The sequence below is a fragment of the Collimonas sp. OK607 genome (assembly GCF_900111995.1).
Taxonomy (GTDB): Bacteria; Pseudomonadota; Gammaproteobacteria; order Burkholderiales; family Burkholderiaceae_D; genus Collimonas.
Genome location: NZ_FOKF01000002.1, coordinates 173015 through 230284, shown reverse-complemented (window position 1 = coordinate 230284; position 57270 = coordinate 173015). Strand labels below are relative to the sequence as shown.

54 protein-coding genes and 1 pseudogene (1 of these 55 running past the window's edge) are annotated in these 57270 nt (G+C 56.2%); 28 read left to right on the top strand and 27 right to left on the bottom strand.

Going from position 1 to position 57270, the window contains the following annotated elements; genetic code table 11:
- Both BM029_RS02735 and htpG read left to right on the top strand, forming a co-directional pair.
- A protein-coding gene (locus BM029_RS02735) for an aminotransferase-like domain-containing protein (protein ID WP_092432421.1) crosses the window boundary here: on the top strand, positions 1–54 show its end. 1449 nt of this gene lie to the left of the window's left edge; only the last 54 of its 1503 coding nucleotides appear in the window; its start codon lies off the left edge, out of view; its stop codon occupies positions 52–54.
- Positions 55–243: 189 nt separating this feature from the next.
- Positions 244–2157: a molecular chaperone HtpG gene (gene htpG / locus BM029_RS02730; RefSeq protein ID WP_092432419.1), complete on the top strand. Its 1914-nt coding sequence runs from the start codon at positions 244–246 to the stop codon at positions 2155–2157.
- A 130-nt stretch (positions 2158–2287) separates the two neighbouring features.
- Here htpG and BM029_RS02725 read toward each other — a convergent pair whose 3' ends face one another.
- Together BM029_RS02725 and kbl are read right to left on the bottom strand one after the other, a co-directional pair.
- Entirely contained in the window at positions 2288–3250 is a 963-nt protein-coding gene (locus tag BM029_RS02725; protein WP_092432416.1) for an NAD-dependent epimerase/dehydratase family protein, read from the bottom strand.
- Positions 3251–3286: 36 nt separating this feature from the next.
- Entirely contained in the window at positions 3287–4522 is a 1236-nt protein-coding gene (kbl, locus tag BM029_RS02720) for a glycine C-acetyltransferase (RefSeq protein WP_092432414.1), read from the bottom strand.
- 92 nt (positions 4523–4614) lie between these two features.
- Here kbl and BM029_RS02715 point away from each other — a divergent pair, with 92 nt between their 5' ends.
- Positions 4615–5205, top strand: coding sequence for a helix-turn-helix domain-containing protein (locus BM029_RS02715; RefSeq protein WP_092412681.1), 591 nt, complete (start codon positions 4615–4617; stop codon positions 5203–5205).
- 99 nt (positions 5206–5304) lie between these two features.
- Here BM029_RS02715 and BM029_RS02710 read toward each other — a convergent pair whose 3' ends face one another.
- The 9 genes from BM029_RS02710 to BM029_RS02670 form a co-directional block, all read right to left on the bottom strand.
- On the bottom strand, positions 5305–5760 hold the full coding sequence (locus BM029_RS02710) for an outer membrane lipoprotein (RefSeq protein WP_092432412.1): 456 nt from the start codon (positions 5758–5760) through the stop codon (positions 5305–5307).
- Positions 5761–5979: 219 nt separating this feature from the next.
- A complete protein-coding gene (locus BM029_RS02705; RefSeq protein WP_092432410.1) occupies positions 5980–6729 on the bottom strand; it encodes an SDR family oxidoreductase in 750 nt (249 codons plus the stop codon).
- Positions 6730–6741: 12 nt separating this feature from the next.
- Complete coding sequence (locus BM029_RS02700) at positions 6742–8001, bottom strand: phenylacetate--CoA ligase family protein (RefSeq protein ID WP_092432408.1); 1260 nt, start codon at positions 7999–8001, stop codon at positions 6742–6744.
- 61 nt (positions 8002–8062) lie between these two features.
- Positions 8063–8866 carry an ABC transporter ATP-binding protein gene (locus BM029_RS02695; RefSeq protein ID WP_092432406.1) on the bottom strand — a complete coding sequence of 268 codons (804 nt, stop codon included), beginning with the start codon at positions 8864–8866 and terminating at the stop codon, positions 8063–8065.
- A gap of 62 nt (positions 8867–8928) precedes the next feature.
- On the bottom strand, positions 8929–10251 hold the full coding sequence (locus tag BM029_RS02690) for an ABC transporter substrate-binding protein (RefSeq protein WP_092432403.1): 1323 nt from the start codon (positions 10249–10251) through the stop codon (positions 8929–8931).
- 60 nt (positions 10252–10311) lie between these two features.
- Positions 10312–11388, bottom strand: coding sequence for a branched-chain amino acid ABC transporter permease (locus BM029_RS02685; protein WP_092432401.1), 1077 nt, complete (start codon positions 11386–11388; stop codon positions 10312–10314).
- A 47-nt stretch (positions 11389–11435) separates the two neighbouring features.
- Entirely contained in the window at positions 11436–12350 is a 915-nt protein-coding gene (locus BM029_RS02680; RefSeq protein ID WP_092432399.1) for a branched-chain amino acid ABC transporter permease, read from the bottom strand.
- 13 nt (positions 12351–12363) lie between these two features.
- On the bottom strand, positions 12364–13248 hold the full coding sequence (locus BM029_RS02675; protein ID WP_092432397.1) for an ABC transporter ATP-binding protein: 885 nt from the start codon (positions 13246–13248) through the stop codon (positions 12364–12366).
- Positions 13249–13252: 4 nt separating this feature from the next.
- Positions 13253–15220, bottom strand: a complete 1968-nt coding sequence (locus BM029_RS02670; protein WP_092432395.1) for an AMP-dependent synthetase/ligase — start codon at positions 15218–15220, stop codon at positions 13253–13255.
- Positions 15221–15458: 238 nt separating this feature from the next.
- Between BM029_RS02670 and BM029_RS02665 the strand changes: the two genes are divergently transcribed.
- The 6 genes from BM029_RS02665 to BM029_RS02640 all read left to right on the top strand — a co-directional run bounded on the left by BM029_RS02665 (position 15459) and on the right by BM029_RS02640 (position 22418).
- The gene (locus tag BM029_RS02665) at positions 15459–16115 is read left to right on the top strand and encodes a Crp/Fnr family transcriptional regulator (protein WP_170850964.1); all 657 of its coding nucleotides are present in this window, start codon (positions 15459–15461) and stop codon (positions 16113–16115) included.
- An 18-nt stretch (positions 16116–16133) separates the two neighbouring features.
- Positions 16134–16628, top strand: coding sequence for a DNA-deoxyinosine glycosylase (locus BM029_RS02660; RefSeq protein WP_092432392.1), 495 nt, complete (start codon positions 16134–16136; stop codon positions 16626–16628).
- A gap of 128 nt (positions 16629–16756) precedes the next feature.
- Positions 16757–17608 (top strand): spermine/spermidine synthase domain-containing protein, encoded by an 852-nt coding sequence (locus BM029_RS02655; protein ID WP_092432390.1) that lies wholly within the window; start codon positions 16757–16759, stop codon positions 17606–17608.
- A 103-nt stretch (positions 17609–17711) separates the two neighbouring features.
- Complete coding sequence (locus BM029_RS02650) at positions 17712–19493, top strand: type IV pilus assembly ATPase TfpB (protein WP_092432387.1); 1782 nt, start codon at positions 17712–17714, stop codon at positions 19491–19493.
- Positions 19494–19983: 490 nt separating this feature from the next.
- On the top strand, positions 19984–21090 hold the full coding sequence (locus BM029_RS02645) for a substrate-binding domain-containing protein (RefSeq protein ID WP_092432385.1): 1107 nt from the start codon (positions 19984–19986) through the stop codon (positions 21088–21090).
- A 107-nt stretch (positions 21091–21197) separates the two neighbouring features.
- Positions 21198–22418, top strand: a complete 1221-nt coding sequence (locus BM029_RS02640; RefSeq protein ID WP_092432383.1) for a 6-phosphofructokinase — start codon at positions 21198–21200, stop codon at positions 22416–22418.
- A gap of 53 nt (positions 22419–22471) precedes the next feature.
- Here the strand turns inward: BM029_RS02640 and BM029_RS02635 are convergent, their stop codons facing one another.
- Complete coding sequence (locus BM029_RS02635) at positions 22472–23500, bottom strand: class I fructose-bisphosphate aldolase (RefSeq protein WP_092432380.1); 1029 nt, start codon at positions 23498–23500, stop codon at positions 22472–22474.
- Positions 23501–23760: 260 nt separating this feature from the next.
- Between BM029_RS02635 and BM029_RS02630 the strand changes: the two genes are divergently transcribed.
- Entirely contained in the window at positions 23761–23934 is a 174-nt protein-coding gene (locus BM029_RS02630; RefSeq protein WP_371329078.1) for a glycine zipper 2TM domain-containing protein, read from the top strand.
- A gap of 105 nt (positions 23935–24039) precedes the next feature.
- Here BM029_RS02630 and BM029_RS02625 read toward each other — a convergent pair whose 3' ends face one another.
- On the bottom strand, positions 24040–24708 hold the full coding sequence (locus tag BM029_RS02625) for a Crp/Fnr family transcriptional regulator (RefSeq protein ID WP_244544873.1): 669 nt from the start codon (positions 24706–24708) through the stop codon (positions 24040–24042).
- Positions 24709–24942: 234 nt separating this feature from the next.
- Complete coding sequence (locus BM029_RS02620) at positions 24943–25662, bottom strand: Crp/Fnr family transcriptional regulator (RefSeq protein WP_092432373.1); 720 nt, start codon at positions 25660–25662, stop codon at positions 24943–24945.
- A 214-nt stretch (positions 25663–25876) separates the two neighbouring features.
- On the opposite strand from BM029_RS02620, the gene BM029_RS02615 reads away from it, so the two are divergent.
- From BM029_RS02615 to BM029_RS02575, 8 genes are all read left to right on the top strand, one after another.
- Entirely contained in the window at positions 25877–27535 is a 1659-nt protein-coding gene (locus BM029_RS02615) for a C13 family peptidase (RefSeq protein ID WP_092432370.1), read from the top strand.
- 878 nt (positions 27536–28413) lie between these two features.
- Positions 28414–30558, top strand: coding sequence for a catalase/peroxidase HPI (katG, locus tag BM029_RS02610; RefSeq protein ID WP_092432367.1), 2145 nt, complete (start codon positions 28414–28416; stop codon positions 30556–30558).
- Between the two features lie 846 nt (positions 30559–31404).
- Positions 31405–32355 (top strand): chromate resistance protein ChrB domain-containing protein, encoded by a 951-nt coding sequence (locus BM029_RS02600; protein ID WP_092432363.1) that lies wholly within the window; start codon positions 31405–31407, stop codon positions 32353–32355.
- Positions 32356–32357: 2 nt separating this feature from the next.
- A complete protein-coding gene (locus BM029_RS02595) occupies positions 32358–33521 on the top strand; it encodes a chromate transporter (RefSeq protein WP_092432361.1) in 1164 nt (387 codons plus the stop codon).
- Between the two features lie 142 nt (positions 33522–33663).
- Positions 33664–34284: a superoxide dismutase gene (locus BM029_RS02590; protein WP_170850963.1), complete on the top strand. Its 621-nt coding sequence runs from the start codon at positions 33664–33666 to the stop codon at positions 34282–34284.
- Between the two features lie 30 nt (positions 34285–34314).
- On the top strand, positions 34315–34767 hold the full coding sequence (locus BM029_RS02585; RefSeq protein ID WP_092432356.1) for a chromate resistance protein ChrB domain-containing protein: 453 nt from the start codon (positions 34315–34317) through the stop codon (positions 34765–34767).
- Positions 34768–34853: 86 nt separating this feature from the next.
- Positions 34854–35129 carry a metal/formaldehyde-sensitive transcriptional repressor gene (locus BM029_RS02580; protein WP_092432353.1) on the top strand — a complete coding sequence of 92 codons (276 nt, stop codon included), beginning with the start codon at positions 34854–34856 and terminating at the stop codon, positions 35127–35129.
- A 58-nt stretch (positions 35130–35187) separates the two neighbouring features.
- Positions 35188–36306 (top strand): nickel/cobalt efflux protein RcnA, encoded by a 1119-nt coding sequence (locus tag BM029_RS02575; RefSeq protein WP_092432352.1) that lies wholly within the window; start codon positions 35188–35190, stop codon positions 36304–36306.
- 47 nt (positions 36307–36353) lie between these two features.
- Here the strand turns inward: BM029_RS02575 and BM029_RS02570 are convergent, their stop codons facing one another.
- Together BM029_RS02570 and BM029_RS02565 are read right to left on the bottom strand one after the other, a co-directional pair.
- Positions 36354–37556, bottom strand: a complete 1203-nt coding sequence (locus tag BM029_RS02570) for a M20 aminoacylase family protein (RefSeq protein ID WP_092432350.1) — start codon at positions 37554–37556, stop codon at positions 36354–36356.
- Positions 37557–37644: 88 nt separating this feature from the next.
- Positions 37645–39084, bottom strand: a complete 1440-nt coding sequence (locus tag BM029_RS02565; protein ID WP_092432348.1) for a YfcC family protein — start codon at positions 39082–39084, stop codon at positions 37645–37647.
- A gap of 182 nt (positions 39085–39266) precedes the next feature.
- Between BM029_RS02565 and BM029_RS02560 the strand changes: the two genes are divergently transcribed.
- Entirely contained in the window at positions 39267–40181 is a 915-nt protein-coding gene (locus tag BM029_RS02560; protein ID WP_244544871.1) for a LysR family transcriptional regulator, read from the top strand.
- Between the two features lie 66 nt (positions 40182–40247).
- On the opposite strand, the gene BM029_RS02555 is transcribed toward BM029_RS02560, so the two are convergent.
- Both BM029_RS02555 and BM029_RS02550 read right to left on the bottom strand, forming a co-directional pair.
- Entirely contained in the window at positions 40248–40613 is a 366-nt protein-coding gene (locus tag BM029_RS02555) for a YciI family protein (RefSeq protein ID WP_244544870.1), read from the bottom strand.
- Between the two features lie 190 nt (positions 40614–40803).
- Positions 40804–42039, bottom strand: a complete 1236-nt coding sequence (locus BM029_RS02550; RefSeq protein ID WP_092432341.1) for an RNA polymerase sigma factor — start codon at positions 42037–42039, stop codon at positions 40804–40806.
- A gap of 429 nt (positions 42040–42468) precedes the next feature.
- Between BM029_RS02550 and BM029_RS02545 the strand changes: the two genes are divergently transcribed.
- Both BM029_RS02545 and BM029_RS02540 read left to right on the top strand, forming a co-directional pair.
- Positions 42469–42978 (top strand): hypothetical protein, encoded by a 510-nt coding sequence (locus BM029_RS02545; RefSeq protein ID WP_092432339.1) that lies wholly within the window; start codon positions 42469–42471, stop codon positions 42976–42978.
- 381 nt (positions 42979–43359) lie between these two features.
- Positions 43360–44040: pseudogene (locus BM029_RS02540) on the top strand (S41 family peptidase); the annotation flags it as partial.
- Between the two features lie 13 nt (positions 44041–44053).
- On the opposite strand, the gene BM029_RS02535 reads toward BM029_RS02540, so the two are convergent.
- Together BM029_RS02535 and BM029_RS02530 are read right to left on the bottom strand one after the other, a co-directional pair.
- Positions 44054–44398, bottom strand: a complete 345-nt coding sequence (locus tag BM029_RS02535) for a BON domain-containing protein (protein WP_092432337.1) — start codon at positions 44396–44398, stop codon at positions 44054–44056.
- Positions 44399–44504: 106 nt separating this feature from the next.
- Entirely contained in the window at positions 44505–44828 is a 324-nt protein-coding gene (locus BM029_RS02530) for a hypothetical protein (protein WP_092432335.1), read from the bottom strand.
- A 418-nt stretch (positions 44829–45246) separates the two neighbouring features.
- Between BM029_RS02530 and BM029_RS02525 the strand changes: the two genes are divergently transcribed.
- Both BM029_RS02525 and BM029_RS02520 read left to right on the top strand, forming a co-directional pair.
- Positions 45247–45597, top strand: coding sequence for a BON domain-containing protein (locus BM029_RS02525; protein ID WP_092432331.1), 351 nt, complete (start codon positions 45247–45249; stop codon positions 45595–45597).
- A 50-nt stretch (positions 45598–45647) separates the two neighbouring features.
- The gene (locus BM029_RS02520) at positions 45648–45875 is read left to right on the top strand and encodes a hypothetical protein (protein ID WP_092432329.1); all 228 of its coding nucleotides are present in this window, start codon (positions 45648–45650) and stop codon (positions 45873–45875) included.
- 118 nt (positions 45876–45993) lie between these two features.
- Here BM029_RS02520 and BM029_RS02515 read toward each other — a convergent pair whose 3' ends face one another.
- The 5 genes from BM029_RS02515 to BM029_RS02495 form a co-directional block, all read right to left on the bottom strand.
- Positions 45994–46212 (bottom strand): hypothetical protein, encoded by a 219-nt coding sequence (locus tag BM029_RS02515; RefSeq protein WP_305764561.1) that lies wholly within the window; start codon positions 46210–46212, stop codon positions 45994–45996.
- A gap of 484 nt (positions 46213–46696) precedes the next feature.
- A complete protein-coding gene (locus BM029_RS02510) occupies positions 46697–48106 on the bottom strand; it encodes a c-type cytochrome (protein WP_244544869.1) in 1410 nt (469 codons plus the stop codon).
- 18 nt (positions 48107–48124) lie between these two features.
- Positions 48125–49759 (bottom strand): GMC family oxidoreductase, encoded by a 1635-nt coding sequence (locus BM029_RS02505; protein ID WP_092432324.1) that lies wholly within the window; start codon positions 49757–49759, stop codon positions 48125–48127.
- A gap of 10 nt (positions 49760–49769) precedes the next feature.
- The gene (locus BM029_RS02500) at positions 49770–50288 is read right to left on the bottom strand and encodes a sugar dehydrogenase complex small subunit (RefSeq protein ID WP_092432323.1); all 519 of its coding nucleotides are present in this window, start codon (positions 50286–50288) and stop codon (positions 49770–49772) included.
- Positions 50289–50548: 260 nt separating this feature from the next.
- Positions 50549–50887: a carboxymuconolactone decarboxylase family protein gene (locus BM029_RS02495; RefSeq protein ID WP_092432601.1), complete on the bottom strand. Its 339-nt coding sequence runs from the start codon at positions 50885–50887 to the stop codon at positions 50549–50551.
- A 302-nt stretch (positions 50888–51189) separates the two neighbouring features.
- On the opposite strand from BM029_RS02495, the gene BM029_RS02485 reads away from it, so the two are divergent.
- Positions 51190–51603, top strand: coding sequence for a DoxX family protein (locus BM029_RS02485; protein ID WP_092432319.1), 414 nt, complete (start codon positions 51190–51192; stop codon positions 51601–51603).
- A gap of 148 nt (positions 51604–51751) precedes the next feature.
- On the top strand, positions 51752–52705 hold the full coding sequence (locus BM029_RS02480; RefSeq protein WP_092432318.1) for an MBL fold metallo-hydrolase: 954 nt from the start codon (positions 51752–51754) through the stop codon (positions 52703–52705).
- Between the two features lie 82 nt (positions 52706–52787).
- Here the strand turns inward: BM029_RS02480 and BM029_RS02475 are convergent, their stop codons facing one another.
- Complete coding sequence (locus BM029_RS02475; protein WP_092432316.1) at positions 52788–53681, bottom strand: LysR family transcriptional regulator; 894 nt, start codon at positions 53679–53681, stop codon at positions 52788–52790.
- Between the two features lie 123 nt (positions 53682–53804).
- Between BM029_RS02475 and BM029_RS02470 the strand changes: the two genes are divergently transcribed.
- The 3 genes from BM029_RS02470 (at position 53805) to BM029_RS02460 (ending at position 56320) form a co-directional block, all read left to right on the top strand.
- Positions 53805–54821: a YeiH family protein gene (locus BM029_RS02470; RefSeq protein WP_092432315.1), complete on the top strand. Its 1017-nt coding sequence runs from the start codon at positions 53805–53807 to the stop codon at positions 54819–54821.
- Between the two features lie 59 nt (positions 54822–54880).
- Complete coding sequence (locus BM029_RS02465) at positions 54881–55576, top strand: CoA transferase subunit A (RefSeq protein WP_092432313.1); 696 nt, start codon at positions 54881–54883, stop codon at positions 55574–55576.
- Between the two features lie 90 nt (positions 55577–55666).
- Positions 55667–56320, top strand: a complete 654-nt coding sequence (locus tag BM029_RS02460) for a CoA transferase subunit B (protein WP_092432312.1) — start codon at positions 55667–55669, stop codon at positions 56318–56320.
- Between the two features lie 18 nt (positions 56321–56338).
- Here the strand turns inward: BM029_RS02460 and BM029_RS02455 are convergent, their stop codons facing one another.
- Positions 56339–57247: a LysR family transcriptional regulator gene (locus tag BM029_RS02455; RefSeq protein WP_092432310.1), complete on the bottom strand. Its 909-nt coding sequence runs from the start codon at positions 57245–57247 to the stop codon at positions 56339–56341.
- Positions 57248–57270 lie beyond the last annotated feature (23 nt).

Sequence of the window (57270 nt, the reverse complement as noted above, 5' to 3'; positions counted from 1 at the left end):
GCGATGTCGGATCCGGCGATCTGGCGATTCCTGGAACAAGAGTGTGGCAAGTAAGGCAATACAGGCAACCTTCACGCAATCCGCTCTTGGTCCACTCTTGTAAAATCCCGATTACTCCCCATTTCTGGGCAATATACTGATTTACGCGATGAGCGCGGTGCCTGGTAAGGCAGACCGCATTACCGATTTCCCATCGATTTTATTTTTTTGACATTATTTTTTTACGTTTATACAGAGGAAACAATGGCCGTATCCGAAAAACAAACCCTTGGTTTTCAGGCAGAAGTAAAGCAGCTGCTGCAATTGATGATCCACTCGCTGTACTCCAACAAGGAAATTTTCCTGCGCGAGCTGGTGTCCAATGCATCCGATGCCGCCGACAAGCTGCGCTTTGAAGCCATCAACAACGGCGCCCTGTTCGAGAACGATCCGGAACTGAAAATCAAGGTCACTTTCGACAAGGCCGCGCGCACCATCACGATTTCGGATAACGGCATCGGCATGAGCCGCGATGAAGCCATCTCGCACCTGGGCACCATCGCCAAATCCGGCACCAAGGAATTTTTCTCGAAACTGTCTGGCGACCAGCAAAAAGATGCAGCCCTGATCGGCCAGTTCGGCGTCGGCTTCTACTCCGCTTTCATCATCGCCGACAAGATCACGGTTGATACCCGCCGCGCTGGCGCCAACGCCACCGAAGGCGTGCGCTGGGAATCCGAAGGCGCCGGCGATTTCAGCATCGAAGCGATCGACAAGCCGTCACGCGGCACCGACATTACCTTGCATCTGCGCGAAGGCGAAGACGAATACCTGTCGGCCTGGAAACTGAAATCCATCATCCGCAAATATTCCGACCATATCTCGCTGCCGATCGTGATGCAGAAAGAAGAATGGGACGAAGAAAAGAAAGAAACCGTCGTCAAGGACGAATACGAAACCGTCAACCAGGCCAGCGCGCTGTGGGCCCGTAACAAATCCGACATCACCGAAGAGCAATATGTAGAGTTCTACAAGCATGTCTCGCACGATTTCGAAGCGCCGCTGACCTACACCCATAACCGGGTTGAAGGCCGCAGCGAATACACGCAACTGCTGTACGTTCCAAGCCGCGCACCATTCGATCTGTGGGATCGCAACAAGCGCGGCGGTATCAAGCTGTACATCAAGCGCGTCTTCATCATGGACGATGCCGAGCAGCTGATGCCGGTCTATCTGCGCTTCGTCAAAGGCGTGATCGACTCCAGCGACCTGCCGTTGAATGTATCGCGTGAAATCCTGCAAGAATCGCGTGATGTACGCGTGATCCGCGAAGGCTCCACCAAGCGTGTGTTGAGCTTGCTGGAAGAACTGGCGAACAGCGACGACCAGGCGCAAAAAGACAAGTACGCCACATTCTGGAAAGAATTCGGCCAGGTCTTGAAAGAAGGTATTGGCGAAGACGCCGGCAACAAAGAAAGAATCGCCAAGCTGCTGCGCTTTGCCTCGACCACCAACGACAGCGATGCCCAGACTGTATCCTTCGCCGACTATATCGGCCGCATGAAAGAAGGCCAGGACAAGATTTACTACGCAACCGGTGAAACCTATGCTGCGGCCAAGAACAGCCCGCACCTGGAAATTTTCCGCAAGAAAGGCGTTGAAGTCTTGCTGCTGACCGATCGCGTCGATGAGTGGATGCTGTCGTTTCTGCAGGATTTCGAAGGCAAGGAACTGGCATCGGTAGCCAAGGGCGGCCTCGATCTCGGCACATTGGAAGATGAAGCCGAGAAGAAGCAGCACGAAGAAACCGAAACCCAGTTCAAGGACCTGGTTGAAAAGATGAAGACCGCGCTGGCCGACAAGGCCAAGGAAGTGCGCGTCACCTTCCGCCTGACCGATTCGCCAGCCTGCCTGGTGGCCGATGAAAATGAATTGTCGGGCAACCTGCTGCGCATGCTGAAGGCCGCCGGCCAGGACGCTCCGGATTCCAAGCCGATCCTGGAAATCAACCCGGATCACCCGCTGGTGCAACGCCTGAAGTATGAAGATGCCAAGTTCGGCGACTGGTCGCACATCTTGTTCGATCAGGCCTTGTTGGCTGAAGGTGGTGCGTTGGCTGACCCGGCTGGGTTCGTCAAGCGTTTGAATGAAATGTTGCTGGGTATGGCTGGTAAATAAGCCAGGGGGAATTCCCTTATCGCCCGTTCGCGGGTAATAAAAAGGGCTGGAGGACAATATTGTCCTCCAGCCCTTTTGCTTTATGACAGTCTCGTAGGGTGGGCATGTATGCCCACCCTACGCGGACGTATCAAGCCGCTTGTTCCTGGGTTACCTGCTTACGTGCGGCCAGATGCGCCAGCATGTCGTCAACCATATCGGTCAAGCTGTATGCCGGCAACCACTGCCAATCCTGCCGAGCCTGCGAATCATCAATCGAGCGCGGCCATGCATCCGCAATCGCCTGGCGGAAATCCGGCTTGTACGCAACCTTGAACGATGGGTAACGCTGCTGGATGATATCGACCAGCTCGCGCGGAGAAAAACTCCATGCCGCGAGATTGTATGAACCGGTAACTTTCAACTGTTCTTTCGGTGCACTCATCAGTTCGATGGTGGCGCGCACGGCATCCGGCATGTACATCATCGGCAGCGTGCTATCCACATCCAGGAAGCTGGTGTAGTCATGACCGTCAGCGGCGGCAAACAGGGCCTGAATGGCGTAATCGGTGGTGCCGCCTCCCGGTTCGGCCGAGTAGCTGATCAACCCCGGATAGCGCAAACTGCGGATATCCATGCCGTATTTCTCCGCATACCAGCTACACCAATGCTCACCCGCCAGTTTGGAGATGCCGTAGACGGTCTTCGGATCCATGGCGCCGACCTGCGGTGCGTTGTCGCGCGGCGTCGAGGGACCGAACGCTGCAATCGAACTAGGCCAGAACACTTTTGACAGCTTGGCCTGGCGCGCTACTTCCAGCACGTTCAAGAGACCGGTCATGTTCAGGTTCCAGGCCCATTCCGGATGTTCTTCGCCTTTGGCCGACAATGCCGCAGCCAGGTGATAGATTTCACCGATATCGTGTTGCTGCACGACCTCGGCCAGGCGCCTGGCGTCTGTCACATCCAGTTTTTCGTATGCCAGTTCCTGGTGCCGGCCCAGGGCTTGTATGTCGCTCGCAACAACTTGCTTTGCGCCGTGCAGTTTGACCAGTGCGGTCGTCAGTTCGGTGCCGATCTGGCCGTTGGCGCCGATTACCAATATTTTTTTCATGGTTTTATCTTCAATTCCTCTCTTCAATTCTTCTCTTCAGTTCTTCAGCAGGCCAAGCTCTTCACCGGCTTGCCGGAAGATACCCACCGCGCGCTGCAATGTCGCCTCATCGTGGACCGCCGACATCTGCACACGAATCCGCGCCTGCCCTTGCGGTACAACCGGATAGAAAAAACCAACGGCGTAGACACCGAGTTCATACAGGCGACGCGAAAGGTTTTGCGCCACCACGGCGTCATACACCATCAACGGCACGATCGGATGGGTACCCGGCTTGATCTCGAAACCGGCTTCAGTGATGGCCTTGCGGAAGTAAACGGTGTTGCGCTCAAGGTGGTCGCGCAACTCAGTCGACGCTTCCAGCAGATTAAGCGCCTCGATCGAAGCGCCGACGATCGCCGGCATCAAGGTATTTGAAAACAGGTAAGGCCGCGACCGCTGCCGCAGCAATTCGATCACCTCGCGCCGGCCCGCAGTGAAGCCGCCGCTGGCGCCGCCCAGGGCTTTGCCCAAGGTGCCGGTAATCACATCGACTTTGCCGAAGATGCCGCGCGCTTCATGTGTGCCTCGTCCGCGGGCGCCCATGAAACCGGTGGCGTGGCAGTCATCGACGCCAAGCAGAGCATCGTACTTGTCGCACAGCTGGCGGATGACGTCGAGCTGCGCCACCGTGCCGTCCATCGAAAACACGCCATCGGTAAACACCATGGCAAAGCGGGCGTTGTCAGCTTTAGCCTGCTTCAGACAGCGCTCCAGGTCTTCCATGTCGTTGTGGGCATAACGGTAGCGCTTGGCCTTGCACAGGCGGACGCCGTCGATAATCGATGCATGGTTGAGCGAATCGCTGATGATGGCGTCCTGTTCTCCCAGCAACGGTTCAAACAAGCCGCCGTTGGCATCGAACGCCGCCGCATACAGAATGCAGTCCTCGGTCCCCAGGAACGCCGACAAGCGCTGTTCCAGTTCGCGATGGATGTCTTGCGTGCCGCAAATGAAACGCACTGAACTCATGCCGAAACCATGGCTGTCCAGGGCGGCGTGCGCGGCTTTGATCAAGGCTGGATGAGAAGACAATCCCAGGTAGTTGTTGGCGCACAAGTTGATCAACTCACCACTTGCGGTATTGATCTTGCCGCCCTGCGGGCCAAGGATAAGGCGCTCGGACTTCAACAGCCCGGCGGCCTTGATTCCAGCCAATTCATCCTGCAGATGCGTGTAAAACCCGGGAGAGCCAGCGCTCGCGCTTACTTCTGTGCCTGTAGTTAGTGTCATTTTCAGCCTCAATCTTATATAATATATTGCCCTAATTCGATATATCGAACGTGAATTCCACGATAATGCACAAAAACGAGGTTGTCAACCAGATGAGCATCAATACAGTTAAAAATTTGGAAGATGCACCGCCGAAGGTGGGCGATACCTTGGTCAAGCTGCGCCAGGCCGACGGGTTGTCGCTGGATGCCTTATCGAAACGCGCCGGCGTCTCCAAGTCCATGCTATCCCAAATCGAGCGCAACCAGGCGAACCCCACGGTTGCTGTGGTATGGCGCCTGGCCAATGCCCTGGGCGTCCCTATCTCGCTGCTGGTTGACGGTAACCAGGCAGCTCCTGCATCGATAGAAACCCTGCCCAGCCATGCGACGCCATCGCTGCGGTCAAGAGACGGCCATTGCGTGCTGCGCATCCTCGGTCCGATCGAACTGGCCGGCCAGTTTGAATGGTATGAACTGTCGGTGGAGCCTGGCGGTTGCCTCGATTCAGAGGCGCACGAACCGGCTTCGCGCGAACATCTGACGGTCTTGTCCGGCACATTGGAAGTCCAGAGCGGCAGCAACATCACCAAGATCAAAGTGGGCGAAACCGCACGCTATGCGGCGGATCGCCCTCATTACATCAAGAATGTCGGCAAGAATGCGGCTACCGCGTTGCTAGTGGTGATTCATAACGGACAGTAAGTGTCGCCCGCCATGTACGGGCAACAAAAAAGGCTGGGAGACAATCTTGTCGCCCAGCCTTTTGCATTTGTAAATTTACAAACGCGCTTAATCCGACGATTAGTGCGTAACCCGGGTAACGCCGCCCGACGACAATAAACGAACGCGGTCGCCAACATTGAAGCGTTCGTCGGCATCCTGGGTAATGGCGCGCAATTCGCCGTTACTCAGGCGCACGGTGATTTCCAGCCCCGGGCGCTGGTTCAGGTTATTCTGCACCTGGTTACCGGCAATCCCGCCGAGCACCGCGCCCACTACACCTGCGGCGAGCGAGCCGTTGCCACTACCGATGAGCGAACCGGTGGCAACGCCACCGAGCGCACCACCGACCAAGGTGCCGGCGCCGTTGCCGTCACGACTCTTGTCGATAGTCACCGGACGCACCGAATCAACTACCGCCATACGCACCGTCTGCTCACCTTGAGCCTGGCTGCTGTTATAGACGCTCGCCGAATTAGGCGTCACGGCACAACCGCTTAAGGCCACCAACGCGGCGACTACGATCAGATTCTTCATTCTTGATAGCTCCATCATAAATTTCTCTTACACAAAAATTGCCGCAGATAAATCACCTGTAAATCACCCGCGAAGGGCACCGATAGAGGGGCTGCCGAGCCTGGCATATTGCAGCGCTGTAGTTTGCGACACTGGATTGACTTTTCGCCAACACTGGGCATTTTATCAATTTTTGCAAACAACCGGGATTTTGCCGAAAACGCCTGCGAATACACTTGATTAACGGCCGCCGGCAACATCGACAAATGTGCCGGTGCAATAGGATGCTTCGTCCGACACCAGCCACATGATCGCGCGCGCCACTTCCTCGGCGCTGCCGCCGCGCTGCATCGGCACCGAGTCCTTGACACGATCGACCCGGCCTGGTTCGCCGCCGCTGGCATGGATATCGGTATAGATGACGCCGGGCCTGACCGCATTGACACGGATACCCTGATCGGCAACCTCTTTCGCCAAGCCGACCGTCATGGCGTCGATCGCTCCCTTGGATGCCGCGTAATCGACGTACTCTCCCGGACCGCCGAGTTTTGCCGCCATCGACGACAGATTGACGATGGCGCCGCCGTGGCCGCCGAAACGGGTAGACATGCGTCGCACCGCCTCACGGGCGCACAAGAAACTGCCGACGATATTGGTGGTGAACACGCGCTGCAAACGGGCCACGTCCATTTCTTCGACACGCATCTGCCGCTCCAGGATACCGGCGTTGTTGACCAAGGCGGTCACCGTGCCGAGTTCTGCATCCACCGTTTGAAACAGATTCAGCACGTCAGCCTCGACGGCAACATCGCCGGCTACCGCCAACGCTTCGCCGCCAGCCGCGCGAATCGCCGCCACCACCGACTCGGCGGCGCTGCGGTTATGCACATAGTTGACGCACACGGCGTAACCGCGCGCTGCGGCCAAATGGGCCGTGGCGGCGCCAATCCCGCGGCTGGCGCCGGTAATTACAATTACTTGCTTTGACATGCCCTGCTTCCTTCATTCGTATTTGCGGGCATCCTCGATGACCTTACCGTCATTCGGCAGGCTGCCCGGCGCGACAAACAGAATCTCGCCGCGTAGTTTAGTCAATTCGCGCAGACTGTCGGCAATCTGCTCTGCTGCATGCGTTGCTGTAGCAGCAGCTGAAGCTGGCAACTCGCAATGCAGCGTCATCACATCATTCGCCATCGCGCCACTCACTACCAGGCGCGCCTTCAGGATCTGCGGATGACGCTTCAGCACTTCTGCCAGTTGCGACGGATGGACGAACATGCCGCGCACCTTGGTTACCTGGTCGGCGCGCCCCATCCAGCCCTTGATGCGAGTATTGGTGCGGCCGCATGGCGAGACACCTTCCAGCACCGCCGACAAATCACCGGTGGCGAAACGTATCAGAGGATAATCCGGATTGAAAGAAGTCAGCACCACCTCGCCGACCTCACCGGCGGCAACCGGATCACCGGTGCCTGGCCGTACGATTTCCAGGATCAGGTCCTCATCCAGGATCATACCCGGATTGAGCTGACCGTTGCTGAGCGACTCGTAAGCTATATTGCCGATGTCAGCCGAGGCGTACAATTGCAGCACGTTCGGTACGCCGTTATCGTGGAACCACTGGCGCAGCGACGGCGGCAAGGCTTCGGCGCTGAGCAGCGCGCGCTGCAGGCTGCCTATATCGGCACCCATCTCGCGCGCCTTCTCGATAATGATCTTGAGGAAAGACGGAGTGCCGACATAAGCGTCGGGGCGCAATGCCGCCATCGCCTGCACCTGCAGTTCCGTCTGTCCGATGCCGGCCGGGATCACGGCACAACCCAGCTTGCCAGCCGCCCCTTCAACCATGAAGGCAGCTGGCGTGAAATGATAGGCGAAACAATTTTGTATCAAGTGGCCGGCGCGCAATCCCAAGGCGCGCATCGGCCGCGCAAAACGCCACCAGTCCTGGCTATAGCCCTCAGGATCGAAAATCGGCCCGGGCGAAACGTACAGGCGCCGCAGTTGGCGGTGCGGGGTTGTCGTCAACCCTCCGAATGGCGGCTCTTGCGCCTGCAAATCGTGTAAGTCCGATTTGCGCGTGACAGGCAATTGCGCCAGCGCGGCACGATCCCGGATATCGGCGGCGGATACGCCGTGCAGAATACGCGCCCAGCCTGCAGCCCCCTGCGCGCGCGCAACCAGTTGCGGCAGGTTCGCCATCAGGTCTGTCTCGCGCTGTTGTGGCGGGCGTTGTTCAAGGGGATCGAGAATGTCGGACATGGCGGGCCTGTATGCGTGCGCGAAAAGCGACGTAGATAAAGATCGGAAAAAAATAAGAAGGTCAGGCCAGCCAGCGTTTGCGGCGCCGATAAAATTTCATGTCGCGGAAATTCTTGCGCCCTGCAGCCGATACGCCCAGATAGAACTCTTTCACGTCTTCGTTGCTGGCCAGCTCGCTGGCGGCGCCTTCCATCACCACCCGGCCGTTTTCCAGGATGTAGCCGAAATCGGCATAACGCAGCGCCACCATGGTGTTTTGTTCGGCCAGCAGGAAGGATACGTTTTCCCTGCGGTTCAGATCCTTGACGATTTCAAAGATTTCCTCGACCACCTGCGGAGCAAGACCCATCGACGGTTCATCCAGCAAGATCATCGATGGCTTGGCCATCATCGCCCGCCCGATTGCCGTCATCTGCTGTTCGCCGCCAGAGGTATAGCCGGATTGCGATTTGCGCCGCACTTTCAAACGCGGGAAATAGTCGTAGATCTTTTCCAGCTCCTGTTTGACCTGGGTATTGCTGATGTTACGGGTGTAAGCACCGGTCAAGAGATTTTCTTCCACCGTCAGATGGCCGAAACAATGGCGTCCTTCCATCACCTGGATCACACCGCGTTTTACCAGGTCGTTCGGAGTCAGGCGGTCGACCCGCTCGCCGTTGTATTCGATGCTGCCTTTGGTAACATCTCCGCGCTCCGCCGACAACAGATTGGAGATCGCTTTCAATGTCGTGCTTTTGCCGGCGCCGTTGGCGCCCAGCAAAGCGACGATTTTCCCTTGCGGCACAGCCAACGATACCCCTTTCAGCACCAGGATGACGTGGTCGTAGATCACTTCGATATTGTTAATTTTGAGTGCTGTACCCATGCTTCCCTCAGCTATGCAATAAGAACGTCGGCCACCCGGCCGGGTGCCGACGCTGACGCTATTTACTTCAGGCAGGCGGGCGTGATGCCCTTTTCTTTTGCATACTTCGCAGCGGAAGCCTTGAACAGCGGGTGGATCAGGTTCTTGTTGCCTTCGATCCAATCGGATACCAGCACCCACTTGCTGCCATCCCATTGCTGGACCTTGATCTTGCCCGAACCTTCGTGGTTATCGCAGGAGGTCTTGATTTCAGGCAGCAGGCCGGTAGCGCCAAGTTGCTGGAGGCGGGCGTTGGTGATGTTCAGATTCTCCAGTCCCCAGCGCACATCTTCTCCGCTCATGACCTTGCCTTTGCCGTACTTGGTCTGGGCGGTCCGTATCGCTTCCACGGTAGCCAGTGCCGCCGATACGCCACGGTTATAAAGTATCGAACCGATCTTCGCCTTGTCCTGCATATTTCCCTTGCCGGCGCCATACACCACTTTCTCGATATCGGCGATCAGCGGGACGTTTTTGCCGGAAACATTCCAGGTAGCGCTCAGATAACCCTTGGCGGCATCGCCGGCCGGGACGGTGTCTTCCTCAGACCCGGCCCACCATGAGCCGATGATCTTGTCGCGTGCAAAACCAACCTTCTGCGCAGCTTTCAAGGCAGTCTGGTTCATCACGCCCCAGCCCCAGAAGATGACGTAGTCCGGATTTTCCTGGCGGATTTTCAGCCATTGCGCACCCTGCTCGTTGCCGGGATGGGCAACCGGGATCTGCACTACTTTGAACTTGCCCAGCGTCGCCTCGGCTTCCAAAGCTACTATCGGTTCCTTGCCGTAGGCCGAGTCGTGGTACAAGAACACGATCTTCTTGCCCGCCAGCGAACCGTTGTTTTTACTTGCCAGGTATTTCACGATCGCCGAAATCTGCATCTGGTAGGTAGTCACCAGTGGGAAGGCGTACGGAAACACCGAGCCGTCGACCGCATCGGTGCGGCCATAACCCACCATCAGCAGCGGCACCTTGTCTTCTGCCGTTTTGTCGATCAAGGCGTAGGCGATGCCGGTCGCCATGGCATTGATTGCCGTACCTTTCGTAATCGGATTCTTCCCTTTCAGGCGTTCGTAGCATTCCACGCCCTTGGCGTTGTTATATTCAGTTTCACATTCTTCCCACGACAACTTGACGCCGTTGATGCCACCTTCTTTCAGGTTAACGTAGCTCAGGTAGTCGATATAGCCGCCGTAATAGGATTGGCCGTTGGTGCCGTAAGGACCGACCCGATAGCTTGGAATCGCAATGAATTGATCGGTAGCCTGCGCCATCGCCGGCAAGGCCGGCGCCAGCAGGCAAGCTGCAGCGGCGACAGCGAGCATGATTTGTTTAATAGTTTTCATTATCTGGTCTCCTGGTACTGGTTATCTGAACTCGGAACTGCTTAAAACCTTCCGTACCAATCAATGCGGGAACGGCCACAAGCGCAGTTTCTCTTTGGTGATCTGCCACAGGCGCGCCAGCCCGTGCGGTTCTACTATCAGGAAAAAAATGATCAAAGCGCCAAACAGCATCATCTGGATATGCGACACGGTGGCGTTGGTGAATGGCAGGTGCAGCCAGGTGGCCAGCGGCGGCAAGACGTTATCCAGGAAAATCGGGAGCAGCAAAATAAAGGCAGAACCAAGAAATGCCCCCAGGATGCTACCGACGCCACCGACGATAATCATGAACAGGATGCGGAACGACAAATCCAGGGAAAAGCCATCCGGCTCCACCGAACCCAGGTAGCAAAAGGCGTACAAAGCGCCAGCGACACCGCAGAAAAAGGAACTGACGGCAAACGCCAGCAGCTTGGTCGGCATCAGACGAATGCCGATGACTTCCGCGGCAACGTCCATATCGCGTACCGCCATCCAGGCCCGTCCGGTGGATGAACGCACCAGGTTTTTGGCCAGCAGCGCCATCACGCAGACAATCGCCAGTACGAACAGGTATTTCTTGACCGGCGTGTTGATGGCGATGCCGAACAGATCGATCTTTTGCGCGCTGATCACGCCGGAAGAGCTGTCGTTGGAAAACCAAGGAAACTTGGTCAGCGCCCAGATTACGAAAAATTGCGCGGCCAGCGTCGCCACCGCCAGGTAGAAACCCTTGATACGCAACGACGGCAAGCCGAACAAGACACCGACGGCAGCCGCGCAGCATCCGGCCAGGATGAAGGACAGCAAAATCGGAATACCCTCGATTCGTAGCTGGAAGTTATAGGCAGCGTAGGCGCCCACCGCCATGAACGCGGCAGAGCCCAGCGATAGCTGGCCAGCATAACCGGTCAATATGTTCAAGCCCAGCGCCGCCAGCGCAAACACCAGAAATGGGATCAGGATGGCGGAAAACCAGTATTCGCTGCCGATCATGGGAATGCCGATAAATGCAACGGCCAGCAAGATAAACATGCCGATGCGGTCCTGCCGAATCGGAAATATCTGGCTATCCGCGATGTACGAGGTTTTAAACTGTCCGGCCTCACGATAAAGCATGGCATGTCTCCGTTCGAATTCTCAGGGTTCTGTGGGTGTTCAAAGCATCACACACGATCGATATGGCGCTCGCCGAACAAGCCTTCCGGCCGCACCAGCAGGAACAGCAAAGCGAACACATAAGGGAACCATCCTTCTATGCCACCGAAATTGCCGCCAAACATGTCTTGCATGACCGGCGGGATATAAATCTCGGCCAGTTTTTCAGATACGCCGATAATCAGGCCGCCCGCTATCGCCCCGGGAATCGAAGTAAAGCCGCCGAGTATCAGCACCGGCAAGGCTTTCAACGCGGTCATCGTCAAAGCGAACTGGACGCCGTTACGCGAACCCCACAGCAAGCCTGCAACCAGCGCCACAAACCCGGCTACGCCCCAGACGATGACCCAGATATGGCGCAAGGGAATCCCCAGCGAGAGCGCCGCCTGATGGTCGTCGGCTACGGCGCGCAAGGCCCGCCCGACTTTCGTCTTCTGGAAAAACAAGGCCAGCAGAAGTACCAGCCCGATCACCATACCGGAAGCGAACAGGTCGAACTTGGAAATCCCGATGCCGAAACCATCCATGATGGAAGCAATCGGCTCATCCACGATACCCAGGTTGATCGCCCGCACTTCGCTGCCGAACAGCATCGGCCCCAAACCCTCCAGAAAAAAAGCCAGCCCGATGGTGGCCATGAATAGCGTGATCGGCGGCTGGTTGACGAGTTTGCGCAGCACCAGCCGTTCGGTCGCCACGGCCACCACTATCATCACCAGAAAAGCGCCGATAATCGCCGCCCACATTGGCAAACCCTTGTCCATCAAGCCAACCACCGCCAGTGCGGCGAAATAAACCATGGCGCCCTGGGCGAAATTGAATACGCCGGAAGCCTTGTAGATCAGCACGAAACCGAGCGCCACCAGCGAGTACATCAGGCCCGAAAGCAAACCGCTTAGCGTCACCTCAAAGAAAAATTGCATTTACCGCCTCCGTTTAGTGAGAGCTACCGAGGTAGGCTTTGATGACTTCGGGATTGTTCATGACTTCGTCAGGGGTGCCGTCGCCGATTTTCTTGCCGTAATCGAGCACCACGACACGGTCCGAGATGTCCATCACCACACCCATGTCGTGTTCGATCAGGACGATGGTGGTGCCGAACTGATCGTTGACGTCCAGGATGAAGCGGCACATATCCTGCTTTTCTTCGACATTCATGCCGGCCATAGGCTCGTCCAGCAGCAACATGCTTGGCTCCGCCGCCAGCGCGCGCGCCAGCTCCACCCGTTTTTGCAGGCCATAGGGCAAACGTCCGACCGGTGTTTTGCGGATGTGCTGGATTTCCAGGAAATCGATGACTTCCTCGACCTTGCGCCGATGCTGGACCTCTTCATTGCGCGCCCGCCCCCACCAGATTGCGTTGGCCAGGAAGCTGGAATGCATCTTGGTATTACGCCCGGTCATGATGTTATCCAGCACCGTCATCCCCTTGAACAGGGCGATATTCTGGAAAGTGCGCGCAATCCCCTGCCGCGCCACCGTGCTCGGATTCATGCTGTGCCGTGGCACGCCGTGAAATACGATGCTGCCCTTTTGCGGATGGTAGACGCCGTTGATGACGTTGATCATCGAGCTTTTCCCGGCGCCGTTAGGGCCGATGATGGCGCGGATCTCATGTTCTTTCACATTGAACGAAATATCGGTGAGCGCCTTGACGCCGCCGAACGACAGCGAAATATTCTGCAGGTCCAGCACCACTTCGCCGATGTTGCGGCCCTTGCCTGTCGCTTGCGGTTCCGGATCGTGCAACGTTGCACCAGCCAGCGCCGTTTCCACCGGGAAGACTTCTTCCGTGACATCTCTTTTCAGGATCGCACTCATAGGATCAGGCCGCTTTATCAATGGTGGCGAAAGTCTTGGCGTCGACGATCTGCAAGTCGGCAGCGATCATGCCTTGCCGGCCGTCTTCGAACTTGACCTGGGTTTCTATGTATTGCGATTGCCTGCCGCCATACAGAGCGTCAATCAGCACTGCGTACTTGGTGGCGATGAAATCGCGCCGCACCTTGCGGGTCCGCGTCAACTCGTCGTCATCGGCATCCAGCTCTTTGTGCAGGATCAAAAAGCGGTGAATCTGCGACGCCGCCAGCAAAGGATCCTGCACCAGGTCGGCATTCACTTTCTCGACGCAATCGGCGATCAGGCCATATACCGCCTTCTGTGCTGCAAGATCGGTATAACTGCTGTAAGCCAGGTTGCGGCGCTCGGCCCAGTTACCGACTGCATCCATGTCGATATTGATAAACGCCGTGCATTGCTCACGCTGATTGCCGAACACCACCGCTTCTTTAACGAAGGGAAAGAACTTCAATTTGTTTTCGATGTACTTCGGTGCAAACAAGGTGCCGCCAGCCATCTTGCCGACATCCTTGGCGCGGTCGATGATCTTCAAATGGCCGTCGCCGTCGAAAAATCCGGCATCGCCAGTATGAAAATAACCGTCGGAGTCGATCGCTTCGGCGGTTGCTTCCGGCCGTTTGAAGTACGCTTTCATCAAACCCGGCGAACGCACGAGCACTTCGCCCTTGCTGTCGATATGTACCTCGACCCCTTTCATCGGCCGCCCCACCGTATCCAGCTTGACGTCGCCGGATGGCTGCATGCAGACGGTGACGCAGGTTTCGGTCATGCCGTACAACTGCTTCAGGTTGATGCCCAGCGAACGGTAGAAATCGAAAAGATCGGGGCCGATAGCCTCGCCGCCGGTATAGGCAACCCGGATCCGCGACATGCCGAGTACATTCTTCAACGGCCCGTAGATCAGCAGATCGCCGATCCCGTACAACAAGCGATCGGTGAGCGACACATCAGGCTTTTTATCGAGTATGCGAATCCCGACCCGCCGCGCGATACTCATGAAGGTATGGAACAGCTTGCGTTTTATCCAGCCGGCGTCTTCGATCCTGATCATCACTTGCGTCAAGATATTTTCATAGACACGCGGCGGTGCAAAATAATAAGTCGGCCCGATCTCACGCAGATCCATCATCACGGTATTCGGCGATTCCGGGCAATTCAGGCAGAAGCCGGCCACATGCGCCTGGGCAAACGAATACAGGAAGTCGCCGACCCAGGCTAGCGGCAGATAACACAGCACATCGTCTTGCTGGTTCAACTGATCGAACTCAACCAGGGTCTGGGCCGTGGTGATCATCGCCGCATGCGTATGGCACACACCTTTCGGTTTACCGGTGGTGCCGGAGGTATACAGGATGATAGCGATGTCATCGGCCCGCCCGGCATTGACCTGGCTCATGAAGAAATCGGGATGCATCTGGTCATACGCCCGGCCCATCTCCGTCACCTTGGCAAACGATGTCAGTTCCGGCTGATGATAATTGCGCATGCCGCGCTCGTCGTCGACGATGATGCGGCTGATCCGATGCGGCGACAGCGTCTGTTTGATTTCAAACACCTTGTCGACCTGCTCCTGGTCTTCAACCACCACGAAATCGATTTCAGCATCGTCCATGACATAAGCCATGTCGGCCGCAGGCGCATCCTGATATAACGGTACCGGCATGCCGCCCAGGCACTGGGCAGCTGACATCGCCCAATACAGTCGCGGGCAGTTATTGCCGACTATCGCCAGGCTCATGCCGCGCCGGAAGCCAAGCGCCGCCAAACCGCAGGCAAAGGCCCGGACTTCTTCGGCAACCTGAGCCCAGCTCGTCGCTTGCCAGATGCCGAGATCTTTTTCCCGGAACGCCGGCTGCTGCGGGCGTTCCTTGGCATGCTTCAGGAGCAAACCTGGAAATGTCTCTGCTCCTGGACGTTGTGTTATCTCCACCATCGCCCCCACCTTTTTTATATGCCCCCATGGCATCGATACCGGTGCCATGCGCGCTTGTCAGTGTCTAGTCAGTCTGGGCCGGCATCCTTACGTCGCACTTACTATAGTGCCGGTTATTCGCTGCTTTATGCGATGATAGTAGTGTGAGTCGGGGGATGGGGTTGTCATCTCGCAGACAATTGCCGAATTTTCGATATTGCAACGCATCATAATGATCACAGAGACCTCGATTAAAGACATGCTGGCCAAGACCATGTGGGCGCGCTCGCTCACTAGCGAACAACTGACGCGCGTTGAAGCGGAGATGTTCAGCCGCAAGATTGCCGGCGGTGCTTTTGTTTGCCACAAAGGCGATCCGGTCACCCATTGGATTGGCGTGCACGAGGGATTGCTGAAAATGAGCAGCGTTTCCCCTGAGGGCAAAACTGTGTCCTTTGCCGGCATGGCCAACGGCGGCTGGCTGGGCGAAGGCTCATTGCTCAAGAGCGAACCGCGCAAATACGATGTGGTAGCGCTGCGCGACAGCGAACTGCTGTACATGCCGAAAGCGACTTATCTATGGCTGCTCGATAACAGCATCCCGTTCAATCGTTTCCTCGTCACGCAACTCAATGAACGGCTGGCGCTGTTTATTTCGCTGGTGGAATACGACCGCATGCTGGAACCGGACGCACGCGTTGCGCGTTGCCTGGCGGCGTTGTTCAATCCCTATCTGAACCCGGGTATAGGCCGCGAGCTGCAAATTTCCCAGGAAGAAGTCGGCAACCTTTCCGGCGCCTCGCGCCAGCGTGCCAACCAGGCGTTACAGGTACTGGAAAAGGCGGGATTGTTGAAGGTGGATTACGGCAGCATCACCATTCTTGACTTGGATGGCTTGCGCCAGTTCCACTCCTGACAAACCGGCCTCGCAGCAATGACCCGTAAGCGCAGCTTTCCGCCGGTGGTAGATGAACAGGTCCGTATCCTGATACTCGGCAGTTTGCCGGGCAATGTGTCCCTGGCGCACAGCCAGTATTACGCCCATCCGCAAAATCGCTTTTGGAAATTGCTGTCGGAAGTGACCGGCGCCGATTTGCCGGCCCTGCCCTATCCGGACCGGCTGCAGACTTTACTGGCCAAACACATCGGTTTATGGGACGTGGTGGCCGAAGCGCAGCGCGATGGCAGCCTGGACAGCAATATCCGCGACCATGTGCATAACGATCTGCCCACCTTGGCCGCCACGTTGCCACAATTGACCACTATCGCCTTCAACGGCGGCACCGCAACCAAACTCGGGCTCAAGGCGCTGGGCCAGCAGGCTGCACGCTATCGCATCGTGCAGCTTCCCTCAAGCAGTCCGGCTTATACCCGGCCATATGCGGAAAAGCTGGAAGCCTGGCTGGTGCTGCAAGACTGCCTGGATTGAGCTTGTACGCTTCGATAACAATCCCGCTGCGCCAATAACATAAGAAAGCAGCCGAACTTTGGGCTAATTGTGGCTGCGGCACGGTATCATTGCCCTACATTTTTATTCGACGTCACCAATTACGCCTCATGCTGATTAAACGCAAATCCATAGAAGCCGATGCCAACCGGATGGCCGGCCCTAGTAAGCCCGGCCCCGGAAAACGCTCCGAAGTTGCAAAAAAAGACACGCCAAAACCCGCCCGCAAACCCAAATTCGCTCCGGTCACACTATCCGAGCAAGACGGCGTGCGCTTCCTGCATTTCGGCACCGAATGGGTGCAAGGTGCCATGCGGCTGCGCAAGCCTGACTGGCCTGAACTGGAATACGCCCAGCAGATGATGGCCTGGATGCTGTTTAATCCGGAACCGCAACACATCGTGCAACTGGGCCTGGGTACCGCGGCGCTGACCAAGTTCAGCTATCGCCAGTTTCCGGATGCGCGTGTCACCGCAATCGAACTGAACCCGTCAGTATTGGCGATTTGCTCATCGATGTTCAAACTGCCTGCCGATGACGAACGACTGTCCGTGCTGGAAATGGACGCCATGGATTATGTGCTCGATCCGCACAACCACGACACCGTCGATGCGCTGCAGGTCGATCTGTACGACGCCACCGCGCGCGGCCCGGTACTGGATACCCCTGAGTTTTACAGTGCTTGCGCAGCTTGCCTGAAAGATGGCGGCATCATGACGGTCAACCTGTTTGGTGACCATCCCAGCTATGCCAAGAACCTGAAAGCCATGAAATTCGCCTTCGACGCTGTCTGGTGCCTGCCTGAAGTCCACGAAGGCAATGTCATCGCCATCGCGTTCAAGAAAGCGCCGCCAGTCGATTTCAGCGCCTTGTACGAGCGCGCGGCCGAAATTACCGCAGCCACGAAGCTGCCGGCCAAATCGTGGGTCAATGGATTGAAGGCCTGGCATTCGCCGCAGTAAGAGATAAAGAGATAAGAGATTAATGTGGTGCCTCTCAATTCAATTCAATTGAAGATAAGCACATCAGATAAACCTGGCTCAACCAACCGACATCCCTATTGCAATGAACACTGCATCGCAAAAAAACCTGGACTTGCAGCAAATCTTCACCTGGTTGCTGAACGATGGCACCGTTGACAAAAACGAAGTCAAACTTTTTTATACCCAGGCGCAGGGAATTTTCCGCAACGCTCCGATTGCGATCCATCCACTCAATGCTGTCGCCCAATGCAAACGCCAGTCGGCGTTACCGCCGCACCGCGCCATCACGCTCGAGTGGCTCACCGAGTGGCTGGCGCGCCAGGTGCAAATGCCGTTCTACCGGATCGACCCGCTGAAGATCGATTTCGCCAAAGTCGCCGACGTCATGTCGGCTAGTTACGCCACGCGCTTCAATATCCTGCCGGTTGAACTGAGCCTGACCGATCTGGTGATTGCCACAGCCGAGCCGTTCCGCACCGAATGGCAGGCGGAAATCGCCAAGATTTCGCGCCGCAACATCCGGCTCGTGATTGCCAATCCACTCGATATCACGCAATACATCACGCAGTTTTTCACGCTGGCTAAATCGATCAAGAGCGCCCACAAAACAGGCGGACAAGATCTGGCGCTGCGGAACAACTTCGAGCAACTGGTTGAACTCGGCAAATCCAACAAGCAAGTCGACGCCAACGACCAGCACATCGTCAATATCGTCGACTGGCTGTGGCAATACGCGTTTGAACAACGCGCCTCCGACATCCACATGGAGCCCAAGCGCGATTTCAGCGCCATCCGTTTCCGTATCGACGGCGTCCTGCATCAGGTGTACCAGGTGCCGGCGGTAGTCATGATCGCTATGACCGCGCGTATCAAATTACTGGGGCGGATGGACGTTATCGAAAAGCGCCGGCCGCAGGATGGCCGTATCAAGACCCGTACCGCCGGCGGCCAGGAAATCGAACTGCGGCTGTCTACCCTGCCGACTGCCTTCGGCGAGAAACTGGTGATGCGGATTTTCGATCCGGATGTGGTGGTGAAAACCTTGCCGGAACTGGGCTTCCCGACTGACGATGCCTTGCGCTGGGATGCACTGACCAAGCGGCCGCACGGCATTATCCTGGTGACCGGCCCGACCGGCTCCGGTAAAACCACGACGCTGTATACCACGCTCAAGGCGCTGGCCACTTCCGAAGTCAACGTCTGCTCGGTGGAAGATCCGATTGAAATGGTGGAACCTTCGTTCAACCAGATGCAGGTCAATCATGGCATCGACCTCACCTTCGCCGACGGCGTGCGGGCCTTGATGCGGCAGGATCCGGACATCATCATGGTGGGCGAAATCCGCGATTTGGAAACCGCGGAAATGGCCATCCAGGCGGCCCTTACCGGCCATCTGGTATTGTCGACCCTGCATACCAACGACGCGCCGTCGGCGGTGATGCGCTTGCTGGAACTGGGGGTGCCTTACTATCTGCTGGAAACCACATTGATCGGCATCATGGCGCAACGCCTGGTGCGTACGCTTTGCATCCACTGCAAAAGCGCCGATGGCCATGTCGCCGATGAAGTCTGGGCCACGCTGGTTGAAAGCTGGAACCTGCCGAAGCCTGCCACCGTCTACCATCCGGTCGGCTGCCCGGAATGCCGCCAGACCGGCTACCGTGGCCGTACCGGCCTGTACGAACTGCTGACCATCACCCAGCCGTTCTCGAAACTGATCCAGACCGAAACCGACATCCACGCGCTGAAACAGCAAAGCATCGCCGATGGGATGAAACCATTGCGCCTGGCTGGCGCGTTGAAGGTAATGGAAGGCGTCACCACGGTGGAAGAAGTCTTGAAAGTCACTTCGGCCCTGACCTGATCTGCCAGCGTTATCCGTAGGGTGGGCACGCCTTTGTGCCCACGCGTGAACTCACTCCACGTACATGCCTATTTCAGTGCCCCAAGGGTCTGTACCCCGCTTATCGCGGTCACGCGTGGGCACTTCGTGACCACCCTATTTCTTTCTCATTTTACCGTTGTTTGTCCGCAATCTTGAAGAACCGAGTGTCAGATATCAACACAGATAAAATTATCCAAATAATAACTTTATTTTCACAAATAAATTCCCTTCGGCAACTCTAGAATAGATTTCCAATAGACAAGCATTTAACCTTTGCGTAAGCTAAGGCACGCTGCTGCCGACGCCGTTTTCAACGCCTGCCAATCTGCTTGAAAATGGCGTCAGCACTAGCTCAGGGAGAAATATGGTGGTTGCAGTACAGGGAGTAGCCAGGAGCTTTTAGTTTGCAATAAAAAAAACAAGCGGGAAATCCGCTCCGACCATACGCAGTCAAATCCGGATAAAAATAATGAAATTGATCAATTTTAATTTCGTAACGGTAGCACTTGTCTTTTGTTTCACTAATTCAGCATTCGCCCAGGAAGATCCAACGTTATACCTGAACCGCGCCAACGCCAGAATCGCCAAGGCGATGGCCTTCAAAACCACCTGGGACGGCCCCACCAGCGGCCCGAAAATTGCGGCACAAAAAAAATCGATTGTGCTGATCGCCTCCAACCTCAAGAACAATAGCGTCATGCGCGTCGCCAACGGCGTCAAGGAAGCGGCGGCTGTAGCTGGCTGGGACGTGTTTGTGATCGATTGCTGGGGTGTCAACACCAAACACGCGGAGGCCTTCAGCAGAGCGCTGGCCTTGCAGCCGAATGGCATCGTCCTCGCCGGGATCGACGCCAACGAACAACCCAAGGAAATGAATAATGCCAATGCCCAGAAAGTGCCGGTGATCGGCTGGCATGCTTCGACCAGGATCGGCCCCAGCGACGGTTTGTTCACCAACGTCACCGCCGATCCTAAAGAAGAGGCATTGATTGCAGCCTTGTTAGGGGTAGTCAACTCAAACGGCAAGGCCGGCGTGGTGATTCTCACTGATCCGAACAGTCTGTATGAACAGTCGAAATCGAACGCAATAGCCGCGGCAATCAAACAATGCCGGACCTGCAGCTTGCTCAGCGTAGAGGCATTACCAGCCACCACCACAGCCGACAAGATGCCGGCCTTGCTCACTTCACTGACGCAGCGCTTCGGCAAAAAATGGACGCACATTATCGGCGTCAATGACAACTATCTTGACTTGCTGGCAACGCCTGCCGCGGCGGCAATTATCGCCGGCAACAAGATTGAGGCGCTGTCTGCCGGAGAAGGTTCTGAATCGGCCTATCGCCGCATCCGTAGCAAGAGTGTGCAGGTTGCCACCGTGCCGGAACCGTTCAGCCAGCAAGGCTGGCAAATCATCGATGAGTTGAACCGCTCGTTTGCCGGCGAGAAAGCCAGCACCTATACCACGCCTGTGTATCTGGTCACGGAGCAGAACATCGCATTTCACGGGGGCCAGCAAAACACCTTTGAACCGACTAACGGCTATCGCGCGGAGTATAAGAAAATCTGGGGGAAGTAAGACCAAACAAGGCCAAATAAGGCGGTTAGCCCGCGCCTGCGCGATGGAGGTAGAATCGGAGCGTGGCAGCTCCGTTCAACCAGTGTGAGTGTTCAAGGAGAATGCAAATGCAATCCAGAAGAATCCTTATCGCGCAAGGCGGTGGCCCTACCGCTGTAATCAACCAGTCGCTGGTGGGTGTGGTCCTGGCAGCACGCGGCATATCCGATGTCGAGCTGGTGTATGGTGCTCGGAATGGCGTGCGCGGGATAGTCAACGAAGACTTTCTCGACCTCGGCCAGGAAACCAGCAGCAACCTGATGCTGGTGGCGAACACGCCATCTTCCGCGCTGGGATCGACACGCGACAAACCTGACCTTAAATATTGCCAGGAAATTATCCAGGTGCTGCAAGCGCACCAGATCAATCATTTTTTCTACATAGGCGGCAACGATTCATCCGACACCTTGCGCATTCTCAGCCTGGAGGCGGAAAAACTAGCCTTCCCCTTACGCTGTATCCATATCCCCAAAACCATCGACAACGATCTGGTCAGCAACGATCACACGCCAGGCTTTCCATCGGCGGCACGCTTCGTAGCCCAGGCATTTGCCGGCGCCAACCTCGATAATGCCTCGCTGCCCGGCGTCTACGTCGGTGTGGTGATGGGACGGCACGCCGGCTTTTTGACGGCAGCGTCAGCGCTAGGCAGAAAATTTCCCGATGACGGACCGCACCTGATTTATCTGCCGGAGCGTGTTTTTGTACTGGAGAAATTCCTGGCCGATGTGAAACAAGCTTACCAACGCTTCGGTCGTTGCGTGATCGCCGTTTCCGAAGGTATACACGATGCATCGGGCACGCCTATCGCCAGCTTGCTAGCGAAAACAGTGGAGCGCGACGCCCACGGCAACGTCCAGCTATCCGGCAACGGCGCCCTGGCAGATTTGCTATGCGAAGAGATTAAATCGAAATTGAATATCAAGCGCGTCCGCGGCGATACGTTCGGCTATCTGCAACGTTCGTTCATGGGATGCGTATCCGATGTGGACCAGCGGGAAGCGCGCGAGGTCGGTGAAAAGGCGCTGCAGTTTGCGGTGCACAAAGGCCGCAACGGCACGGTCGCCATCAAGCGTAACGGCGCTTACTCGGTAGACTACGAATTGCTGGATCTGGATGTGGTGGCTGGTAAAACCAGGGTCATGGAAGATGAACTGATCGCCGCCAGCGGCACCGACGTCACCGATGCTTTCCGGCTCTACCTGCAACCCTTGCTGGGGTCGGGCATGCCAGACGGCTTCCGCCTGCGCGCCCATCCGGTCGCCAAGATACGGAATACCTCTGGCTGACCGGCATCCGCTCTTATCCGCTATTGAGCGTGGTTCAGCTCTCGATTCAGATCTTATGAGGACAGATTCTCCTCCATGGCGCTCTCGTACCTGCCGAGATGCGCCAGGCCGTTCAACTGGCAACGATGGAAGAAGATTTTTTGCGCTTCCGCCACGTTCTGCTCCAACCCTTTCCAAGCCGTCAATACCGGTGCCTGCAGCGCCCGCCCGTAAGAAAAACTCACCGGCCACGGGTGCGAGCCGAATTTGTTCATTGCGTTCAAATGGGCAGTCGCATCTTGTGCACTTTGCCCCCCCGACAAAAAGACAATGCCCGGCACGGCTGCCGGCACATAGCGTGTCAGGCAACGCATGGTAGCCTCGGCAACTTGCTGCACATCGGCTTGCTGCGGGCACTTCATACCGGCGATGACCATGTTGGGCTTGAGCAGCATGCCCTCGAACGCAACCCGCTGCGCATCCAGCTCGGCAAAGACCATTTCCAGCACCTGTGAGGTCACCGCCTCGCAGCGCTGGATGCTGTGGGAACCATCCATCAGCACTTCCGGTTCAACGATAGGCACAATACCGACTTCCTGGCACAGCGCTGCGTAGCGCGCCAGCGCGTGGGCATTGGCCTGGATGGCTGACGCGCTCGGAATATCGCTTTCATAAATCTCGATCACGCCACGCCATTTGGCAAACCTGGCGCCCAGCTGTTGATACTCCTGAAGGCGTTCGCGCAAGCCGTCCAGTCCTTCCGTGATTTTTTCACCCACATGCAGTGCCAGCGGCTTGGCGCCGCCATCCACCTTGATCCCCGGGATGATGCCGCGGCGCGTCAGCAGCTCGGCAAAAGGCGTTCCATCGGCACTGCTCTGGCGCAGCGTTTCATCGTACAGGATGACGCCACCGATATAAGGCTCCACACCCTCGGTAGTGAACAGGATTTCGCGATAGCGACGGCGGTTCTCTTCTGTGCATTCGAGTTTGATTGCATCGAACCGTTTCTTGATGGTCGGCCCGCTTTCGTCCGCGGCCAGGATACCCTTTTGTTGCGCAACGATGGCGCTAGCCACCGATTTTAGCTCGTCGATATTCATAGCTGGTTACTCCCAGTGATGACTGCAGACTGCGAAAAGGACTCCAGAACATGCTGCCACGAATGCACCGGGAAGGCAACCGCTGCCAAGCCCGGCACGTAACTGAATGCAAGCTTAAGTGCGCCACCGCACCGACCAGGTACAGTTTTAAGATTACTTTCGAATCAGGGTGTAGGCATTTCCCTATAACTCGATATTTCACAAAGAGGTATTCCATGAAAACGAACCAAAAACTTTCAGTCGGCGCAATGACTCTGATCATGGCGCTCGGCTTGAGCGCATGTGACGGCATGTCCCGACGTGGCACAGACACGGCAATCGGCGCCGGCATAGGCGCCGTCGGCGGTGCTGTATTGACCAACGGTAGCGCCCTTGGCACCGTCGGCGGCGCAGCAGTTGGCGGCGTCATCGGTAACCAGGCTGGAAAACGTTGATTGTGTGGCAGGGCCGACGCGCTTACTCCTGACAAAATTGTCGGCGTCTTGCTATAAAAATAGCAGGCCGCGGCCCACTTCTATACAAGCTTCCGTACGCGCCAACTACAGCAACGCTGCGTAGGCCTCGCGCTCGACTGCATAACACCCGCATGCAGCAGCCTCCAGTCCCGGCCGGTCAAGTACCTTGAGGTTGCCGCGCCGATACTCTATAAGCCCGTCACGTTGCAAGGCGCTGGCGGCGGCAGTGATGCCCTCGCGGCGTACACCTAGCATCGTAGCCAGAAATTCATGGGTAACCCGGAAGTGGTCGGAATGTGCACGATCCTGGCTCATCAGGAGCCAGCGCGCCAATCGCGGTCCGATCAAATGAAAACGCAGGCACGCCGCCGAGGTGATCATTTGCGCCATGCGTACATACAGATAATTGTGCATACCGCGTAGCAAAGCCGGGCTGCACGCCAGTTCGCTGCGGAAAGCGCTGACACTTATGCGCTGTACAGTGCCAGGATTTTGCACCACTGCATGCACCGGCGCGATGGCCACACCCAACACCACCTGTCCTCCCAACATGCCTTCCCGTCCCACCATGCCAACCTCCACACCGGGGCTGCCATCGATCAAAGCCATCAATGAAATCGATGCATCAATAGGAAAATAGACGTGGCGGATCGGCTTGCCGGGTTCGCACAATATGTCACCCGGCTCCAGCGCAATCAACTCGCTGACAGCAAGCAGGCGCAACCGCTCCTTGCGCGGAAGCAGTTCGATCAAATGATTCTCGACGGTGCCCAAACCAGTTCTCCGGTATATTGCCGGCCCACCACCTTAATTTGCAGGGGGCCGGAGCGAGATGAAGATCGCGTTATTGGCAAATACAATGTCGGGTAGTAATAGTAGTTTGCGGCAGACATTAGTGCCTGACTGTCTGTTAGCACACATAGGGGAATTTAATTGATGCGCCAGACGTAGAACAGCCGAGGGGACGATCTCGATCTCGATCTCGATTCAGATTGCCAATTTATCAGGAAGCAACCGGTCGCACTCCCTCTTGACCACTGCATAACATTCACACGTACGCTTCTCCAGCCCCGCCCTGTCTAATACCGTAATGTGTCCGCGCACATAGCGAATCAATCCAGCCTCCTGCAAACTTCCCGCGGCTTCGGTAACGCCTTCGCGACGTACATCGAGCATGTTGGCGATCAATTCCTGCGTCATCACCAGATCGTTGCCCTGCAACCTATCCAGGCTTAACAGCAGCCAACGGCACAGCTGCTGATCCAGCGAATGGTGCCGGTTGCACACCGCCGTCTGCGACATCTGCGTGATCAAAGCCTGGGTGTAGCGCAACAGCAGGTGCAGCACCGGGCCGGCGCGGTTGAACTCTTCTTTCATCACCCGTGCTCGCAGCCGAAAACCCTGGCCGGCGCTTTGCACCACCGCCCGGCTGGGGGTGGATTCGCCCCCCATGAACAGGGAAACACCGACGATGCCCTCGTTGCCCACTACGGCGATCTCGGCCGAGGCTCCGTCTTCCAGCAGATACAGCAGCGAAACGATGGACGTGGTCGGGAAATAGACATAATTCAGCGTACTACCCGATTCGTACAGTACCTGGCCGAGCGGCATTTCGACAGCTTCCAGCTGCGGTAGCCAACGTTGCCATTCAGCGTCCGGAAGCGCGGCGAGCAAATGGTTTTCCCTGGGATCTGGAGGCTTATCCATGATGAAACTCCAAGGCTGGTTTGGCTATTGGGAGTGACGCTGGCGACGCTGGAAACGTGTTTTGAGTATAAACCCGAAATACGCTCGCTTGTTCGATAGCGCACAGAGCAACAGCCCCCTCCAACTTTAGATTTTATGCAAAAAGACAACACTCCATGTTAAATTGCCACTCTACAACTTGCGGCAATCAAAAATCTTGGAAGCGGGAAAATATATGCATGAAAACAAAACTATAAAAGGCAATCGCGGCCGCAGCCTCATGGCCGCAAGCGCGATAGCTACATGCGTATTTTTCTCGGGACTGATGATCGCCGCCGCTGCAACGCCACCTGCCCCGGGCACAATTACGCCAGACGGTGGTCAATATTATGGCCAGCTCGCAGACGGCAAGATGCAAGGCCATGGAAAAATCGAATGGGCTAGCGGCGCCAGCTACGAAGGCGGTTTTGACAAAGGACTGTTTTCTGGAAGAGGAAAATATCGTTCAGAGACAGGCTACCTCTATGACGGCGAATTCAAGCTTGGAACGTACGCTGGCAAAGGTCAAATCAAGTATCAGGACGGACGCACATATGCCGGTGAATTCGCCAACGGGCAATATCAAGGCAAGGGGCGATTCGAAGTAAAAGATGAAGAATTCTACGAGGGTGAATTCGACAAAGGAGAATTCACCGGGTACGGCATCTACCAGGTTCACAAAGGTTCTCGCTATGTCGGCGCTTTCAAGAAATGGCGCCCGCAAGGCGGTGGCCGGCTTACCGATGCAAACGGCAATATTTATGAAGGCATTTTTGCCGATGGCAGGCTGGCTGGAAAAGCGCACTACATCGGCAAGGACGGCAGCAGCTATGTGGGCGAGTTCAAAAACTGGAAATACCACGGACAAGGGATTTACCGGAACGCCAAAGGCGATCGGTACACAGGAAATTTTGCCTACGGCATGTATGAGGGTAAAGGCGTCCTTACTTACGCTTCACCACAAAAAGATGGCCGCACCGAGGACCGCGGCACCTGGAGCTACGGCGTCCTGGACGACAAGAACACCGAAGCGCAAACCAGGCTGAATATAGAAACCGCCTTATACAATCAACGCACCCTGCTCGACAAGGAATTGGAGGCAATTGCGCCGCATGAACCGGGCAAGATCAATATGTACCTGCTGGCCGTCGCCGGCGACGGTTCGCAAGAAGTATTTCACCGCGAGACAGATTTTGTCCGCAAACAATTCGACCGTGATTTTGGCACCCGGGGACGTTCCGTAGTGCTGGTGAACAGCCGCAATACGGTAGCGCAGGCGCCGATGGCGACGGTGACCAGCATCCGCGAAAGCCTGAACGCCATCGCCAGCCGGATGGACAAGGAAAACGACATCTTGTTTCTGTTCCTCACCAGCCACGGATCGCGGGATCATGAATTGAGTCTGGCCCAGAATGGCATGGAGCTGCGCAATCTTGAAGCAAAGGAGCTAGGGAAACTGCTGTCCGAGTCAGGCATACGCTGGAAGGTGGTTGTAGTCTCAGCCTGCTACGCCGGCGGTTTCATTGCGCCGTTAAAGGACGAACACACCATGGTGATTACCGCCGCACGCCAGGACAGGACCTCCTTCGGATGTTCCGACGACAATGATTTTACCTATTTCGGCAAAGCTTTTTTCCAAAAATCATTGCCTGGCAGCGCATCCTTTAGCGATGCTTTCGACAAAGCCAAGGCTCTGGTCACGACCTGGGAAAACGATGACATCACGGCCGCCGGAAAATCCGGCGAAGTGGTCCATTCGGAACCACAGATATATCACACTGCCCTGATTGATCAGTATTTGAAAAAATGGCGGGCGCAGGTAACAACCACAACGCCGACAGGGAATGGAAGGTAGCGGAAAATCTCCATCCCGACGGAGCGTAATTGTTCCGTAATGGACCCGTAATTATCTATTGATCGTCTATTAACGGACGATCATGACGGTAGTAAACCGACCTTTAATTAACGCGTATTGCAAGGACTCTGGCGCATGGAAACATTTGTTTGCTTTGCCTCATGGCTTTTCAGGCATTTGATTTTTAGTTTCATTTTCTTTTGGTTCGGATACTGGGTTATCAAAATTGCGACATTTGGCCGCTGCCCACGTACCATCAATCCCAAAAGAGCCGAGTGCGCTGATTACGAGTTTGTATCCGCGCTCGGATTACTGACCGCATTCGGTATGGTGGTACTAGCCGTAAAAATCTGGTCATAGTCGAATAGCTGCAAACAGAGACGACTAGATCGTAGAGGGAACCCCAACTTCGCTTTGAATCTATTTCTGCTGATGAGGTCACTACGCCTGAGCAGACGGGGCGCATTACACTTAATCTGGTTGTAGCCGGAGGCGATCAGGCGCAGATGGTCGAATGACTTGAGCTATCTCGGTCTAAGCCGAGCTAGCGATTGTATATAGCTATTGATTTAATGAAAATAATTAATTTCAGATATCACTGAATTGCAATTACTATAAATATGCTATTTGAGAATCAGGCGATGCCTCATGAAAAATAGTTCACTTCCCGGGCGCTATATCGGGCTGCCAGCTCTATCTCCAGCGACCATCGCGGTGGCGGTCATTGTCTTGGCAGCGGTCCAAGTATTGCAGCAGCTCCCGCTCGGGATAAGGGCGCTGCAATAGGCGATAATCAAAGTTTACACACTGTTGGCCCGAACGACTTGGTTAAAGAGATGCTGTAGTCACCTAACCCACCCACGACAAAGGAGATCCCCATGTCAACTGAAGCCAAATGTCCTTTCCATCACGCCGGCGGCGGCACAACGAACAAAGAGTGGTGGCCGAATCAGCTACGCACCGATTTGCTGAACCAGCATTCCAATAAGTCCAACCCGTTGGGCGAACAGTTTAACTACGCTGAAGAATTCAAGAAACTTGACTACAAGGCGCTCAAGGCAGATCTGATCAAACTCATGACCGACAGCCAGGACTGGTGGCCGGCCGATTTTGGTCACTATGGTCCGCAGTTCATCCGCATGGCCTGGCATTCGGCCGGTACCTATCGCACCCTCGACGGTCGAGGCGGCGGCGGTCGTGGACAACAGCGTTTCGCACCGCTCAATTCGTGGCCGGACAACGTCAATATTGATAAATCGCGCCGCCTGTTGTGGCCGATCAAGCAAAAATATGGCCAGAAAATCTCCTGGGCCGACCTTTTCATCCTGACCGGTAATGTGGCGCTGGAGTCCATGGGCTTCCGCACCTTCGGTTTCGCTGGCGGCCGTGAAGATGTGTGGGAACCGGACCTGGACGTGAACTGGGGCGCCGAGACCACTTGGCTGAGGACCGACAAGCGTTTCCATGGTGACCGCGAACTGGACGACAACCTTGCGGCCACCCACATGGGCCTGATCTACGTGAACCCGGAAGGCCCGAACGCCAGCGGCGACTACATGGCTGCGGCCAAGGACATTCGCGCCACCTTTAGCCGCATGGCCATGGACGACGAGGAGATCGTTGCCTTGATCGCCGGCGGCCACACCTTCGGCAAAGCGCACGGCGCCGCGCCAGAATCGCACAAGGGCCCCGAACCGGAAGGCGCGGGCATCGAAGCCCAGGGCCTGGGCTGGAACAGCAACTTTGGCAGCGGCCACGGCAAAGACACCGTGTCCAGCGGCCTGGAAGTGACCTGGACCAAAACTCCGGCATTGTGGAGTAACAACTTCTTCGAAAACCTGTTCAAGTACGACTGGGAGCTCACCCAGTCGCCGGCTGGAGCCAAACAGTGGGTGGCCAAGAATGCCGAGGACATCATTCCCGACGCGCATGTGCAAGGTAAGTTCCACAAGCCCACCATGCTGACCACCGACCTGACGCTGCGCTTCGACCCGGAGTTCGGAAAGATATCCAAGCGCTTCCATGAGGATCCGCAAGCCTTTGCAGAAGCTTTTGCGCGCGCCTGGTATAAGCTGACCCACCGTGACATGGGCCCAAAGGCACGTTACCTCGGCCCCGAAGTGCCGAAGGAAGACATGATCTGGCAGGACCCATTGCCGGCTGCAACGCACCAGCCATCACCGGCCGACATTGCCGATATCAAGGCCAAGATCGCAGCCTCTGGTCTATCGGTAGCCGAGTTGGTGTCGGTGGCCTGGGCTTCCGCCTCCACCTTCCGTGGCGGTGACAAACGCGGCGGCGCCAATGGCGCACGCCTGGCTCTGGCCCCTCAGAAGGACTGGGAAGTCAACGCGACGGCAGTGAGTGTTTTGCCAAAGCTGGTCGACATCCAGAAGGCTTCGGGCAAGGCCTCGCTGGCTGACGTGATTGTGCTCGCCGGCGGCGTTGGTGTTGAACAGGCGGCCAAGGCGGGCGGGATCTCGATCGAGGTGCCCTTCGCACCGGGCCGCACCGACGCCAAACAGGAACAGACGGATGTCGAAGCCTTTGCCGTGCTGGAGCCACTCGCCGACGGTTTCCGCAACTACAACAAGGGCAAGTCCAGTGCGGCGACCGAAGCATTGCTGGTCGACCGGGCCCAGCTGCTGACGCTGACTGCACCGGAGCTCACCGCGCTGGTCGGTGGCCTGCGGGTACTCGGCGCCAACTTTGATCGTAGTAAGCACGGTGTGTTCACCGACAAGGTCGGCGTACTCAGCAATGACTTCTTCGTCAATCTTCTGGACATGGACCTGGAGTGGAAAGCCGTGGACAGCGAGGCCGAATTGTTCGAAGGACGCGACCGCAAGACCGGCGCGGTCAAGTACACAGGCACGCGCAACGATCTGATCTTCGGTTCCAACTCGGTGCTGAGGGCTTATGCCGAGGTCTATGCGGCTGTGGATACCAAGGAGAAGTTCGCCAAGGACTTCGTCGCGGCTTGGGTCAAGGTCATGAACGCGGACCGCTTCGATCTCGCGTAATGCCGACTGCCAGGGGCCTTGTCTGGTTCAAGGATAGACAGGGCCTGCTGCTCCAGCGTCGCCAGTGCGTGGCGACGCTGGTCTTTCAACAAATAATGCGGCCAATTTGTTTCAGACCTCGCCCCGATCGGGGCAGTAACAACAACCCTGTCAAGACGCAGAAAATCGATCTGTACCTGGCGCACCGGGACGTTGTCTTCCCTGAGATACGCGACCGCGACACCGCTCAAGTGTGTGACAACGCGCTTAGCCATCCTCGGTTAAAAAGGATAAAAGCCGCCCGTCGAGTCTCGCCAAAGCGGGCGCTCAACATGTTACTTCCGTCGTTCCGAAGCGCTGGCGTTGCATATATCAACCTCTAAGCGTTTGCCAGCGAAACAATAGCCGTGCCCAATACTCAACCCGCGGCACCGATGTGCCGGCTGAGTCACGAGCCTAGCTAACTCGGCCCGGCCGACGCGGCAGGCATGACCGCAGCAAGCGGATCGACTGGCTGCGCTGCCAGCGTACGATATGCCGCCCTTGCTGTGGCGGAAGCCGGCCGGCGAGCTTCGATTCATTCGACACTGTAGGCCAAGGTTGCGGGTCACCTGAACCGGTATCTCTTCATATGCGTCAAGCCTGGTTGGCTCTGCCCCGACAATTATTGCATCAAATTCTCTCATATCCGCAAGGCACACATCATTATCAAAAATATAAGCACATTGTTTATATACGACATAAACAATTGCCTATTTTTTGCTTAACGCGAGCGAACACGACGCTGTGAAGTAATGTCGTCAGCTGTTTTGATTTTCCACAAAAGTACACTTGTAGATATTCATACCATTGTGTAGGATTATCTACATGAATGCATATCTTTCACTTATTACCAGCCTGCCAACAGAGAACGCGACGGCGCGCATGCGCGCCTGGCGCGCACTCAAGGCTAGTGGCGCGGCCGTCTTGCGCGACGGCGTTTATTTGATGCCAGAGCGCGAGACCTGCCGCAACACGCTTGAGGCCGTCGCTGCCGATGTGCTCTCTGGCGGCGGCACCGCCTTTGTCCTGCGCGTTGAAGAACCCGATGGCGCTAATTTTGTTGGACTATTCGACCGCAGCGAGGACTACGCGGCATTGCTGGCGGACACCGCCAAGGTACGGGAAACACTCACCGCCGACACCGTGCTGGAAACGCTAAAGCAAATTCGCAAGCTGCGTAAATCCTTTGCCGGCCTTGCCGATATCGACTTTTTCCCCGGTGAAGCCCAACGGCAAACCGACGCAACCCTCCAAGAGCTGGAGCTGACAGCAGCCCGCGTGCTGGCGCCGGATGAACCTCATCCAGTCCATGGAACCATCTCCCTTCTGTCATTGCAGCAATACCAGGGACGCACCTGGGCAACGCGGCGGCGCCCCTGGGTGGATCGGCTGGCCTGCGCCTGGCTGATCCGTCGCTTTATTGATCCACAAGCGCGGCTATTGTGGCTGGCATCTCCGAGTGATTGCCCCGCCGACGCCTTGGGCTTTGACTTCGACGGCGCGACCTTCAGCCATGTAGGAAGCCGTGTCAGTTTCGAGGTACTGCTGGCGAGTTTTGGCTTTGAGCAAGCGGCGCTCAAGCGTCTTGGCGCGCTGGTGCATTACCTTGATGTTGGTGGTGTGCAGCCGCCGGAGTCGGTAGGAATTGAAAGCGTCCTCGCCGGCCTGCGCGAAGCTATCACCGATGACGACCAACTTCTGGCGACAGCCAGCAACGTGTTCGACGGGCTGCTGACCGCCTTTCAACAAGAAGCCACGCCGCAACAGGAATCGTAATCATGGAACAAACAAGCAAACCGACTTACACCTTGTGGCAACTGATCCTGTACTTCCTGCGCCTGGGTACGTTTGGCTTTGGCGGGCCGGTCGCACTGGTTGGCTATATGCATCGCGACCTGGTCGAGCGCCGCGGCTGGATCAGCGAATCGGATTACAAAGAGGGATTGGCGCTGGCGCAGATCGCACCCGGTCCGCTGGCCGCACAGCTGGGAATCTATCTGGGATTCGTACATTTCCGGCTGCTCGGCGCGACCGTGGCGGGACTTGCTTTCGTGTTGCCATCGTTCCTGATGGTGGTCGCCCTGGGATGGGCCTACGTGGCGTTCGGCGGACTGACATGGATGCAGTCCGTTTTCTACGGCGTAGGCGCTTCCGTGATCGGTATCATGGCTATCAGCGCCCACAAACTCGCCAGCAAGAACCTGGGCCGCGATAAGCTTCTATGGGGCATTTTCTTATTGCTGGCGGCCGTGACTATCATCACACAGTCCGAAATTGCATTGCTGTTCATCGGCGCCGGCGTGCTGGTTTGGGTGATCCGCTGCAAGCCTAAGTTCGGCACATCGAGCCTGGCTGTGCTACTGCCGACACAGTTACCGAACATCGCTCTCGCATCGGCGACGGATGCCAACACTCTGATTCAGATCGCGCTTTTTTTCACCAAGGCCGGCGCCTTCGTGTTTGGCTCGGGCCTGGCCATCGTGCCATTTCTCTATGGCGGCATCGTCACCGAGCATCACTGGCTTACCGAAAAACAATTTGTCGATGCCGTAGCCGTCGCCATGATTACGCCGGGGCCCGTGGTGATTACCACCGGCTTCATTGGCTACTTGATTAGCGGCCTGCCAGGTGCCGTCGTGGCCGCCGTAGGAACCTTTGTTCCCTGCTACCTGGCGACCGTCATCGCTGCGCCGTACTTCAAGAAATACGGCAAGCTGCCAGCGCTGATCGCCTTCGTCGATGGCATTACAGCGACAGCCATCGGCGCCATCGCCGGGTCGGTGGTAGTGATTGCGCAGAGGTCAATCATCGATATTCCCACCGCACTGTTGGCGCTGACGACTGCTGCACTGCTATGGAAATTCAAGAAACTGCCTGAACCAGTCATCGTGATTGGCGCGGCTCTGATCGGGATCGTGGGGTACCCCTTGTTACATCACTGACCTGACACCACCAGGAGTTATCCCAATGAGAGAACATCCCGATCTTCAACGCCGATCCATGCTGTGCACAGCCGCCGCGACCGTAGCCGCGCTGGGTACGGCAAAAGCTGCCAGCACCTCACCTATTGTGGAGAAAGCCATCATGCCCATGCTACCTGCCTTTGAAAGCCAGACAACGCTAAGACCGCTTGCGTTTGATCCTGCCAAACTAAGCGGCCTGTCGGAACGCCTGATCCGTTCTCATTGGGAAAACAATTACGGTGGCTCGGTCAAGGCATTGGGTGTGGTCAAGAAACATCTCACTGAGGCATTAGCCAACAAGGACACGCCGCCCTATATCTACAATGCGCTGAAGCGCGAGCATCTGCTACGTACAGGCTCGGTAGTGTTCCACGAATACTACTTCGACAACCTGGGCGGCAGCGGCCAAGCCGGCGCGCCGGAGCGCAAGGTGATTGCCGATGCATTCGGCAGCTTCGATACCTGGGAAACCGAATTCCGCCGTATCGGCGCTGGCCTGGGCGGCGATTCAGGCTGGGTTGTGCTCGGCTTCAATACGCATACTCGCCTGCTGGAAAATTACTGGCTTGCCGATCATGCCCACGGCCCGGCGGCGACTTTGCCGCTCCTGGTGATGGACATGTACGAACATTCTTACCAGATGGACTACGGCGCAGCGGCGGCCAAATACATCGACGCCTTTTTCAAGAACATCCAGTGGGATGCAGTGGCGAGCCGGATTGCTGCAGTGTCAAAAGCATAGGTGTGACATTTGAAATGAAGGAGAAACATCATGAAATGGATTACCCGCGAGCGTCCAAAGATCGACCGCATCGCCTGTCCGTGGCTGGTGGCACGCTTTATCGATCAGCAAGCCGAATTTCTCTATGTTCCTCCTGGCGACGTGTTGCGCGTTGCCCGTGAAACCGGCGCGATTCCGTACGACATACCGGATGTGGAGCTGACCCATGACGGCGAATTATGCAGCTTCGATGCGTTCCTGAAAAAATATAACCTTGAAGATCCTGCGTTGAGCCAGCTTGCGCTTATTGTGCGTGGCGCCGATACGTCGAGGTTGAATCTGACCCCACAGTCGGCGGGGCTATATGCCCTTTCGCTGGGACTGTCGCAGAACTTCAGCAATGACCAGGAGATGCTAAAACATGGCATGGTAATGTATGACGCGTTCTACGCATGGTGCAAGCGCTGCCAAAATGAGACACATAACTGGCCGCCGAAAATGTAACCCATCGCCTTCCCTGCGGTCAATATAGTTTACAACCCTGACGCCCAAATATAGTATACCCCCCTATATTATTTATTGAGGCGACCATGGGTCATACCGTCAAAGACAAGCAAAAGCTCTTGAATCGCGTGCGCCGCATTCGCGGCCAGGTCGACGCCATTGAGCGCGCACTGGAAGAAGAAAAAGGCTGCATGGATGTGCTGCAGCAAATCACCAGCTGTCGCGGCGCCATGAATGGTTTGCTGGCCGTGGTGCTGGAAGACCATATCCGTACTCACCTGGTTGACGCCGAGCATGACCATGATGGGCATGGCGATGCTCGCGAGCAACTGATCGATGTGGTCAAAAGCTACTTCAAATAAGCGCCTGGTGCGTCTCGCTTCAATACTCCGCAATCGCAATATTCTTTAGGTTTGTCCCATGACTGAATTTTCCACCCTGCTACAGCAAGGCGCGTCCAACGCCTGGCTTTTCATTCCCAGTGCAATCTTGCTGGGCGCCTTACATGGCCTCGAACCCGGCCACTCCAAGACCATGATGGCGGCTTTCATTGTCGCGATACGTGGGACGATGACACAAGCTGTACTGCTCGGCTTGTCGGCCACGCTTTCTCATACTGCCGTGGTGTGGGCTGTGGCATTGGTTGGTTTGTACTTCGGCAGGCAATGGAACGCCGAGGCAAGTGAACCGTATTTTCAGGTGGCCTCTGCCGTCTTGATCATCGGCGTCGCGGCGTGGATGATGTGGCGCACCTGGCGGCAGCAACATCTTGCCGATCATGACCACGACCATGATCACGGACATGACGAAACCAGGCGCATCGACACAGGTCACGGCGTCGTGCGCCTGGATATCTTCGAAGACGGTGTTCCGCCGCGTTTTCAGCTGTTCAACGACAGCAAACATGGTCACGTCTGGACAGCCGATCAGATACGAATCGAGACTGAACGACCGGACGGCAGCAGTCAGTTATTTACCTTTGTACAGCGCAGCGGTTTTGTCGAGTCGCAGCAAGAGATTCCCGAGCCGCATGAATTCGTCGCCCGGCTGCGCCTGGGGCACGAGCATCACAGCCATGATTATGATGTGGAATACGCTGAACACAACCACCATCATCACGCGATTAAGGACTATGAAGGATTGGACGTGGCGGCACCGGGATATCAGGATCCGCACGAGCTGGCCCACGCCAACGACATCCGCCGCCGCTTCGCCAATCGCGAGGTGACGACTGGACAAATCATCATGTTTGGCCTCACCGGCGGACTGATTCCTTGCCCAGCTTCAATTACGGTGCTGCTGCTATGCCTGCAGCTGAAAAAAATCGCGCTCGGCGCCACACTGGTCTTGTGTTTCAGCATTGGCCTGGCGCTGACCATGGTACTGTCGGGTGCGCTGGCAGCCTTGAGCGTCAAACACGTTTCCAAACGTTGGAGCGGATTCGGTGAATTTGCGCGGAAAGCGCCCTATTTTTCGGGGGCATTGATCTTGTTGGTTGGCATCTATGTAGGGTATCAAGGCTTGCACGCATTAATTTGATTTGTTTGTTCAGGCGTTGTGCGAACGATGAACACACACATTTATCGTCAAGCCGCCACGCGATCCGGGTCGAGATAACGCTCGACCAGGCGCGACCAGAACGCCGCCCCGACCGTAAGATTCTGGTCGTTGAAATCGTAATTCGGGCTATGCAAGCCCCGCCCTTGATCGGCAAGACCATTCCCGATGCGCAGAAAACAGCCAGGACGAGCCTGCAGCATATAGGCGAAATCCTCGCTGCCCATGAGCATTTCCATGTTGTCGTTCACTGCGTCGCTGCCTACCAGCTCCCGGGCTACCTCGATGGCAAAGCGCGTCTCCTCGTCGGTATTGCTGACAACCGGATATCCCTCCATATAGTCGATGACCGCGTCAACCTCGAAACTCTTCGCCTGGGAATTCACGAGCGCGATGATCCTGTTTTTCAGCATGGCTCGAACATCCGGGTCAAACGATCGTACGCTCAAGCTCAGCTCAACCTGGCCGGGGATAACGTTAGGGGCATCTCCCCCCGCAAATTTCCCGACTGTGATCACGGCTGACTTCGTCGGGTCGACGTTTCGCGAAATAATGGTCTGCAACCCCATCACAATGCTCGATGCGGCGACGATGGGATCGTGGGCAAGATGCGGTCTGGCCGCATGGCCGCCCTGGCCGACGATTTTGATATATACGCGGTCGCCTGCCGCCATGAAAGCACCGGAGCGAAACATGAAGGTGCCTGCCGGCTTGCCGGGATGGTTATGCAGGGCAAACACGGCGTCGCACGGAAACCGCTCGAACAGGCCCTCGGCAACCATCTGTTTGGCGCCGCTGTCGAACCCGCGTTCTTCCGCAGGTTGAAAGATCAGGTTCACTGTGCCGCTAAAGCGCCGCGTCTGCGCAAGATGTTTCGCCGCGCCTAGTAACATTGTCGTGTGGCCATCGTGGCCGCAAGCATGCATTTTCCCGAGATTCCGGCTCACGTGTGCGAAGGTGTTTGCCTCGGTAATCGGCAACGCGTCGAGATCGGCCCTGATGCCTATCGTACGGCGCCCCTCGCCTGCCGTGAGTGTTCCAACCAGTCCGGTCTTCGCGATATTCCTGTGAACCTGATAACCGTATGCTCGTAGCTGATCGGCCACCAAATCCGAAGTTTCATTCTCGCAGAAGGCCAGTTCCGGATTGCAATGCAACTGATAGCGTAAGCGTGTCAGATCCGGCTCATGAGGCGCAATATCGGTAAGTGTTGTAAAAATCTTGAGCGGCATTGAGAGCCTCCATGAATGATTGATTGAAACGACGGTTGCGGCGGTGCCACAGGACGCCCTTGCATCGATGCGGGGCAAGCTGCGTCGTTTAGAACGGTCCCCAATTAATCAGGACACCGACTATCAGCGCGGCAATGCTGATGACACTCCACAGCAGGATGAGCGGCATGAGGAAACGTACCCATTGTCCGTAAGGAATCCGCGCGGTCGCAAGCACGGCCATCAACACCCCGGACGTTGGATTGAAGCAGTTCATGATCCCTTCGCCCAGGAGCACGGCTTGCACGGTGACCTGGCGCGTCAAATGGAGTGCATCGCCCAGCGGCGCGAAAATGGGGATCAATGCCGCCGACTCTCCAGAGCCTGACGAGATCGCGATATGCATTACCGCCGCACTCAGGAACATGCCGATGGCGGCAGCCATGGGGTGAAGGGGAGCCAGTAGCTCGGAAAGCAGGTTAACGATGGGATCGAGAATCTTGCCGTTGCTCAGCACGGTAGAAATGGCGCGCGCAAGACCGACTATGAGCGCCCCGTGGACCAGTTTGCCCGACCCGGCCAGGAACTCATCCGCAATCTGGGTCGGCTGCACCCTGCAGATAAGACCAGAGCCGATGGCGATGATCATGAACATCGCGATCATCTCGGTCTCCCCCCAATGCAGTTCCACGGCACCGAAAACAAAGACACAGAGCGCGACGGTAGAGAAAGTGATCGCGGCAATCTGCCGCCAAGTCAGCCGCACGCTGCTCTCCGTTGGTACAGCCGCAACCAGATCGTGTTCGGCGATCAGGAATCTCTGCGACTGCGGATTACGCCGATATGCCCGGACGTTGACAATGAGAAACCCGATCGTCGCGATGACAAAGAGGACGTACACTGCGGAGCGAAACGCGATCCCGGAGAACATGGGCAATTCCGCCAGGCGCTGCGACAGCCCGGTGGTTACCGGATTAAGAACGCCGCTGTTGAAACCCGAATATGTCCCCAGGTAGATGAAGGCCACGCCGAAGACGGCGGGCAGGCGAAGTGAGCGTGCAATCAAGAGGCCCAGTGGCACGAACGCCACTACCGAATTAGTTACTACACCGATGGTCCCCAACAACGAAAAGATGACGCAGACGGTGAGAATAACCGAGACGTCCTGCGCATTTGATCCGGTCCCGATGTGGCCGAGCGCGGCTTTTACCGCGCCGGTTTTCTCCAGCACAGCCAATGCGCCACCGGTAAACAGGATCAGGAAGATGATCGGCGCCGAAGCGATCATTCCCTTCGAAATTGCCATGAAGACTGCCGCGAGACCGATCCCGTGCTGCGAAACACTCTTGAGGCTATGTGGAACCACGAAGCTGATGCCGTTCTTGACCACCCGGTCGAATTCACCGGCCGGAATTATCCATGTGGCAATCGCCGCAATCATCAGCACCGCGAAAAGCAACACATACGGGCTGATCGCCGTGTGCTTGCGTTGCGAGTTGTCGCGCGTGTCTGGCGCCACCGTGCCGGACGAAATCTGGTTAGCCTCCATTTTGTCTCCTCATATGGTTTTCTGGCGGGCGCCGGCCGTCGGAATCGACAGCCGCGCTGGCTTGTCGCCCCATAGATAACGATTGGGCCCTATGTTTGAGCTCGAAGTATGCGCCAGAAGCAGCACTAAAACCGACATCCGAATGTGCGACAATGTTGCGTTGGACGCAACAGGAGAGACGTATGCCGACAGAGGGCGAAGGGATCAGCGAGCGCACGCTCGAGTATTTGGGCGCGGTGGCGAAACATGGGGGAATGCGGCAAGCCGCCGCATCTCTAGGCGTGAATGTGTCGACGATTAGCCGTCAGATCGCAGCGACGGAACGCCACCTGAGACTGGCGCTGGTGTCGCGCAAGGGGCGTAGTATTTCGCTCACCCAGGTGGGACTTGCCGCCGTTGAGTACGGCCACGAGCGGGAGCGTCATGCAAAGCGCTTTGGCCTGCAGCTAGCCGAGTATCGTGACCTCCGGCGCGGGCACGTGACGCTGGCGGTTGGCGAGGGGCTGGTTGGCAGCCTGATTTCAGTGGTGCTCAAGCGCTTCCATCAAAAGTACCCGGACATCGCCCTTAATATCCGCACGGGACCACTGCCGGAGCTGGTTCGCATGATCCGGGAGGATGAGGCCGACATCTGCGTCTCCGTCGGCACTTCCCGCGATCCCCTTCTGAATGCGCGCCTGTTCCAGCGAGAACCGTTGTGTGCGATCGTCGCTGCTGGCCATCCGCTGGCTTCGAGAACGTCCATATGCATCGAAGATCTGACACACGACCCGCTCATTTTCATGTCGGGAAAGTTTGCGGCGCAGAGTTACGTTACCGCCATGTTCTGGGACGCCAACCTGAGTGTATCGCCAACAATCACCTGCGATCTCTTCTCCGTGGCGTCATCGCTTGCGGCTGAAGGCCTGGGCATCGCATTCATGACAAAGTTGGCTGCCAGGGAAAAGGTGGACGCCGGACTCGTGGTAGCTGTGCCGATTCAGCATCCGATCGCCAATACGTTCGATCGCTATGTGGCAACGCGCGTGGGACGAAAACTCAGCCCCGCGGCTAACTTCCTGTGGAAAGAAATCGTGCGCCTCATGTCTTCGGTCTAGGCAGCGACACCTTATACGCCAGTTCCCGCACATGGCCATTCAGCTTTCAATTAGCGCAATCCGGGTTCAGGCGACCGCTGGCGCCGGCGCGATGTTGGTAAGGTCAAGTTCCCGTACCGGGCGCACCTCTATGCTGCCAAACTTGGCCGGCGGGATTTTCGAGGCCAGATGGATTGCCTCGTTGAGATCCTTGGCTTCGATCATGTAGAAACCCGCCAGTTGTTCTTTGGTTTCGGCGAACGGGCCGTCGGTCAGGGAGAGCTGGCCGTTACGTACCCGCAAGGTGGTGGCCGTGTCTGTCGATTGCAGCGCTTGTCCGGCGATGAAGTGGCCACTGTTGCGCAGCTCCTCCCCATACGCAAAACAGACGCTGTCCGGACAGGCGTGGAGTTTGTCCTGCGCAAGATAGACGAGGCATAAATAATTCATCATGGTCTCCAATAGATGGATGGATATTGGGGGGATGACGACCAACGGTGCATTGCCCGCCGGTGTCGCTTCAAAAACATTTACATTAGATAGTCGAACCGGGAACGGCAAAATCGACAACTAATTGGCAACTAATCGACAATACCTTCAATATTTTTATTTCTCTGATACGAACAAGCGCAACGAGGAGTTGCTAATCAGGCAAACCCGCCAGGCGCCGATGCAGAAATCGGCGCTCCGGCTCTTGCCGGGTCAAAGCCAATGCGCGACCGTACGCCGCACGTGCTTCTGCAACGTGACCCAGGCGCCGGTGCAAATCGGCCTGGGCGGCATGTGCCAGATGATAGTTTTGCAACTGGCCACCCGTAATCAAGTCATCCACCAAGGCCAGCCCGACCGCCGGGCCTTGATGCATGGCGACTGCCACCGCACGATTCAATTCGATCACCGGCGTGGGTTCCAGCCGCAGCAAAGCGTCATACAGGCCGACGATTTGTTCCCAATCGGTGGCGTCGGCGTGGCGGGCTTCGGCATGGATGGCTGAAATGGCAGCCTGCAATGCATAGGTTCCGAAACGCCCCGTTGAGAAGGCGCGCTCCACCAGGGCTGAACCTTCCGCTATCTGCTCGGCATTCCACAGAGTCCGGTCCTGCTCGTCTAGCGGTATCAGGTCGCCGTCAGCAGAACTGCGCGCAGTGCGGCGCGATTCGTGCAACAGCATCAAAGCCAGCAGACTCATTACCTCGGGCTCGGGCAGCAGCTCCAGCAGGAGGCGCGCCAGCCGGATCGCTTCTTGCGACAGATCATGGCGGGTCAGCGTCGCTCCCGAAGTTGCGGAGTAGCCTTCGTTAAAAACCAGGTAGATGACCCGCAGGACCGTCTCAAGACGCGCAGGCAATTCGTCGCGGCCGGGAATCTGGTACGGAATGCGGGCATCGCGGATCTTGGCCTTGGCACGGACAATCCGCTGCGCCAGCGTGGTGGCGGGCGCAAGGAAAGCGTGTGCGATCTCTTCGGTTGTCAGGCCGCAGACCTCGCGCAAGGTCAGCGCAATCTGCGCATCCGGCGCCAGCGAAGGGTGGCAACAGGTGAAAATCAGGCGCAGGCGATCATCCTCGACATGCTCACGGTCATCCAAAGCCGGCGTGTCGTCGGCAATCGCTTCGATCGTTTCGGCCACTTCGTCATAGGCGGTGAATCTTGCCCCGCGACGGATACCGTCAATCGCCTTGAAGCGCCCTGCCGATACCAGCCATGGCACCGGCTTGTCGGGAATGCCGTCGCGCGGCCATTGTTCGATCGCGGCTTTGAATGCCTCTTGCAAGGCCTCTTCGGCCATATCGAAGTCGCCCAGCAGACGAATCAAGGTGGCGAATACGCGTCGCGATTCGCTGCGGTAAATACCTTCAATCGTGTCGCTTATTGGCATTGTCTCGGGCGATTGGTTTTTTGCGCGGTGCAGCACATCGGCTTGTGATAGCTGCCTGGATTGCAGCCTACCTGGGTAGGCTTGCCTTGTCGGTTCCTGTACCACCAGAATAATACATTGAATCACTGCCCTTCCGCCGCGCCTGCCCTGCGCAGAAAAACAATCAAATAATCTGTTCAACTCCCCCGGAAACAGGGCGAATAACGTCCTATTTAGCTCCTACCATGCATGCAGCTTCAGACAAACAACCGGTCTGCGGCAACCATTCCCTGCTCCGCAAAACAGAAAACACTTCCAACGAAAGGAAAGAAAATGGCAGCACTCTCGGTAACGGCATTGCATCTTCGTCGCCTGTCGTTTGTGTTGGCGATACTTTTATCAACATCCTATATAAGCGGCTGTGCTACCACGCAAAAAGGAGAGGCATCCATGAAAGAAGTCGAACAGCTATCGGACGGCGCGCGCGATTTCGATTTCGTCATAGGGCGCTGGCACACAGTTAACCAGCGGCGGCTGACAAGCTTGCAAGGCAAGGACGAATGGGAAACCTTTGAATCCACCGAAGAGGCGCGCCAGCTGCCGGCCGGCATCGGCAATTACGATGACTTTCATCCAATCAGCTGGCGGCCCGGTTTTGTCGCCATGTCGCTGCGCATCTTCAACCCCGAAACCAAGCTCTGGAGCATCTACTGGCTCGACAACAAGACTGGAGGGATGGATAAAACAGGTTCACTGTTAGCGCCGGTGGTCGGAAAATTCACCAACGGCGTAGGAATTTTCGAAGGCGACGACATATGGGACAACAAGCCAGTCCGGGTCCGTTACACATGGTCGGTACTCGCAGCCGATAACGCAACGTGGGAGCAAGCGCTGTCGACTGATGGCGGCAAGACGTGGGAGACTAACTGGATCGCGCGTCACTCACGCGTGCGGGACTGAATCTATAGGTTGCGTCTTGTATGGTGCGCCATGCGGGGCGCACATAAAAAAAGCCCGCCGAAGCGGGCTTTGATAGTTACCGATACTTGAGGAGATTCGCGCCATCCAATGCTATCTGCAAAGTGATTGCGCCGCGAATGAATCTACTCAGGTATCTGCCATCAAATAATTTTTTGATGCGTGCGATGACGTCTACATCGAAACCGAGTATGCCGGACTGTCTGCGTCGACGCAAGTTTTTTTGCTACTTTTCTGTAGGTGCGAAATCTCATTGCGACCTGCTCGCACAATAACTAAAGCCAGGTGAACAAACCACCACGATTGGACTGCCGGCTGATAGACTTTAATCTCGGCGCTTCTTGCAGATCGGACGGCGAAAAAATGCACACCCCAAGCCCTGCCTCGCTACTCGCACCGCTGCTGCTCGTCGCTTCCGGTTTTCATGCGACAGCCCGCGCCGCCGAGGTCTCGCCCTGCCCGCCGGATTGGGAAGCGCAAATTTGTGAACTCAAATCGGTGGTGGAGGTGCTCAAGAAAGAGCACCTGACAGAAATCGACATACCCGCCTTTCTCGACGAAACCATTCGCCTTGGCGTCAAAACCCTGCCTTACGCACAATTCCGCAGTGCCTCCGAGTTGCAGGAACAGACTAAAAGAGAGCAGCGCACGCGCAACGGCGAAACCGGCGCGCCGCTCAAGGTCACGTTGCTGCGCGGTGCTTCACAACAACGACTCGAATTCACCCTGGTACGCGCGCTCATCAAACCCCGCCCCGTGACCGCCAAACTACTCGACGGCAACGTGCTGTACACCCGGCTTGCCAGTTTTCCCGAGCCAGCCATCGGCGACTATATCGACGTGGTACAGGCTGAGCGCAAAAAAAATCCTGCAGTCAAAGGGATGATTCTCGATTTACGCATCAACGGCGGCGGCGCGCTCAACGCAGCAATCGGCATTACGGCGCTTTTCACCGGCCGCAACAAGACTGCGATGGTAACTCTGCAACGCGGCGACAAAATACAGCAGCGCTTTACCACCAACTGGCCGGACTACATCCTGCCGGATTTCTTGTTTCTTATTTTTTGATGGTGATATGGTTGACTACGTTGGTTACCCTGTCCACGGCCTTGGTGACAGCGATACTGTTATCAACCTGATCCCGATTATTGGCAAAACCACTCAATGTAACCTCGTGATTCTGCGCCTGCACTTGCAAATCAAGACTTTTGAGATCATCACTCACAGATAATGCTGCTTTCACCTTGGCGGTAATCAATGCGTCGTCAGCTGCAGTATCGATTACGACCGGCGGCTGACTTGCGGACATGTCTTTTGTTTTATTACAGCCGGATAAAGAGGCAAGCAGGGCGCTCGCGGCGAAAACGCCTAATCGGGCAGAACGGTTCAGAAACATAATCATGATGTTCCCCAAAAACAAAGAAAAACAACCTCTGAATTGGACAACGCTACTTTGCGTTACGCCCTCAGCTCCTTCAGCTCTTGCCACTTAAAACTATCGCTTGCTATTAACCCGCCTTCCCAGCGCGTATCGCTCGCCTGGTATCGCCTGGTTCTTCTTGCAAGATCTGATGCAGCACAAGAGGAGCTTGCTGCGCTGGAAACGGCTGTTGCGGCCTCTGCCTGTCGGCGACGCTTTCTACGCCGTCGGCAGCAATGGCTTCGAGGAAAACCAGAATGTTGCGATGGTAATCGACCCGCATCCCCGCTTCCAGCAACTGTCGTTCCGACTGGAATAATGACAGGCGCGCATCGCTTAATTCTTTTTTCGCCAATTTTTCCGGGGTCACTGCGTACCGTCCGGCCCATCCGTTAAACCATTCGATTCCCATGCTGCCATCCTTTTTGTGAGGCGACGATTCAATAAAGAATTTTGTGTACACAACAACAAATTCAGCCGATCAGTGCACCAAAAAATAGAGCACTGTCAACATCACTATCGGTAAGCCCAGAATCCATCCCAGCACATATTTTTCCATGATCGTTCTCTCTTCTGAGTATTGAGCGAGTGTGGAATAGCGAATGCAACGAGGATGAATTCCGCATTACTCACCCAATGAATGATCTTATAAAACTTATTTGGCCTCCTATCCGTTCGCTATCCCACATTGCGTCAATTGTTATCCACGCCGGGAAAAGACAGCGTCAGGATGTTGTCACCCTATGTGCGCTGACGAACAGAGATAAATCATGGCGAAGATCAAAATCCTGTACATCGATTGGGACTCTCTTACCTTGTACTGAAAAATCATGATTACGCCCACCAGCCGCTTTGCACTCCTGGCCACACTGACTGTTTTTGCGTTGCCGGCAGCTTTATCAGGCTGCAACAATGTTGAAGGCATGCCCGTTATCGCACCGCTTACCAGGACCAGCGCCCCGGCTGAGAATTCAGCGCTCACAACTAAAATTAAAACCGCTTTGGCGGCGAGTGGCGACATGGACAATTTTGATATAAGAATCCAGACGCGAAAGGACGAGGTTGTATTGAACGGCTTCGCTGACAGCCGGGCTCAGATCGATCGCAACCTGGCGCTGATCAGGCGTATAGACGGCGTCGGCAAGATAATCAATCACGTAAGTATCCGGAGATTCACCTGAGCGCGGTTTGAAATTGAACTGAATCGGTGAACCACAACGAGGGGCGAAAAATGAATGCCAAGCCAGATACGCATCCCGATGCAACATTCTTACATCAGGATAACGACGCCGCTGATCTGATTGAATTCCGGATGGCCTGGTGGCTCAAGCTATACATGCTGGGCGTTACCATCATGTGCCTGCTAACCGGCTGTGAGCCGCAACGGGAAAAATCATTGTATTGGTGTCAAAAAGCGATCAGAGCCACGTGCAATGGAAAACGCGTCAAGATCTCCTGACCCCGCATCTTCGTCATGATCTGTCCATGTGTGCAACGGGACGACAATCTCTTCCCATCCCGCAGGTAGTTTCAATTGTTGGCGAATCCATCTATGTCAGCCTGGATTCGCCTTGAGCTCAGTTAACGAGCCGGTATAACCACAACGGTTCCAGCTTCAGTGCTTCCTTTGGCGCCGGTACTACCTCGGGCGCCTGTACTACCGGTAGCCCCCGTGTATCCGGTGCTGCCAGTTGCGCCGGTATCCCCGGTTGCGCCTGTATATCCAGTGCTGCCGGTCGCACCCGTATCTCCGGTTGCGCCAGTACCGCCAGTTGCTCCGGGACGACCGGTTGCACCTGTATATCCGGTGTTACCGGTTGCGCCGGTATAACCGGTCGCGCCTTGTGGTCCGGCTGGGCCCGTGGGCAGCGTAAAGCATCCGGCCAGCGTGAGTGTCGCTAATATTGCGACAAGTTGCATTGAGTACCGCATGAGGATTTCCTTTGTTTGACTAACCAGAACTACGCACGTTATTGTGGGTAGCTACCCAGATTTGATCAGTCTCTGGCTACAAGGATGGGCGTCGGTAGATCAAGCCACCGCTACTGCACGACCGTATCGGCAGCCGACAGCGAGCAAGGCCTTGGGGCTTGCCACATCGGCGCTTCACGATTGAGGTCAGAATATGCAGGAATCAGTGCGGGGTCTGTGCGTTGACGTACATAAAAAATTATTTCGTCAATGCCGCTGAATCTATCATTGCTATCACGATAGTCACGACAGGCTAGCCAAAAAAAACCAGGCCGGCGCACGTTAGCGCCGGCAACACCACTCACATTTTCACGTTGGCTTCTGCGCATTGCGCCGCTTCCGCCTGTTGAATCCGAAAATCGCGGCGATGATCACGATGATGAACGCCCCGATTCCCACTCTTGCCACCACCACCAGGTTGGACGCACTGCCGCCTGCGCGTAGCGTTTTCACCTGATCTACACTCACCACGGCTGCGGGGTTGCCAAAATTCCTGGTCAGGTAATTCCCGAGTGTCGCAATCTGCTGATCCGACAATTCCTTTTTGAAACCAGGCATCACTACTTCGGACGATTCGGTCTTCCGCTGTATGCCCTCAAGCACCACCATCACCAGATTGTTGGTGTTGGTCCGGCCCAGCGCCGTGTTGTGAAACAGTGGCGGCAGACCGCCATCAAAACTTCCCTGGCCGCGGGCCTGGTGACAAGTCGCACACTGGGCGTCGTAGAGCTGCGGGCCAGTCATCTGGTTCGGATCCGTGGGTAAGGCCACACCGCGGATACTATTCAGATCATCGGCAGCCGCACCCCATGCGTATGTCGCGCGGGTATCAGCTGCATCGTGTTGTGCCGGCACACTCTTCAGATATGTGGCAATTGCGCGCAAGTCGCCGTCGCTCAGGTGTCGCAGGCTGTTATCGACCGCCTCTGCCATCGGCCCTGCTGCCTGCGCCTTGTTGGCCGTATGGCCGACGTGCATGTAATCGACAATTTCCTGTTCGCTCCATCCTCCGATGCCGCTGGTTGCATCCGACGTAATGTTGGGCGCGTGCCAGACGCCAACCTCGCCACCGCCAAGTTCACGCGACAGGTTTTCCGCCATCAGCATATTGCGTGGCGTGTGGCAGGTGCTGCAATGCGCGAGTCCAAGAGTCAGATAGGCGCCGCGATTCCATTCCGCGCTTTTTCCGGCATCTGGGGTGAACGGTTGCTTATCCAGAAACAGCAAATTCCAGCCCGCCATCGAAAGCCTGATATTGAACGGGAAAGGCAGCGCCGTGGCGGGAGCGGCGGCATCGACCGGCGCAACTGCCTGCATGAAATACGCATACAGGGCCTGTACATCGTCGTCCGTGACTTTCGCGTACGACGTATATGGCATCGCCGGATAGAGATGCCGCCCGTCAGCGCGTATCCCTTTGCGCAGGGCATCACTGAATTGTTCCAGCGTATAGTTACCTATGCCGTATGTTTTCGAGGGTGTGATATTGGTTGAAACGATGGGGCCGAGCGGCGTCGGCAGCGACAGGCCGCCGGCCATGGACTTACGGCCAGGTGCGGTGTGGCAGGCGATGCAATCGCCGGCGGTAGCCAGATATTCGCCGCGCTTGACCAGATCGGCATTGCCGGGCTCTGGCGGTGTAGCAGCGCAAACGTTGAAACTCGCCAGCGCCAGCACGGTGGCGCCGAGATTAACGTGCAAGCGTGTCATCAATTTCATTGAAGGCTACCTTGACGATTAGGATTTCGACGTAGCCGGGGCTGGCGTACGCACGTTGAATTGTTCTAATATGTGCTGCGCAGTTCTGAGCGCCAACGCGACTCCGGTCTGGGTCGAATTACAGGTGGCCGCAGTCGGCATGACGCCGGTGCTGACGATGAACAGGTTTTCGTGGTCATGGGTGCGTCCGAAGCCGTCGACCACCGAAGTTTTAGGATCGTTGCCCATCCCCATGGTGCCGGTGATATGTTGATTATTGGCGAAATTGCCTTCCGCGCTGTAACGAAGATCGCTTCCTCCCATCAATTCCGCAATCCGCGCAAAATCAGCTTTCGACGCCTCTGCCCCGCGCCGCGTGTATTCATCTATCGAATAACTCGCCTGCGGTTTCGGGATGCCCATGGCATCCTTCTGGTCGCTGAGCGTGATGCGGTTTTCCGGATTGGGCAACACTTCCAGGACGTTCTTGACATTGACCTGATGCGCCGCCCGATAACGCAACTGCTTCTCGAATTCCGGGCCATACACACCTTCGGCGATCAATGCCTGGGTCGAAGCCAGTACCTGCGAAATATTGGTGAAATCAAGACGATACGCCGCATGCTCGGAACGGAATGCCCCATCGCGCAGGGTGTTGATAGAGCTGGGGCTTTGCGGCCCGCGCCCAAGCCACAACTCTTCCTCGGCATAGAACGTCAGTGACGTGCTCGGGTGGTCCATCAGGTTGCGGCCGACCATGTCGGAACTGTTCGCCAGGCCGTGGGGGTATTTGTCGCTGGACGACAGCAGCAACAACTTCGGACTTTCAATGCCATTAGCCGCGAGAATAAAAGTTTTACCCGTGACGCGATGTGAAATTTTGTCAGGATCGTAGTAGAGCGCGGCGACAATGCGGCCCTGTGCATCATGTTCGATCTTGTAGACGTTGGCGTTCGGGATCAGCTTGGCGCCGGCGGCTTCGGCGGCTTCCGCTGCCAGACCGCCGTGATATTGGGCGTCGATCGGGCAAATCGGTTGGCAACTATTGTTGCCGCAGCAGGCCGGCCGGCCATCATAAGACCGGCTGTTGCGTGCGGTCGTATTGGCGACGACTTCATAGCCGCCAGGCGCCAGCCGCTCGCGGAAACGACGCATCGCCCAGGTTTCTGCAACGGGCTCCATCGGGAACGGTTTGCTGCGTGGCGAGCCGGTGTCGGGCGCACCCGACACGCCCATGATCTCCTCCGCTTCCTGATAAAAGGGATCGAGTTCCTCATAGGTCATCGGCCAGTCGACTCCGACCCCGTACAAGCTCTTGATACGCAAGTCATTCGGGACCACGCGCCAGGCCTGTGCAGCCCAGTGCCAGGTGGTTCCGCCAACCTGACGGATGTACTCGGCGGGATAGGGATACGGACCGGCCTGCACCAGATAACCGCTGTCCTTGGGCTGGTAAATCGGATGCGGCGCGGATGGCACGGATGGATAGGGCGACATCCAGTCGCCCTTGCGCGGAGAGTTGCGGAAGCGGGCAACGATCTGGCCGCGGTTAACCCGCGGACCTGCCTCCAGGATCACGACCGAGCCCCCCTGTTTCAACAGTTTGAGTGCGGTCAACGAGCCAATGATTCCTGAGCCGATTACAACGAAGTCAGCCGACAATTGTTCCGACATCTGGCGCTCCTTAGAGTGGTTTTTTTGCCCAGCTTCCATACACGCCATAGGCGTAGGTGGGTGGTTTCAGCACATCTTCGACGATCACGGCGTTAAGTGCGGTTTCATAGGCAATGCAGCGCGCCTTCTCGCCATCGCCGACGATGCCCATGCACCAGGCTGTCACGATTTTTCGCGGCACTGCGGCTAGCGGCGAGTGCTCGTCGTCGAGTGTTTTCTGCAATGCGAGAGGGTCGATTTTTCGCTCATTGATCAATGCCAGCAATGCCTGCGCAGCTGCAGGAAAACCGGCATCATCCGCGGTGAGCGCTTCATACAGGCGCTTTGCCTGCACCGCATCAAGAGCCTGACGTCCGGCGAGGATCGCGGAAACCGCCACAAAGGCGCCTTGGCCGGCGTCGGTCACCGGTTGCGCCAGCGCCCACGGGATCAGCGAGGCGCTATAAGCGGACAGCAAACCGGCCAGCAATGTGCGTCGTGCGAGATTGGGGGAAGTGGAGATTTCAGCGGCTTTTCCAGGATGATCCATAGTGCGTTCCTATCCCACAAGAAGGTCAAAAGGAATGGCGCAAGCCTGCCATCAGTACAGTCAGTCTGATTAGAGAACAAATAGGGTTTACTCCAGCGACAGCTGATGGCACTCCGCCTGATCGGTGATCCCGTTGGCGGTGTTTCAAGAGTTCAATCGAGCAGATGACCATGATCTGGCACGCAGGCTACAAGCAACGCTAAATGTTTCCCTCATGCGCCCTCCCCGATCAGTTGCCGGTGCTGCACTGCAGTGTAGACTTAGGGGTGTTTGACTGAAAAGGCATCCATCACCCGTGCCGAATACACCATCGCTGCGCCAGCATTGACCGCGATTGCGACGCCCAGTGCCTCGGCGATTTCCTCGACGGTGGCGCCATGCTTGGCTGCGGCGTCGGTATGAACTGTGATGCAGCCATCGCATTGACGGGTAACGGCCACCGCCAGGGCAATCAGTTCGCGCGTCTTGGCATCCAGCTTTCCTGTCTTCTGGCCGGCATTGGAAAGTGCCTGATATCCGCGCAGGGTGTCCGGGCTGAGTTTGCCAATCTCGCCGATGCGGGTCATCAACTCTTTCTGGTAGTCATTCCACTCGAGCATCATGTTGATTTTCCTTTCATGGGAATCAAGATGGTAGTGTGCAAGCGTCGTCAGAACGTCGTGGTGCCGCTAGCCGCATATATCGAGATGGATTGCGGCATCAGTCCATGCTCGGCGAGTTTTCTATTTTCGTCAAGGCAAAAAATGTTAATGCCGGTTTCGTAGTGACCGGCGGCCAACGCCGATATGAACACCAAACTGAAAGTTGGATAAATCTGTACACGGTAGTCAAATTTCGACATAGGATACGCAACATCGCATACGTTTTCCCGCCCCAAAACTATCCGACAAGGAGAGGAAACATGCTCGACGACCTGATACTCGCTTATCACGACGTATTGATCTTGCTGGCACGCGTACTGCTGATGGTGCTTTTTCTTACGACCGGCTGGAGAAAGCTTACCAATTTCTCTGCCACGGCTACGTATATGGCGTCGACCGGCTCACCGCTGCCAAAGCTATCTACCGTCGCCGCGATCGGCATGGAATGTTTCATCGCCATTGCGCTGGTGGTTGGCGTGTTTACCGGTCCGCTGGCGTTGCTGTACTTCGTCTTCACCTTTGTGACCGCGCTGATCGGCCACCGCTTTTGGGACGCAACCGGTGCGGAGCGTGACGCGCAAAAGATCAATTTTCTAAAAAACGTCAGCATTATGGGTGGCCTGTTGCTATTAGCAGTCACCGGGCCGGGGAAATACGCCTTGATGCCGAGGTGAGGCATGATGAATTCATGCCTCGTTTTCCATGATCAAATCACACGCAAGAAATATCGACGACGTTGAAGGTAGTTGAACCAGAACAGATCAACAAGCCACGTGGATTTTTGCAGTGCAATATGAAAATATTCAGAGGAGATCTTATAAAATGAAATTATTCTCATTTATCGCCACGGTCACTGCGCTCTTCTTCACGCTGACGGGCGCCGGACGGGCAAGCGACAACGGCGTCCCCCTGGACCACTCCAAATACGCGAACCGCCAGGTACTCAAGGACTTCACGGCCGCCCCCTGCCCCGACAATCCGCGTGGCCTGACACAGATCAAGGGAAACTTGTATCGGCACACTACCGGCCCGGGCCTGGCGGTACACAGCGGGCTGGTGCTGATTACCAAGGAAGGTGCGCTGGTGATCGACCCGGCGATGACTTGCACAGCCACCTGGCTGCGCGATGAAATCAAGAGTCGTTTTAATGTGAAGGTGAAGTATGTGGTCTATACGCACGGCCACGCCGATCACATCAGCGGCGCCCAGGTATTCCAGCAGGATGGCGCTATCGTGGTTGCCAACCAGCGCGCGGTGGAACCCATCGTCGGCGAGCGGATTCCGACTGCTATCCCGGACCGTGTGTTCGACGAAGATATGACGATTACCCTGGGTGGAGAGAAGGTACTGCTCCATCGCGTGGCGCCGAGCCACTCGGACAGCATGACGATGATCCTTTTTCCAAAATACAAAGCGCTGCAGTGCACCGATGTCTGCGAAAGCAAATCCATGCCCTACAACGACTTCCTCGATTTCTACTATGACGGATGGATCGAGAGCCTGAACTGGGTATTGGCTCAGGACGTGGATGTCATCGATGTCGGCCACTACACTCCGGCCACCAAGGACGATGAACGTGCGCTGCGAGACTACATGATCGATTTGCACCAGCAAATTCTCGATCTTGTGCGCAACGGCCAGTCATGGGATGAACTCTACCGCAACGTTCACTTCAGCGACGAGGTGAAGAAGTGGATTGCTTATGACCAGATGCACGTCTTGAATATCATGGGAATGTACCGTTGGGTCTCGAATCACCGCCGTGGCGAGTGGTAAAGCGCAAGGGAAATCTTCAAAGACTCGGGAGCAATGACAGTTTCCTGAAGTTCCCTGTATTGCAGCGACGTCCGCTTCAGCTTCACATTACCGCTTGCCGCTGCTGGATCACTTCTTGCAGCGCAAGCGACGCCTTGGTTTTGTAGCGTTCCTTGTGGCGCAACAGGTAAAACGAACGCGGCGGCAGGTCGATGTTGACCTTGCAAAGCAAGCCGGCTTGCAGGTGCGAGGCGACTACAAGTTCCGATACCACCGTCGCAAAGGGCCCCGCCATCACGGCCGAGCGCACTGCTTCGTTCGACGGTAACGTCAAGGCGATCTGCAGTCCGCCCAGGTCGACTCCGATTTCCTCGAGGATTGCTTCGAAGGCAGAGCGGGTGCCCGAGCCCTGTTCACGCATGATCCATTGGCCGGCAAGTAATTCCGATGGTTTCAGCCGCTCGCCGTTTGCCCATGGATGGCCAGGGGCGACGACAGCAACGATGCGGTCTTCGTCGACCGTTTCTATCGCCAACGCCGCCTGGTCGATGTGCCCTTCGATGAATCCCAGGTCGGCAGCGCCCTCCACCACGGCGTGCGCCACTTGCTGGGTATTGCCGACGGTCAGGTTGAGTTCAATTTGCGGATACGTCTGGCGGAACCGCACCAGCAATGCCGGCAGCCAATAGCTGGCAATCGTCTGGCTGGCTTGAATGCTCACCGTCCCACGCGTGAGCCCGCCCAATTCGGCCAACGTCAGCTCCGCCGCACGTGCGCTAGCCAGCGTGGCTCGCGCTTCCGTCAGAAAAATCCGACCCGCTGCACTGGTCTCGATGCGCCGCCCCACCCTGTTAAACAGCGGCGTGCCGTACCGGTTTTCCAACATGCGAATAGAGGCGCTCACTGCAGAAGGCGTCAGTGAGAGGGCCGTCGCCGCTTGCGTCAGGTGCTCGCGTTCAGCAACCTCGACAAAGATGCGTAATTGTTCCAGCGTCATTGTTCCAACATTATTTAATCGTTCGATTTTATTTAACGTAATGTGAAAAATTGTAAGATGGACTTCACAATTTGTCCACCCGATAATCACCTCATCGCATTTAGGTAATAACGGGCGGGTAAAATGAGCGCAAATGTAATAACAAATACAAAAACACTTCTTCCCGGACTAGCCCTGTGCGGGTTTGTCACAGTAGCCGCCTTTGCGCTGGAAAGCCTGGAAACGCATCTGTTCGGTCGCGCCTGGCTGGAAAGCCTGGTGCTGGCAATCTTGCTCGGCAGTATCGTGAGGACTTGCTTCAGCCTGAGTCCGCGCTTCGAAGCCGGCATCCGTTTCGGCGCCAAGATGATACTGGAGATCGCCGTAGTATTACTGGGCGTATCTGTCAGCGCTGGCGCCATTCTGGACAAAGGAGCCGACCTGATCGGCGGTATCGCGATCGTGGTGATGATCGCCATATTTGGCAGTTATTGCATCGGACGGGCTGCCGGCCTGCCGAGCAAAATGGCGATCCTGATTGCCTGCGGCAACTCCATCTGTGGCAACTCGGCCATTGCCGCAGTGGCGCCGGTGATCAACGCCGACGGCAAGGATGTCGCCTCCTCGATAGCTTTTACCGCCGTGCTAGGCGTCGTGGTGGTGCTGGTGCTGCCATTCCTGGTGCCGTTGCTGTCGCTGTCGCCGGTCCAATACGGTATTTTCGCTGGATTGACCGTCTACGCGGTGCCTCAGGTGCTGGCAGCCACCGGCGCGGTCTCAATGACAAGTGCGCACATCGGCACGCTGGTGAAGCTGGTCCGCGTCTTGATGCTGGGCCCGGTGGTGCTGGTGTTGTCCCTGTTCGGCCGCAAGGAAAGTGGCATCCGTCCACCGTTATCGCAGATGGTACCGTGGTTTATCGTCGGCTTCCTGCTGTTGATGGTGCTGCGCTCCGTCGGTCTTATCCCGCATTTCGCGATCCAGCCGGCTCAGATATCGGCGAATTTCCTGACCATCATGTCGATGGCTGCACTCGGACTCGGCGTTGATGCCCGATCGGTGTTGAAGGCCGGCGGACGGGTCACCGTGGTGGTCACTCTGTCCTTGCTCGTATTGTCCGTGATCAGCTTTTGCCTGATCAAGCTGTTGGGTATCGCCTGAACCAGGGGTACCGATATAAAGACAAAATAATTTGAATTTACTCAAGAGGAAATAGCGGTATGAATAAAATCTATCCTGACGCAGTCAGCGCATTGGCAGGTATCGTGAGTGATGGTCAAACGATTGCAGTCGGTGGATTTGGTCTGTGCGGCATCCCGGAAGCATTGATCACCGCCTTGATGGAGTCAGGCGTACAAAACCTGACTGCGATTTCGAATAATGCGGGCGTCGACGGATTTGGTCTCGGCCAATTGCTGACCACGCGCCAAATCAAGAAAATGATTGCATCTTATGTGGGTGAAAACAAAGAGTTCGAGCGGCAGTATCTCGCCGGTGAACTTGAACTCGAATTCACGCCGCAAGGGACATTAGCGGAGAAACTACGTGCTGGCGGCGCCGGTATTCCTGCATTTTTTACCAAGACGGGTGTGGGTACCCTGGTCGCAGACGGTAAGGAAACGCGCGAATTTGACGGCGAACAGTACATTATGGAACGGTCGTTAGTAGCCGATATTTCTTTGGTCAAAGCCTACAAGGCGGATCGTAGCGGTAATTTGGTTTATAACAAAACGGCGCGCAACTTTAATCCAAACGTTGCCATGGCAGGAAAAACCACCATCGTAGAAGTAGAGCATTTGGTTGAAGTCGGTGAAATCGACCCGGACGAGGTGCATACCCCGGGTATTTTCGTGCACCGGATTGTGGTCAATGCGACGCCTGAGAAACGCATTGAACAACGCACTGTAAGCAATTAATTTCAAAATCTGACCCTTCGCACAACAGGTAGATCAAGTGCGCTAATTGCCCGGAATCCGGGTGAAACAGTATAAAAGCGGAGAATAGACATGGCATGGAATCGTGATGAAATGGCAGCGCGTGCTGCGCAGGAGTTGCAGGACGGCTTTTACGTCAATCTTGGTATCGGCTTGCCGACCTTGGTGGCAAATCATGTACCAAAGAATATGGAAGTGTGGTTGCAGTCGGAAAACGGTCTGTTAGGGATTGGCCCTTTTCCAACCAGCGACAAGATCGATCCGGACTTGATCAATGCAGGCAAACAAACCGTTACATCGCTGCCTGGATCGTCCTACTTCAGCTCGGCCGATTCATTTGCAATGATTCGTGGCGGGAAAGTGAATCTTGCTGTTTTGGGCGCCATGCAAGTGTCGAAAACCGGCGACCTGGCGAACTGGATGATCCCAGGAAAAATGGTCAAAGGGATGGGCGGCGCGATGGATCTGGTCGCAGGTGTCAAGCGTGTAGTGGTATTGATGGAACACGTCGCGAAGGCGAAGGATGGATCTACATCCCACAAAATTCTTGATGCATGTAGTTTGCCCTTGACCGGTATCGCAGTCGTTAACCGCATTATCACCGACCTGGCAGTGCTGGACGTGACGCCGGAAGGCTTGAAAGTGGTTGAACTGGCGACCGGCGTGACAAGGGAAGAATTGGTTGAGAAGACTGGTGCGGCGCTGGATTTCAGCAGTTTTTATTAACGCGGCTTCGCCCTGCTTTCACTTCGCCAGGCTCTGCTGGTAGTCGTGCGCTTCCCGTACTAGCCAGTCACGAAATGACTGCAGCAGCGCTTTTTCTGACTTTTGCTCGGGAAATATCAGAAAATATGCCTTCTCGTCCTCGAACGAGTGATTACAGGCAACCACCAGCTTTCCTGACTGCAACTCGTCTTCAATGAGCATGGTCGGAATAAGGGCCACGCCCATGTCCTGCATAGCCGCCTGGGCTAACATGGTAAAGAGTTCAAGGCGCGTGCCCGTCATGTCATGTGGAATTTTTCTTTGCACTGAATGAAACCAGTCGCGCCAGGCGTAAGGTCTGGTGCTCTGTTGAAGTAGCGGCAAGCTGGCAATCTGATCGGGCGAGAGTTGTGCCGAGCCGTTCATCAGCGCGGCACTACAGACTGGAACGGGATACTCGCGCATCAAAAAATGTGCCTCGGTACCGGGCCAACCGGCATTGCCGTAGTACAGGGCGGCATCGAATTCAGTTTGGTCAAAGAGGAAAGGACGCGTCTGCGTCGTCAGATTGACAGTCACTCCAGGATGATCCGCATGGAAACGTCCCAGTCGCGGCATTAGCCAGCGTGTAGCGAAGGTCGGAACGACGGCCAGTTCGATGGTCACTCCTATACCTTGTTGCGCCATGATCGACAAAGTATCTCGTTCAACGGCATCGAGCCGGTTGGCAATTTGCCGACTGTAGGAACGCCCTGCTTCTGTCAGCACTACGCCACGTTTTGTGCGGCGGAACATGCTGACGCCAAGGAAATCCTCAAGGCTCGCAATCTGGCGGCAAATGGCGCTCTGGGTCAGCGACAGTTCACTTGCCGCCTCGGTAAAACTCTCGTGCCTGGCGGCCGACTCAAAGGCAACTAGTGTCGTTGTATTGGGGATTTTTCTACGCATCCGGCATTTCTCGAAAAAAAACG

What these genes read in the sequence shown, in the direction of transcription:
- htpG (WP_092432419.1), top strand. Translation starts at nt 244, where the DNA reads ATGGCCGTATCCGAAAAACAAACCCTTGGTTTTCAGGCAGAAGTAAAG.
- BM029_RS02725 (WP_092432416.1), bottom strand. Translation starts at nt 3,250, where the DNA reads ATGAAAAAAATATTGGTAATCGGCGCCAACGGCCAGATCGGCACCGAA.
- kbl (WP_092432414.1), bottom strand. Translation starts at nt 4,522, where the DNA reads ATGACACTAACTACAGGCACAGAAGTAAGCGCGAGCGCTGGCTCTCCC.
- BM029_RS02715 (WP_092412681.1), top strand. Translation starts at nt 4,615, where the DNA reads ATGAGCATCAATACAGTTAAAAATTTGGAAGATGCACCGCCGAAGGTG.
- BM029_RS02710 (WP_092432412.1), bottom strand. Translation starts at nt 5,760, where the DNA reads ATGAAGAATCTGATCGTAGTCGCCGCGTTGGTGGCCTTAAGCGGTTGT.
- BM029_RS02705 (WP_092432410.1), bottom strand. Translation starts at nt 6,729, where the DNA reads ATGTCAAAGCAAGTAATTGTAATTACCGGCGCCAGCCGCGGGATTGGC.
- BM029_RS02700 (WP_092432408.1), bottom strand. Translation starts at nt 8,001, where the DNA reads ATGTCCGACATTCTCGATCCCCTTGAACAACGCCCGCCACAACAGCGC.
- BM029_RS02695 (WP_092432406.1), bottom strand. Translation starts at nt 8,866, where the DNA reads ATGGGTACAGCACTCAAAATTAACAATATCGAAGTGATCTACGACCAC.
- BM029_RS02690 (WP_092432403.1), bottom strand. Translation starts at nt 10,251, where the DNA reads ATGAAAACTATTAAACAAATCATGCTCGCTGTCGCCGCTGCAGCTTGC.
- BM029_RS02685 (WP_092432401.1), bottom strand. Translation starts at nt 11,388, where the DNA reads ATGCTTTATCGTGAGGCCGGACAGTTTAAAACCTCGTACATCGCGGAT.
- BM029_RS02680 (WP_092432399.1), bottom strand. Translation starts at nt 12,350, where the DNA reads ATGCAATTTTTCTTTGAGGTGACGCTAAGCGGTTTGCTTTCGGGCCTG.
- BM029_RS02675 (WP_092432397.1), bottom strand. Translation starts at nt 13,248, where the DNA reads ATGAGTGCGATCCTGAAAAGAGATGTCACGGAAGAAGTCTTCCCGGTG.
- BM029_RS02670 (WP_092432395.1), bottom strand. Translation starts at nt 15,220, where the DNA reads ATGGTGGAGATAACACAACGTCCAGGAGCAGAGACATTTCCAGGTTTG.
- BM029_RS02665 (WP_170850964.1), top strand. Translation starts at nt 15,459, where the DNA reads ATGCTGGCCAAGACCATGTGGGCGCGCTCGCTCACTAGCGAACAACTG.
- BM029_RS02660 (WP_092432392.1), top strand. Translation starts at nt 16,134, where the DNA reads ATGACCCGTAAGCGCAGCTTTCCGCCGGTGGTAGATGAACAGGTCCGT.
- BM029_RS02655 (WP_092432390.1), top strand. Translation starts at nt 16,757, where the DNA reads ATGCTGATTAAACGCAAATCCATAGAAGCCGATGCCAACCGGATGGCC.
- BM029_RS02650 (WP_092432387.1), top strand. Translation starts at nt 17,712, where the DNA reads ATGAACACTGCATCGCAAAAAAACCTGGACTTGCAGCAAATCTTCACC.
- BM029_RS02645 (WP_092432385.1), top strand. Translation starts at nt 19,984, where the DNA reads ATGAAATTGATCAATTTTAATTTCGTAACGGTAGCACTTGTCTTTTGT.
- BM029_RS02640 (WP_092432383.1), top strand. Translation starts at nt 21,198, where the DNA reads ATGCAATCCAGAAGAATCCTTATCGCGCAAGGCGGTGGCCCTACCGCT.
- BM029_RS02635 (WP_092432380.1), bottom strand. Translation starts at nt 23,500, where the DNA reads ATGAATATCGACGAGCTAAAATCGGTGGCTAGCGCCATCGTTGCGCAA.
- BM029_RS02630 (WP_371329078.1), top strand. Translation starts at nt 23,761, where the DNA reads ATGGCGCTCGGCTTGAGCGCATGTGACGGCATGTCCCGACGTGGCACA.
- BM029_RS02620 (WP_092432373.1), bottom strand. Translation starts at nt 25,662, where the DNA reads ATGGATAAGCCTCCAGATCCCAGGGAAAACCATTTGCTCGCCGCGCTT.
- BM029_RS02615 (WP_092432370.1), top strand. Translation starts at nt 25,877, where the DNA reads ATGCATGAAAACAAAACTATAAAAGGCAATCGCGGCCGCAGCCTCATG.
- katG (WP_092432367.1), top strand. Translation starts at nt 28,414, where the DNA reads ATGTCAACTGAAGCCAAATGTCCTTTCCATCACGCCGGCGGCGGCACA.
- BM029_RS02600 (WP_092432363.1), top strand. Translation starts at nt 31,405, where the DNA reads ATGAATGCATATCTTTCACTTATTACCAGCCTGCCAACAGAGAACGCG.
- BM029_RS02595 (WP_092432361.1), top strand. Translation starts at nt 32,358, where the DNA reads ATGGAACAAACAAGCAAACCGACTTACACCTTGTGGCAACTGATCCTG.
- BM029_RS02590 (WP_170850963.1), top strand. Translation starts at nt 33,664, where the DNA reads ATGCCCATGCTACCTGCCTTTGAAAGCCAGACAACGCTAAGACCGCTT.
- BM029_RS02585 (WP_092432356.1), top strand. Translation starts at nt 34,315, where the DNA reads ATGAAATGGATTACCCGCGAGCGTCCAAAGATCGACCGCATCGCCTGT.
- BM029_RS02580 (WP_092432353.1), top strand. Translation starts at nt 34,854, where the DNA reads ATGGGTCATACCGTCAAAGACAAGCAAAAGCTCTTGAATCGCGTGCGC.
- BM029_RS02575 (WP_092432352.1), top strand. Translation starts at nt 35,188, where the DNA reads ATGACTGAATTTTCCACCCTGCTACAGCAAGGCGCGTCCAACGCCTGG.
- BM029_RS02570 (WP_092432350.1), bottom strand. Translation starts at nt 37,556, where the DNA reads ATGCCGCTCAAGATTTTTACAACACTTACCGATATTGCGCCTCATGAG.
- BM029_RS02565 (WP_092432348.1), bottom strand. Translation starts at nt 39,084, where the DNA reads ATGGAGGCTAACCAGATTTCGTCCGGCACGGTGGCGCCAGACACGCGC.
- BM029_RS02560 (WP_244544871.1), top strand. Translation starts at nt 39,267, where the DNA reads ATGCCGACAGAGGGCGAAGGGATCAGCGAGCGCACGCTCGAGTATTTG.
- BM029_RS02555 (WP_244544870.1), bottom strand. Translation starts at nt 40,613, where the DNA reads ATGATGAATTATTTATGCCTCGTCTATCTTGCGCAGGACAAACTCCAC.
- BM029_RS02550 (WP_092432341.1), bottom strand. Translation starts at nt 42,039, where the DNA reads ATGCCAATAAGCGACACGATTGAAGGTATTTACCGCAGCGAATCGCGA.
- BM029_RS02545 (WP_092432339.1), top strand. Translation starts at nt 42,469, where the DNA reads ATGAAAGAAGTCGAACAGCTATCGGACGGCGCGCGCGATTTCGATTTC.
- BM029_RS02535 (WP_092432337.1), bottom strand. Translation starts at nt 44,398, where the DNA reads ATGATTATGTTTCTGAACCGTTCTGCCCGATTAGGCGTTTTCGCCGCG.
- BM029_RS02530 (WP_092432335.1), bottom strand. Translation starts at nt 44,828, where the DNA reads ATGGGAATCGAATGGTTTAACGGATGGGCCGGACGGTACGCAGTGACC.
- BM029_RS02525 (WP_092432331.1), top strand. Translation starts at nt 45,247, where the DNA reads ATGATTACGCCCACCAGCCGCTTTGCACTCCTGGCCACACTGACTGTT.
- BM029_RS02520 (WP_092432329.1), top strand. Translation starts at nt 45,648, where the DNA reads ATGAATGCCAAGCCAGATACGCATCCCGATGCAACATTCTTACATCAG.
- BM029_RS02510 (WP_244544869.1), bottom strand. Translation starts at nt 48,106, where the DNA reads ATGAAATTGATGACACGCTTGCACGTTAATCTCGGCGCCACCGTGCTG.
- BM029_RS02505 (WP_092432324.1), bottom strand. Translation starts at nt 49,759, where the DNA reads ATGTCGGAACAATTGTCGGCTGACTTCGTTGTAATCGGCTCAGGAATC.
- BM029_RS02500 (WP_092432323.1), bottom strand. Translation starts at nt 50,288, where the DNA reads ATGGATCATCCTGGAAAAGCCGCTGAAATCTCCACTTCCCCCAATCTC.
- BM029_RS02495 (WP_092432601.1), bottom strand. Translation starts at nt 50,887, where the DNA reads ATGCTCGAGTGGAATGACTACCAGAAAGAGTTGATGACCCGCATCGGC.
- BM029_RS02485 (WP_092432319.1), top strand. Translation starts at nt 51,190, where the DNA reads ATGCTCGACGACCTGATACTCGCTTATCACGACGTATTGATCTTGCTG.
- BM029_RS02480 (WP_092432318.1), top strand. Translation starts at nt 51,752, where the DNA reads ATGAAATTATTCTCATTTATCGCCACGGTCACTGCGCTCTTCTTCACG.
- BM029_RS02475 (WP_092432316.1), bottom strand. Translation starts at nt 53,681, where the DNA reads ATGACGCTGGAACAATTACGCATCTTTGTCGAGGTTGCTGAACGCGAG.
- BM029_RS02470 (WP_092432315.1), top strand. Translation starts at nt 53,805, where the DNA reads ATGAGCGCAAATGTAATAACAAATACAAAAACACTTCTTCCCGGACTA.
- BM029_RS02465 (WP_092432313.1), top strand. Translation starts at nt 54,881, where the DNA reads ATGAATAAAATCTATCCTGACGCAGTCAGCGCATTGGCAGGTATCGTG.
- BM029_RS02460 (WP_092432312.1), top strand. Translation starts at nt 55,667, where the DNA reads ATGGCATGGAATCGTGATGAAATGGCAGCGCGTGCTGCGCAGGAGTTG.
- BM029_RS02455 (WP_092432310.1), bottom strand. Translation starts at nt 57,247, where the DNA reads ATGCGTAGAAAAATCCCCAATACAACGACACTAGTTGCCTTTGAGTCG.